The organism is Telmatospirillum siberiense (assembly GCF_002845745.1).
Taxonomy (GTDB): Bacteria; Pseudomonadota; Alphaproteobacteria; order Rhodospirillales; family Magnetospirillaceae; genus Telmatospirillum; species Telmatospirillum siberiense.
This window is the reverse complement of sequence record NZ_PIUM01000015.1, coordinates 1-56,115: the sequence shown is the minus strand read 5'-3', so window position 1 is coordinate 56,115 and position 56,115 is coordinate 1. Positions and strand designations below refer to the sequence as shown.

57 protein-coding genes and 1 pseudogene are annotated in these 56,115 nt (G+C 62.7%); 29 read left to right on the top strand and 29 right to left on the bottom strand.

All coding sequences use genetic code 11. The annotated features are described in order from the left end of the window. Positions 1-79 precede the first annotated feature (79 nt). The 6 genes from CWS72_RS13870 (at position 80) to uvrC (ending at position 8,484) form a co-directional block, all read left to right on the top strand. The gene (locus tag CWS72_RS13870; protein WP_101251214.1) at positions 80-1,282 is read left to right on the top strand and encodes a pyridoxal phosphate-dependent aminotransferase; all 1,203 of its coding nucleotides are present in this window, start codon (positions 80-82) and stop codon (positions 1,280-1,282) included. A gap of 57 nt (positions 1,283-1,339) precedes the next feature. Next, entirely contained in the window at positions 1,340-2,308 is a 969-nt protein-coding gene (gene argC, locus CWS72_RS13865) for an N-acetyl-gamma-glutamyl-phosphate reductase (RefSeq protein ID WP_101251269.1), read from the top strand. Between the two features lie 142 nt (positions 2,309-2,450). After that, on the top strand, positions 2,451-4,478 hold the full coding sequence (locus CWS72_RS13860) for an elongation factor G (protein ID WP_101251268.1): 2,028 nt from the start codon (positions 2,451-2,453) through the stop codon (positions 4,476-4,478). A gap of 529 nt (positions 4,479-5,007) precedes the next feature. After that, complete coding sequence (locus tag CWS72_RS13855) at positions 5,008-5,772, top strand: SDR family oxidoreductase (RefSeq protein ID WP_101251213.1); 765 nt, start codon at positions 5,008-5,010, stop codon at positions 5,770-5,772. Between the two features lie 3 nt (positions 5,773-5,775). Beyond that, positions 5,776-6,192, top strand: a complete 417-nt coding sequence (gene folB, locus CWS72_RS13850; RefSeq protein ID WP_101251212.1) for a dihydroneopterin aldolase — start codon at positions 5,776-5,778, stop codon at positions 6,190-6,192. Between the two features lie 378 nt (positions 6,193-6,570). Further along, positions 6,571-8,484, top strand: coding sequence for an excinuclease ABC subunit UvrC (gene uvrC, locus CWS72_RS13845; protein WP_101251211.1), 1,914 nt, complete (start codon positions 6,571-6,573; stop codon positions 8,482-8,484). 32 nt (positions 8,485-8,516) lie between these two features. Here the strand turns inward: uvrC and CWS72_RS13840 are convergent, their stop codons facing one another. Genes CWS72_RS13840 through exbB form a run of 3 tightly spaced genes read right to left on the bottom strand, consistent with a single transcriptional unit; the run spans position 8,517 to position 10,449 of the window. After that, positions 8,517-9,299 carry an energy transducer TonB family protein gene (locus tag CWS72_RS13840; RefSeq protein ID WP_241911725.1) on the bottom strand — a complete coding sequence of 261 codons (783 nt, stop codon included), beginning with the start codon at positions 9,297-9,299 and terminating at the stop codon, positions 8,517-8,519. Continuing rightward, entirely contained in the window at positions 9,296-9,721 is a 426-nt protein-coding gene (gene exbD / locus CWS72_RS13835) for a TonB system transport protein ExbD (protein WP_101251210.1), read from the bottom strand. The genes CWS72_RS13840 and exbD overlap by 4 nt, the downstream gene beginning before the upstream one ends. Next, entirely contained in the window at positions 9,721-10,449 is a 729-nt protein-coding gene (gene exbB, locus CWS72_RS13830; RefSeq protein ID WP_101251266.1) for a tonB-system energizer ExbB, read from the bottom strand. Before exbB ends, exbD begins: the two co-directional genes overlap by 1 nt. Positions 10,450-10,808: 359 nt before the next feature. On the opposite strand from exbB, the gene pgsA reads away from it, so the two are divergent. The 3 genes from pgsA to CWS72_RS13815 are packed head-to-tail and all read left to right on the top strand — an operon-like array spanning position 10,809 to position 12,073. Next, on the top strand, positions 10,809-11,369 hold the full coding sequence (gene pgsA, locus CWS72_RS13825) for a CDP-diacylglycerol--glycerol-3-phosphate 3-phosphatidyltransferase (RefSeq protein ID WP_101251209.1): 561 nt from the start codon (positions 10,809-10,811) through the stop codon (positions 11,367-11,369). Further along, complete coding sequence (gene moaD, locus CWS72_RS13820) at positions 11,366-11,617, top strand: molybdopterin converting factor subunit 1 (RefSeq protein ID WP_101251208.1); 252 nt, start codon at positions 11,366-11,368, stop codon at positions 11,615-11,617. The genes pgsA and moaD overlap by 4 nt, the downstream gene beginning before the upstream one ends. Before the next feature lie 3 nt (positions 11,618-11,620). After that, a complete protein-coding gene (locus CWS72_RS13815; RefSeq protein ID WP_101251207.1) occupies positions 11,621-12,073 on the top strand; it encodes a molybdenum cofactor biosynthesis protein MoaE in 453 nt (150 codons plus the stop codon). 83 nt (positions 12,074-12,156) lie between these two features. Here the strand turns inward: CWS72_RS13815 and CWS72_RS13810 are convergent, their stop codons facing one another. After that, positions 12,157-13,296, bottom strand: a complete 1,140-nt coding sequence (locus CWS72_RS13810) for a branched-chain amino acid aminotransferase (RefSeq protein ID WP_101251206.1) — start codon at positions 13,294-13,296, stop codon at positions 12,157-12,159. Positions 13,297-13,376: 80 nt separating this feature from the next. Between CWS72_RS13810 and CWS72_RS13805 the strand changes: the two genes are divergently transcribed. The 4 genes from CWS72_RS13805 to CWS72_RS13790 all read left to right on the top strand — a co-directional run bounded on the left by CWS72_RS13805 (position 13,377) and on the right by CWS72_RS13790 (position 17,349). Further along, entirely contained in the window at positions 13,377-13,883 is a 507-nt protein-coding gene (locus CWS72_RS13805; protein WP_101251205.1) for a MarR family winged helix-turn-helix transcriptional regulator, read from the top strand. A 16-nt stretch (positions 13,884-13,899) separates the two neighbouring features. Beyond that, complete coding sequence (locus CWS72_RS13800; RefSeq protein WP_101251204.1) at positions 13,900-14,583, top strand: response regulator; 684 nt, start codon at positions 13,900-13,902, stop codon at positions 14,581-14,583. Position 14,584: 1 nt separating this feature from the next. Then, positions 14,585-15,937 (top strand): sensor histidine kinase, encoded by a 1,353-nt coding sequence (locus CWS72_RS13795; protein WP_101251203.1) that lies wholly within the window; start codon positions 14,585-14,587, stop codon positions 15,935-15,937. A 104-nt stretch (positions 15,938-16,041) separates the two neighbouring features. Beyond that, positions 16,042-17,349, top strand: a complete 1,308-nt coding sequence (locus CWS72_RS13790; RefSeq protein WP_146002747.1) for a hypothetical protein — start codon at positions 16,042-16,044, stop codon at positions 17,347-17,349. 74 nt (positions 17,350-17,423) lie between these two features. Here CWS72_RS13790 and CWS72_RS13785 read toward each other — a convergent pair whose 3' ends face one another. From CWS72_RS13785 to CWS72_RS13765, 5 genes are all read right to left on the bottom strand, one after another. After that, on the bottom strand, positions 17,424-17,855 hold the full coding sequence (locus CWS72_RS13785; protein ID WP_101251265.1) for a phasin family protein: 432 nt from the start codon (positions 17,853-17,855) through the stop codon (positions 17,424-17,426). 111 nt (positions 17,856-17,966) lie between these two features. Beyond that, positions 17,967-18,587 (bottom strand): TetR/AcrR family transcriptional regulator, encoded by a 621-nt coding sequence (locus CWS72_RS13780; RefSeq protein ID WP_101251201.1) that lies wholly within the window; start codon positions 18,585-18,587, stop codon positions 17,967-17,969. 136 nt (positions 18,588-18,723) lie between these two features. Then, positions 18,724-19,521 carry a pyrroline-5-carboxylate reductase gene (gene proC, locus CWS72_RS13775; protein WP_101251200.1) on the bottom strand — a complete coding sequence of 266 codons (798 nt, stop codon included), beginning with the start codon at positions 19,519-19,521 and terminating at the stop codon, positions 18,724-18,726. After that, on the bottom strand, positions 19,518-20,021 hold the full coding sequence (locus CWS72_RS13770) for a type III secretion system chaperone family protein (RefSeq protein ID WP_101251199.1): 504 nt from the start codon (positions 20,019-20,021) through the stop codon (positions 19,518-19,520). Before CWS72_RS13770 ends, proC begins: the two co-directional genes overlap by 4 nt. A gap of 225 nt (positions 20,022-20,246) precedes the next feature. Further along, positions 20,247-20,570: an accessory factor UbiK family protein gene (locus tag CWS72_RS13765; protein WP_101251198.1), complete on the bottom strand. Its 324-nt coding sequence runs from the start codon at positions 20,568-20,570 to the stop codon at positions 20,247-20,249. 148 nt (positions 20,571-20,718) lie between these two features. Here CWS72_RS13765 and rfaD point away from each other — a divergent pair, with 148 nt between their 5' ends. The 12 genes and pseudogenes from rfaD (at position 20,719) to CWS72_RS13705 (ending at position 33,340) form a co-directional block, all read left to right on the top strand. Next, on the top strand, positions 20,719-21,705 hold the full coding sequence (gene rfaD / locus CWS72_RS13760; protein WP_101251197.1) for an ADP-glyceromanno-heptose 6-epimerase: 987 nt from the start codon (positions 20,719-20,721) through the stop codon (positions 21,703-21,705). Continuing rightward, complete coding sequence (gene lgt / locus CWS72_RS13755; protein ID WP_101251196.1) at positions 21,706-22,500, top strand: prolipoprotein diacylglyceryl transferase; 795 nt, start codon at positions 21,706-21,708, stop codon at positions 22,498-22,500. Then, positions 22,497-23,546: a class I SAM-dependent methyltransferase gene (locus tag CWS72_RS13750; RefSeq protein ID WP_101251195.1), complete on the top strand. Its 1,050-nt coding sequence runs from the start codon at positions 22,497-22,499 to the stop codon at positions 23,544-23,546. Before lgt ends, CWS72_RS13750 begins: the two co-directional genes overlap by 4 nt. A 17-nt stretch (positions 23,547-23,563) precedes the next feature. Continuing rightward, on the top strand, positions 23,564-24,334 hold the full coding sequence (gene pgeF, locus CWS72_RS13745) for a peptidoglycan editing factor PgeF (RefSeq protein WP_101251264.1): 771 nt from the start codon (positions 23,564-23,566) through the stop codon (positions 24,332-24,334). Positions 24,335-24,342: 8 nt separating this feature from the next. Further along, the gene (locus CWS72_RS13740; RefSeq protein WP_146002746.1) at positions 24,343-25,221 is read left to right on the top strand and encodes a hypothetical protein; all 879 of its coding nucleotides are present in this window, start codon (positions 24,343-24,345) and stop codon (positions 25,219-25,221) included. A 163-nt stretch (positions 25,222-25,384) separates the two neighbouring features. After that, complete coding sequence (locus CWS72_RS13735; RefSeq protein WP_101251193.1) at positions 25,385-26,317, top strand: ribose-phosphate pyrophosphokinase; 933 nt, start codon at positions 25,385-25,387, stop codon at positions 26,315-26,317. 676 nt (positions 26,318-26,993) lie between these two features. Beyond that, positions 26,994-27,653 (top strand): 50S ribosomal protein L25/general stress protein Ctc, encoded by a 660-nt coding sequence (locus CWS72_RS13730; protein ID WP_101251192.1) that lies wholly within the window; start codon positions 26,994-26,996, stop codon positions 27,651-27,653. A gap of 3 nt (positions 27,654-27,656) precedes the next feature. Continuing rightward, a pseudogene (gene pth / locus CWS72_RS13725) lies at positions 27,657-28,229 on the top strand (aminoacyl-tRNA hydrolase); the annotation flags it as partial. A 31-nt stretch (positions 28,230-28,260) separates the two neighbouring features. After that, positions 28,261-29,361 carry a redox-regulated ATPase YchF gene (gene ychF, locus CWS72_RS13720; protein WP_101251190.1) on the top strand — a complete coding sequence of 367 codons (1,101 nt, stop codon included), beginning with the start codon at positions 28,261-28,263 and terminating at the stop codon, positions 29,359-29,361. A gap of 11 nt (positions 29,362-29,372) precedes the next feature. Continuing rightward, a complete protein-coding gene (gene speB / locus CWS72_RS13715; protein ID WP_101251189.1) occupies positions 29,373-30,272 on the top strand; it encodes an agmatinase in 900 nt (299 codons plus the stop codon). 376 nt (positions 30,273-30,648) lie between these two features. Then, positions 30,649-31,890: a type III PLP-dependent enzyme gene (locus tag CWS72_RS13710; protein WP_101251263.1), complete on the top strand. Its 1,242-nt coding sequence runs from the start codon at positions 30,649-30,651 to the stop codon at positions 31,888-31,890. 46 nt (positions 31,891-31,936) lie between these two features. Further along, positions 31,937-33,340: a homospermidine synthase gene (locus CWS72_RS13705; protein WP_101251188.1), complete on the top strand. Its 1,404-nt coding sequence runs from the start codon at positions 31,937-31,939 to the stop codon at positions 33,338-33,340. A 209-nt stretch (positions 33,341-33,549) separates the two neighbouring features. Here CWS72_RS13705 and CWS72_RS13700 read toward each other — a convergent pair whose 3' ends face one another. The 9 genes from CWS72_RS13700 to petA form a co-directional block, all read right to left on the bottom strand. After that, positions 33,550-34,350: a VOC family protein gene (locus CWS72_RS13700; RefSeq protein WP_158240648.1), complete on the bottom strand. Its 801-nt coding sequence runs from the start codon at positions 34,348-34,350 to the stop codon at positions 33,550-33,552. A gap of 76 nt (positions 34,351-34,426) precedes the next feature. Beyond that, on the bottom strand, positions 34,427-35,095 hold the full coding sequence (locus CWS72_RS13695; protein WP_101251186.1) for a class II aldolase/adducin family protein: 669 nt from the start codon (positions 35,093-35,095) through the stop codon (positions 34,427-34,429). Continuing rightward, positions 35,088-36,197: an S-methyl-5-thioribose-1-phosphate isomerase gene (gene mtnA, locus CWS72_RS13690; protein WP_101251185.1), complete on the bottom strand. Its 1,110-nt coding sequence runs from the start codon at positions 36,195-36,197 to the stop codon at positions 35,088-35,090. The genes CWS72_RS13695 and mtnA overlap by 8 nt, the downstream gene beginning before the upstream one ends. Positions 36,198-36,201: 4 nt before the next feature. Continuing rightward, complete coding sequence (locus CWS72_RS13685) at positions 36,202-37,071, bottom strand: S-methyl-5'-thioadenosine phosphorylase (RefSeq protein WP_101251184.1); 870 nt, start codon at positions 37,069-37,071, stop codon at positions 36,202-36,204. A gap of 84 nt (positions 37,072-37,155) precedes the next feature. Further along, the gene (gene dapA, locus CWS72_RS13680; protein WP_241911724.1) at positions 37,156-38,115 is read right to left on the bottom strand and encodes a 4-hydroxy-tetrahydrodipicolinate synthase; all 960 of its coding nucleotides are present in this window, start codon (positions 38,113-38,115) and stop codon (positions 37,156-37,158) included. Then, positions 38,112-38,546 (bottom strand): hypothetical protein, encoded by a 435-nt coding sequence (locus CWS72_RS13675; protein ID WP_146002745.1) that lies wholly within the window; start codon positions 38,544-38,546, stop codon positions 38,112-38,114. Before CWS72_RS13675 ends, dapA begins: the two co-directional genes overlap by 4 nt. A gap of 345 nt (positions 38,547-38,891) precedes the next feature. Further along, positions 38,892-39,653, bottom strand: coding sequence for a cytochrome c1 (locus tag CWS72_RS13670; protein ID WP_101251181.1), 762 nt, complete (start codon positions 39,651-39,653; stop codon positions 38,892-38,894). Then, on the bottom strand, positions 39,653-40,900 hold the full coding sequence (locus CWS72_RS13665) for a cytochrome b (RefSeq protein ID WP_101251180.1): 1,248 nt from the start codon (positions 40,898-40,900) through the stop codon (positions 39,653-39,655). The genes CWS72_RS13670 and CWS72_RS13665 overlap by 1 nt, the downstream gene beginning before the upstream one ends. 10 nt (positions 40,901-40,910) lie before the next feature. Beyond that, positions 40,911-41,465 carry a ubiquinol-cytochrome c reductase iron-sulfur subunit gene (gene petA, locus CWS72_RS13660; RefSeq protein ID WP_101251179.1) on the bottom strand — a complete coding sequence of 185 codons (555 nt, stop codon included), beginning with the start codon at positions 41,463-41,465 and terminating at the stop codon, positions 40,911-40,913. A gap of 204 nt (positions 41,466-41,669) precedes the next feature. Between petA and CWS72_RS13655 the strand changes: the two genes are divergently transcribed. The 3 genes from CWS72_RS13655 (at position 41,670) to CWS72_RS13645 (ending at position 44,169) form a co-directional block, all read left to right on the top strand. After that, positions 41,670-42,170 (top strand): tRNA (cytidine(34)-2'-O)-methyltransferase, encoded by a 501-nt coding sequence (locus CWS72_RS13655; RefSeq protein WP_101251178.1) that lies wholly within the window; start codon positions 41,670-41,672, stop codon positions 42,168-42,170. Next, on the top strand, positions 42,160-43,026 hold the full coding sequence (hemF, locus tag CWS72_RS13650) for an oxygen-dependent coproporphyrinogen oxidase (RefSeq protein WP_101251177.1): 867 nt from the start codon (positions 42,160-42,162) through the stop codon (positions 43,024-43,026). The genes CWS72_RS13655 and hemF overlap by 11 nt, the downstream gene beginning before the upstream one ends. Positions 43,027-43,104: 78 nt before the next feature. Then, complete coding sequence (locus CWS72_RS13645) at positions 43,105-44,169, top strand: hypothetical protein (protein ID WP_146002744.1); 1,065 nt, start codon at positions 43,105-43,107, stop codon at positions 44,167-44,169. A 90-nt stretch (positions 44,170-44,259) separates the two neighbouring features. Here the strand turns inward: CWS72_RS13645 and der are convergent, their stop codons facing one another. The 3 genes from der to CWS72_RS13630 form a co-directional block, all read right to left on the bottom strand. Further along, a complete protein-coding gene (gene der, locus CWS72_RS13640; protein ID WP_101251175.1) occupies positions 44,260-45,696 on the bottom strand; it encodes a ribosome biogenesis GTPase Der in 1,437 nt (478 codons plus the stop codon). A gap of 230 nt (positions 45,697-45,926) precedes the next feature. Beyond that, complete coding sequence (locus tag CWS72_RS13635; protein WP_241911723.1) at positions 45,927-47,243, bottom strand: PQQ-like beta-propeller repeat protein; 1,317 nt, start codon at positions 47,241-47,243, stop codon at positions 45,927-45,929. Positions 47,244-47,257: 14 nt separating this feature from the next. Further along, positions 47,258-47,947, bottom strand: coding sequence for a tetratricopeptide repeat protein (locus tag CWS72_RS13630; RefSeq protein ID WP_101251173.1), 690 nt, complete (start codon positions 47,945-47,947; stop codon positions 47,258-47,260). A 151-nt stretch (positions 47,948-48,098) separates the two neighbouring features. Here CWS72_RS13630 and CWS72_RS13625 point away from each other — a divergent pair, with 151 nt between their 5' ends. After that, entirely contained in the window at positions 48,099-48,518 is a 420-nt protein-coding gene (locus tag CWS72_RS13625) for a hypothetical protein (protein WP_101251172.1), read from the top strand. Between the two features lie 47 nt (positions 48,519-48,565). Here CWS72_RS13625 and CWS72_RS13620 read toward each other — a convergent pair whose 3' ends face one another. The 8 genes from CWS72_RS13620 to CWS72_RS13585 all read right to left on the bottom strand — a co-directional run. Then, positions 48,566-49,177, bottom strand: a complete 612-nt coding sequence (locus CWS72_RS13620; protein WP_101251262.1) for a carbonic anhydrase — start codon at positions 49,175-49,177, stop codon at positions 48,566-48,568. 94 nt (positions 49,178-49,271) lie between these two features. Then, entirely contained in the window at positions 49,272-49,718 is a 447-nt protein-coding gene (locus CWS72_RS13615) for a hydrogenase maturation protease (RefSeq protein WP_101251171.1), read from the bottom strand. Beyond that, a complete protein-coding gene (locus CWS72_RS13610; protein ID WP_101251170.1) occupies positions 49,715-51,013 on the bottom strand; it encodes a Ni/Fe hydrogenase subunit alpha in 1,299 nt (432 codons plus the stop codon). The genes CWS72_RS13615 and CWS72_RS13610 overlap by 4 nt, the downstream gene beginning before the upstream one ends. Beyond that, a complete protein-coding gene (locus tag CWS72_RS13605) occupies positions 51,003-51,782 on the bottom strand; it encodes an NADH-quinone oxidoreductase subunit B family protein (RefSeq protein WP_101251169.1) in 780 nt (259 codons plus the stop codon). The genes CWS72_RS13610 and CWS72_RS13605 overlap by 11 nt, the downstream gene beginning before the upstream one ends. A gap of 2 nt (positions 51,783-51,784) precedes the next feature. Beyond that, positions 51,785-52,645 carry an FAD/NAD(P)-binding protein gene (locus CWS72_RS13600; protein WP_101251168.1) on the bottom strand — a complete coding sequence of 287 codons (861 nt, stop codon included), beginning with the start codon at positions 52,643-52,645 and terminating at the stop codon, positions 51,785-51,787. Positions 52,646-52,659: 14 nt separating this feature from the next. Next, positions 52,660-53,139 carry a cyclic nucleotide-binding domain-containing protein gene (locus CWS72_RS13595; RefSeq protein ID WP_101251167.1) on the bottom strand — a complete coding sequence of 160 codons (480 nt, stop codon included), beginning with the start codon at positions 53,137-53,139 and terminating at the stop codon, positions 52,660-52,662. Beyond that, positions 53,126-54,268 carry a 4Fe-4S dicluster domain-containing protein gene (locus CWS72_RS13590; protein WP_101251166.1) on the bottom strand — a complete coding sequence of 381 codons (1,143 nt, stop codon included), beginning with the start codon at positions 54,266-54,268 and terminating at the stop codon, positions 53,126-53,128. The genes CWS72_RS13595 and CWS72_RS13590 overlap by 14 nt, the downstream gene beginning before the upstream one ends. A gap of 115 nt (positions 54,269-54,383) precedes the next feature. Then, positions 54,384-56,115 (bottom strand): hypothetical protein (locus tag CWS72_RS13585; protein WP_101251165.1); only part of this gene is annotated, 1,732 nt, incomplete at its 5' end.

Here is a 56,115-nt window from a genome sequence, read left to right as displayed (position 1 = left end):
CGACAAGGATCTTTCCTTGCACCCTCATCATGACGGCAGTAATTTCGCCGCGCACTTTTTTCACCGGAGGGGTTCTCCCATGTCGTTTCTGGCCGACCGTCTGTCGCTGATCAAACCATCGCCGACCATCGCCGTGACCCAAAAGGCGGCAGAGTTGAAAGCCCAGGGCCGTGACGTTATCGGCCTCGGCGCCGGCGAGCCCGACTTCGATACTCCGGACAATATCAAGACCGCCGCGAAAGCGGCGCTGGATCGCGGCGAGACCAAGTACACCGCGGTGGCGGGCACTCTGGCGCTCAGGAAGGCGATCTGCGCCAAATTCAAGCGCGAGAACGGCCTCGATTACGCGCCCGAGCAAATCACCGTCGGCTGCGGCGGCAAGCAGGTCATCTACAACGCGCTGGTGGCGACCATCAATCCCGGCGACGAAGTGATCATTCCGGCGCCCTATTGGGTCAGCTATCCGGACATCACCTTGCTGGCCGAAGGCAAGGTGGTTCCCGTCGCCTGTCCGGAGGAGACCGGCTTCAAACTGCGCGCCGCCGATCTCGAGGCCGCCATCACGCCGAAGACCAAATGGCTGATCCTCAACTCGCCGGGCAACCCGACGGGCGCCGCTTATACGCGCGCCGAACTGAAGGCTCTGACCGATGTGCTGGTCCGCCATCCGCACGTCTGGGTGATGACCGACGACATTTACGAGCACATCGTCTATGACGGCTTCGAGTTCTTCACTCCCGCGCAGGTCGAACCCACGCTTTTCGACCGCACGCTGACCATCAACGGCCTGTCCAAGGCCTATGCGATGACCGGCTGGCGTGTCGGCTATGCCGGTGGGCCGAAAGCCCTGATCAGCGCCATGAACATGATTCAGTCGCAAAGCTCGACCCACACCAGCTCGATCAGCCAAGCCGCCGGCGTGGAAGCGCTCAACGGAACCCAGGACTTCATTCCGAAGAACATCGCCACGTTCAAGGCGCGCCGCGATCTGGTGGTGAAGATGCTGAACGAGGCCCAGGGCATCTCCTGCAAGACGCCCGAAGGCGCCTTCTATGTTTATCCCTCCTGCGCCGGCACCATCGGCAAGAAGACGCCGGACGGCAAGGTGATCAACAGCGATGGCGATTTCGTCACCGCCCTTCTGGAAGGCGAAGGCGTGGCCGTGGTGCAGGGAGCGGCCTTCGGCCTGTCCCCCTATTTCCGCATCTCCTACGCCACCAGCACGGAAGCGCTCACGGAAGCCTGCAAACGGATCCAGCGTTTCTGCGCCAGTCTGGTTTAGGGCCAGCCGGAGCAGCATGTAAAACCGCAGGGAATGGCCGGGAAAGATTTTAAGACCATGAGCAAGCCGCTGATCTTTATCGATGGCGAGGCGGGAACCACCGGGTTGCAGATCCGCGCCCGCTTGGCCGGCCGTACGGATATCGAACTGATCAGCATCGATCCCGCCAAGCGCAAGGACGATGCCGAACGGCGGCGTCTGCTCAACGCCGTCGACTTGGCCGTCCTCTGTCTTCCCGATGACGCCGCGCGGGCCGCCGTCGCCCTCATCGACAATCCGTCGGTGCGGGTACTGGATGCCAGCACGGCCTTCCGCACCAATCCGGATTGGGTTTATGGACTACCCGAACTGACGGCCGACCAGTCCGCCCTCATCGCCCAGTCCAAGCGGGTCAGCAATCCCGGCTGCTACCCGACCGGAGCGCTCTCGCTGTTGCGCCCTCTGGTCGACGGCGGCCTGCTGCCGGCCGCCACCCCCGTCAGCGTCCATGCCATTTCGGGCTATAGCGGTGGTGGACGGCAGATGATCGAAGCCTTCGAAAGCCGGGGAGCGGACCGCATCGCCGACATCCACCGGCTTTACGCCCTGGAATTGGCGCATAAGCATCGTAACGAGATGCGGGTGCATTCCGGCCTCACGCACACTCCGATATTCACCCCGGCCGTCGGCGCCTTCCGCCAGGGCATGCTCGTCCAAGTTCCGCTGCATTTGTGGAACCTGCCGGCGCGCCCCAGCGGACGGGATCTGCATGGCTTGCTGGCCGCGCGTTATGCCGGACAGCGGTTCGTCCATGTCATGGATTACGACCAGCGCCCCAAGACGCTGGAGCCGGAAGCCCTGAACGGCACCAACCTTCTGGAACTCTTCGTCTTCGACAATGCCGAAGAACAGACCGCCCTGCTGGTGGCCCGTCTCGACAACCTGGGCAAGGGCGCTTCGGGCGCGGCCGTGCAGAACATCGATCTGATGCTCGGCTTGTCCGGCGCACGCGACTACGCCATCGCCAAGGACGCGGTCATCGCCTGAGGCCCTTCAGGCCTCGCCCCTTCACGACACCTTCCGACGGTCGGGCTCGGCACACGGCGCCGCACGCCCCAACCGTGCTTTTTTGTTGCCAGAATTCAAGCTTGGGTGGAGCATGAATTCCAATGAGAATAAGGAGGGGATAATGTCAGGAAGGTCCCTTTTGCCTCGTGTCGCCGCTCTGGTCGGACCCTACGCCAGCGGCAAGACGACTCTTCTCGAAAGCCTGCTGCTCGCCTCCGGTTCGATCCAACGCAAGGGAAGCGTATCCGAGGGCACCTCGGTCGGCGATGCCTCTCCGGAAGCGCGCCAGCGGTTGATGAGCACGGAAGTCAACATCGCCACGGCCAATTATCTCGACGATCGATGGACCTTTCTTGACTGCCCCGGCTCCATCGAATTCCAGCAAGATACTTATAACGCCCTCGCCATTGCCGACGCCGCCATCGTTGTCGTCGAACCGGAACCGACGCGGGCGGTCATGGTCGCCCCATTGCTGAAATTCCTTGATGAAAACGCCATTCCCCACGTCATTTTCATCAATAAGGTCGAATCGTCGCAGGCCCGCCTGCGCGAAACCCTGGATTCCCTGCAAACCCTGTCCGACTTGCCCCTTCTGATGCGCGAAGTGCCGCTCAAGAACGGTGACGCCATCACCGGCTACGTCGATCTGGTCAGCGAACGGGCCTTCGAATATCGTGACGGCCGGCCTTCGGAATTGGTCCAACTGCCGGAGACGGCCCTTTCCGAAGAGAAGTCTGCCCGTCAGGACATGCTGGAGCATCTGGCGGACTTCGACGACCACCTGCTTGAGGAACTGCTCTCCGACCTGACCCCGCCAACCACCGAAGTCTATGAGAACGTCTCCCGCACCCTGGCCTCGGACCTCATCGTCCCGGTCTTTTTCGGCTCGGCCAATTCCGATCATGGCATCCGCAGGCTGTTGAAATGCCTGCGCCACGACGTTCCCTCGCCAGCGGAAACCAGCGCGCGGCGCGGATGGAAGCCGCAAGGCGGAGCCGTCGCCCGCGTTTTCAAGACCGTCCACGCCACCCACACCGGCAAGCTCAGCTATGCGCGCGTCTGGCGCGGCGAATTCACCGAAGGCGCCCTGGTCAACGGGACCAGGCCCGCGGGCTTATATTCGCCGCAGGGTGCGACGCTCACCAAGCTGACCAAGGCCGGCGTTGGTGAAATCGTTGCCCTGGCCCGCCTCGAAGCGGTCAAAACGGGTGAGGTCCTGGGCTTGCCGGATCCCGATGTCCATTCCTGGCCGACACCGCTGCCCCGCTTGTTTCCTTCGGCTGTTCGCGCCGAGAAGAAGCAGGACGAGGTCAAGCTGACCGCCGCCTTGGCCAAACTCGTCGAAGAGGATCCGTCGCTCTCCATCGACCAGAGCCAGGCCACCGGCGAACTGGTGCTGTGGGGCCAGGGCGAAATTCACCTCCAGGTCGCCCTCGACAAACTGAAGAACCGTTTCAATCTGGCCGTGACCGGCCATCGCCCGCAGGTCCCCTACAAGGAGACGATCCGCAAGGGGGTCAGCGAACACGGCCGGCACAAGCGTCAAAGCGGAGGACATGGACAGTTCGGCGATATTTACATCGACATCGCGCCGCAGCCCAGGGGAGCGGGCTTCCAATTCGCCGAAACCGTGGTCGGAGGCGTGGTGCCCCGCCAATACATCCCCTCAGTCGCCGAGGGTGTGGAGGACTATCTGAAGAGGGGCCCCCTGGGCTTTCCGGTGGTCGACGTAAAAGTCACGCTGACCAGCGGCAGCTATCATAGCGTGGACAGTTCCGACATGGCCTTCAAGACGGCGGCCCGCATCGCCATGACCGAAGGCATGCCCAAGTGCGAACCGGTCGTGCTGGAACCGATCCTGGCCGTCGAGATCGCCGTGCCCGCCGACTATACCTCGAAAGCCCAACGCATCATCTCGGGCCGGCGGGGACAAATCCTCGGGTACGAAGCCAAGGACGGATGGAAGGGCTGGGATGTCGTCTCCGCCTTCCTTCCGCAGGCCGAAATGGCGGATCTGATCGTCGAATTGCGCTCGTTGACCATGGGAGTGGGAACCTTCGCCTGGAAGTTCGACCATTTGCAGGAGATGGCGGGACGCGGCGCCGATAAGGTCGTCGAGGAACGCAAGACGGCACTGGCCGCCCAGTGAACGGGGCTACCGGACTCACAGATCTCTATTTTTAGAGTATTATCAACATATTAAGCATCATTGCCAAGAGCGGAGCGACGAAGCGATCCAGTCCGCCGAAAGGACTGGATCGCTTCGCCTGAAGGCTCGCAATGACGGCATTTCTTCCCGACAAAGTCGAAATGTGTGAATGCCGTAGGATCTGCGCCTATCTGTGCTCATCTGTGCTCCTTTGGCACAAGGGCCGGTATGGGCTGGGCCTTCGGGAGCAGCCCGATGCCCCTGGGATAACCCGCCGGAATCGATCATAAGGAAACACAGATCAGCACAGATGAACGCAGATGCGGATCGAAGCGCTCCAGGCTGCGGGGCTCCGAACTCAAGTTTCGATTTCTCTGACATCGGCGTCATGGCCGTGTGCCAAGCACGGGTATGATGACTCTTGGGGGTGAGCCGGCAAATGAAATTATCGGCGTAACCCGGATTCGTTGCCCTATCGCCTGCATCCTTCTCTTGCGCGACGCACACCGGTAGAGCATTCTCCCGCCGCATGTCGGAAACGCGCCCCAAAACCGCACTCATCACCGGAGCCGCCCATCGGATCGGCCGCGCCATGGCGCTCGCCCTGGTCAGGGACGGCTGGTCGGTCGCCGTCCATTATCATCGCTCTCACGAGGCGGCCTTCACCCTGCTCGACGATATCGTCGCCGCCGGGGGCCGGGGTGTCGCCCTGCAGGCCGACCTGGCCAAAGAGGACGATGTCCTGACGTTGATCCCGGCGGCGGTCGATGCCCTGGGCCCGCTGGGCCTGCTCGTCAACAACGCCTCGCTGTTCGAACAGGACACGGCTTTGACGGTGACCCGCACCTCCTGGGATTCCCACCTGGAAACCAACTTGCGGGCCCCGTTCGTTCTCATCCAGGCATTCGCCGCGCAATTGCCGGAAGATTCCAGCGGTGCGGTGGTCAATATGCTCGACCAGCGGGTGTGGAATCTGACCCCGCATTTCACCACATACACGCTGAGCAAGGCGGCGCTTTGGACGCTGACCCAAACCCTCGCCCTCGCGCTGGCTCCGCGGATCCGCGTCAATGCCATCGGCCCCGGACCAACGCTGCCCAGTCCCCGGCAAACCATGCCGCAGTTCGAGCAGCAATGCGCCGAAATGCCGCTGAAGCGAGGCACGACCCCCGAAGAGATCGCCGAGGCCTTGCGCTTCATTCTCGCCGCACCCGCCATGACGGGCCAACTCATCGCCCTCGATGGCGGCCAACATCTCTGCTGGGCGCCGGCCAGCAAGACTCCCGAGGAGTGAGCCATGTCCCAGGCCAATGTCATTCAACCCCATCATTTCGCCGATGCCAGGAACGCGCTGCGTCATGTTTTCGTGCATGATCTCGAAATGCCGGCCAGCATTGGCGTCTATACCTACGAAAAGACCAGCAAGCAGCGGATCCGCATCAATCTGGATCTCGCCGTCCGCGAGGGCGACGCGCGCGCCATCGACGACAATCTGGCCAACGTGGTCTGCTACGAAGGAGTCGTTTCCGGGATCCGCCGTCTGATCGATCAGGGACACGTCAATCTGGTCGAGACCCTGGCGGAACGGATCGCGGCTCTGTGCCTTGAGGATAAACGGGTGAGGGTCGCCCGGGTCAGGGTCGAGAAGCTGGATGTGTTTCCCGACGCTACCAGCGTGGGTGTGGAAATCGAGCGCGTCTCTCCGACGACTTGAGTTCCCAGGTATTCCACCCTCTGTAATGTTTGCAACAGTTTCGCAACAAAAATGTCAGGTGCCCTGTGCGAGTTTTACACAGCGGCGCTGTCTGCCAAACCGGGCGATCCGAGTCAAGTTTCGAATCGCAATCGTGACAGAACCTTTACTATTGACAACGCACAACTATCTGAAAAATAAAGATATAGTTGTCCTTGCATAGTTTTTGAGCAAACCGGTGAAACCCTTGGAGTTCTCTGATCGAACCGCTCATGCCCACAAGTTTTCTACAAACTTATCCACAGATTCAGTGGATATCGCTGCAACAATTGATAACGGTCATAATCGGCCCTTGCGCATCATGGACTGTCTTGCAACCTTTCCGATGAACGCGCTGCCATGACGAACGAACCGCCCAGCGAAACCATTGACGCCGAACCATCGCAACGCCAGGAAGGAGGCTTCCTGGCGGGGGCGCAGGTCATCCTCGATTTTCTGCGCACACTGCCATCGTCGCCGGGCGTCTACCGCATGCTCGCCAAATCGGGCGACGTCCTCTATGTCGGCAAAGCCAAGAATTTAAAGAAGCGCGTCATCGCCTACACCAGGGCGGAGCGTCTTCCTTTGCGGTTGCAGCGCATGGTCGCGGGAACGGCGTCCATGGAGGTCGTGACCACCCACACGGAAGTCGAGGCCTTGCTGCTGGAGGCCAACCTGATCAAGCGGCTGGCGCCGCGCTACAATATTCTATTGAGGGATGACAAATCCTTCCCCTATATCCTGATCACCGGCGATCACCGCTGGCCGCAAATCGTCAAACATCGAGGTGCCCGCAACCGCAAAGGGGAGTATTTCGGCCCCTTCGCCTCGGCCGGAGCGGTCAACCAGACCCTGTCCCATCTCCAACGCGCCTTCCTGCTGCGGTCCTGCACCGACACGGTTTTCTCCACGCGGTCCCGGCCCTGCCTGCTTCATCAGATCAAACGCTGCAGCGCGCCTTGCGTCGAACGGATCGGGCACGATGACTATGAACGACTGGTCGCCCAGGCCCGCGGCTTCCTTTCCGGCCAGAGCCAGGCCGTCCAGCATGAGTTGGTCGAGCGCATGGAAGAGGCGAGCCGGACCATGGCCTATGAGGAGGCGGCCGTCTATCGCGACAGAATCCGGGCCTTGGCCAGGATTTCCGCCCACCAGGACATCAATCCGCTCGACATCGCCGAGGCCGACGTCGTTGCCCTGCATCAGGCCGGGGGACAAGCCTGCATCCAGGTCTTCTTCTTCCGCTCCGGCTGCAATTTCGGCAATCGCTCGTTTTTCCCGGCCCAGACGCAGGATCAATCGGCCGAAGACATCCTGGCCGCCTTCCTTGCCCAATTTTATGACGACAAGATCCCCCCTCGCGAAATCCTGCTGTCCCATCCATTGAAGCCGGATGACGCCGCCCTGCTGATCGAGGCCCTGTCCTTGAAAGCGGGGCGCAAGGTGGCGCTCGGCGCGGCGAAGCGCGGTGATCGGCGCAAGATGATCGAACATGCCTACGACAATGCGCGGGAAGCCCTGGGACGAAGGATGGCGGAAAGTTCGGCCCAGGCGAAATTGCTCGCCGGCGTCGCCGATCTGTTCGGTCTCGATGCCCCACCGCGCCGGATCGAGGTCTACGACAACAGCCACATCCAGGGAACGAACGCGGTGGGCGGCATGATCGTCGCCGGGCCGGAAGGGTTTCTGAAAAATGAATACCGTAAATTCAATATCGCCTCGCCGGACCTGAGCCCGGGCGACGATTTCGGCATGATGCGCGAAGTGCTGTCACGCCGCTTCCGCCGCGCCCAGAAGGAGGATCCCGATCGTGAGCGGGGAAACTGGCCCGATCTGGTCCTGATCGACGGCGGGCCCGGTCAGCTCAAGGTCGCCATCGAGGTTCTCGCCGAACTGGGCATCGGCAATCAGGCGATGGTCGGCATTTCCAAAGGGCCGGACCGCAATGCCGGACGCGAGCGCTTCCACCTGCCGGACAAGCCTCCGTTCTCGTTACCGCCCAACGATCCAGTGCTTTATTTCCTGCAGCGCTTGCGCGACGAGGCCCATCGCTTCGCCATCGGCACCCATCGGGCGCGTCGATCGAAAGCGATCGGCAGTTCACCCCTGGACGAGATCGGCGGCATCGGCGCCCAGCGGAAGAAGGCCCTTCTCCACCATTTCGGGTCGGCCCGGGGCGTTTCGGAGGCGGGCCTCACCGATCTCCAGGCGGTCGACGGCATCAGCGACGCCATGGCCAGGAAAATTTACGATCACTTCCATCCGGCGGGATGAGGATCCGTCGATAAATTCCGAATCGACAGACCTTATCTGAGGAAGAACTGCACCGGCACGACCAACTCGATGTGCTCGCCGGGGATGTCGACGGGGGGCGCGGGAAGCGGTTGGGCGCGTTCCAACAAGTCGATCCCCTCCTCGTCGAGCGCGACTGACCCGGAGCTTCGCTCCAATTTGGCCGAAAGCACCGCCCCGCTCCGATCCATCACGAAACGAACCGTCGCCACGCCCTCCTGGCGGCGCGCCCGGGCGGAGGCGGGATAGCGCTTGTAGCGTTCGAGATGGGCAAGCAACAGCCCCTGCCAGGTGGGCTTGGCGTTTCCCGACGGCGTTTGAGCCGGCGCCTCGGCCGTTGCGGACGGTTGGGCGGGGGCGGGCCTGGTCTCCCGTGGCGCCGTTTCGGCCGGCAGAGCAACGGCCGGCTCGACGACGGGCGGGGGGACGACGGCGGTCGGAGGCTTGACCCTGGCCACCGGGGCCGGCGGCTTCCGCGCGGGCGGCTCGATCGCCTTCTCGATCGGCCTGACGGGCTTCGGCTCGGGAGGCTTCGGCGCCGGTGGCGGAGCGGCGGGCGGCGTGGGAAGTGGTGCCATGTCGATCATCATCGCCGACGGCGGCGGAGGAGGCTCGGTCACATGCGGCGGCCAGACGACGGCCGCCAGGACCGCCCCCAAATGCAGGGCCAGGATCACCAGAGCGCTCGTCGACCAGAGCTTCGTCCGGGGCAGGTCCCAGTCATCCGCGCGAGGAGGCGTCAAATCCATGACGGCCGAACCGCCCCCCGAGACAAGATGCGGCATCGGACTGGTCATGGCTGCGACGAATCCTCCTGCCCCACCAGCGCCACCTTCAAATAGCCGGCGGCGCGCAAGGCGTCCATCACCTCCATCAGGGCTCCGTAATCAACGGTCTTGTCGGCGCGCAGAAACACCCGCGTCTCCTTGTCGCCCTGGGCGGCGGCGTCCAACGTCGAAGCCAGGTCGTCGCGCGAAACCGCGTCATTGCCGACGGCGAGGCTTTTATCGGCCTTGAGCGTGAGAAACAGGGGCTTGTCGGGTTTCGGCGCCGGCTGGGCGGTGGAACTGGGAAGGTCAACCTTGACGTCAACCGTGGCCAGAGGCGCCGCCACCATGAAAATGATCAGCAGCACCAGCATGACATCGATGAATGGCGTCACGTTGATCTCGTGCATTTCGCCGAGATCGTCGACTCCGGAATCGAGGCGACCGGCCATTATTCAGCGGCCTCATGCAAGGACAGCATGTTGCGGTCGAGATCGCGGCTGACGATGCGCAGCACCTCCGACGAAACATCGGAGAGCGTCGCCTTGTAGCCGGCGATGGAGCGGGCGAAAGCATTGTAGATCACCACGGCCGGAATGGCGGCGATCAGTCCGATGGCCGTGGCCAGCAAGGCCTCGGCGATCCCGGGCGCCACCACCGCCAGATTGGTGGTCTGCGCCTTCGAAATGCCGACGAAGCTGTTCATGATGCCCCAGACGGTGCCGAACAGACCGACGAACGGCGCCACCGAACCGATGGTGGCCAGGATGCCGATCCCCATCGCCATCCGCCGCCCGGCCGCAGCCTCCAGACGCTCCAGCTTGGAAGCCACGCGTTCCTTCACCCCATCCGGCGGCAAACCCGCCGACAGGCGCGCCTCGGCCATGGCGGCCCGGACCAGAACGGTTTCCGGCCCGACGGCTGCCACGGTCTTGACGGCATCGACCAAACCGCGCGAGCCCTCAAGGCAGACAAGCAGACTCCGCGCCCGTCGGCGCGACCGGTACAGTTCGATGGTTTTGGCCAGCCACACGCTCCAAGTCACCACCGAAGCGGCGGCCAAGCCGAGCATAACCGTCTGAACGACGGCGTCGGCGGACAGAAACATCGCCCAAGGCGACAGATCGTGCGGCAGAAGCGCAGCTCCGGAAACGGTCGTGGATGCCAGTTGCGTGGTCATGATGTCGGACACCTCTCGAAGCAAGCTTTCCGAAACGGGAACGGTGGCTGCCAAATAATAATGCAAATCATTTTCATCTTTGGGTCTACATCCCTCTTCCGCCCCTTGTCAATATCGCCCGCGCGGAAACGAGCGCATTGCAGCGTTCCGAAATTCACCGCATGGCACCCCGGCTTTCAGTCTCTGCCCGGCAAAAGCTGACGGTGACGGCGCCCCTCGACGATGGGGAATTTATGCTAATAATTCTCGTTATCACAAACAATCTCGTATCAGGTGGAGGCCAGCGTGACAGCCTTGCCAAACGGGGATAGAATGCGCTGCCTTTCTTATTCCCCTAGGATTAGAGTCCGTCGGCCCCGATGGTGACCACACTCCCCAATCTCTTGACGATTTCCCGGATCCTGGTGATCCCGCTGATTGTCGCAACCTTCTATATCGAAGGCTCGAGCGTCCGCTGGGTGGGCTGCGCCCTCTTCATCGCCGCAGCCATCACGGATTTCTTCGACGGCTATTTCGCCCGCCGGCGCAACAGCGTCTCCAACCTCGGCCGCTTCCTCGACCCCATCGCCGATAAATTGCTGGTCTCGGCGGTCCTTCTCATGCTGACCGCTTTCGACCGGGTCTCGCAGGTGAGCGTTCTTCCCGCCGTGGTCATCCTGTTGCGCGAAATCCTGGTTTCGGGCTTGCGCGAATATCTGGCGGAACTTCGTATCGGCATGCCCGTCAGCCGTCTGGCCAAATGGAAAACGGCTATTCAGATGACGGCCCTGCCGACCTTGATCGTCGGCGACGCGGCCCCCGCCTGGCTTCCCGCCCAGCCCCTGGGCGAGGTCTTGCTGTGGGGTGCGGCGGTCCTGACCCTGATCACCGGTTGGGATTACATGCGCGCCGGCCTCAAACATATGCGGGATACCCCATGAGGATTCTCTATTTCGCCTGGCTGCGCGGCAAAGTCGGAACCGGCGAGGAGGAAATCACTCCACCGGTGGGGATCGCCACCGTCGGCCAACTGATCGACTGGCTGAAAACCCGCAGCCCCGGCTACGCCGAAGCTTTTGCCCAGCCGGGGCTGATCAGGGCCGCCGTCAATCAGGAATATGCGAAACTCGACCAGGCCGTCGCGGCGAGTGACGAGGTCGCCTTTTTCCCGCCGGTGACCGGGGGCTGAGCGATGAGCGTTCGCGTCCAGCGGGAGGATTTCGATCCGGGTGCCGAAATCGCCCGCATGACGGAAGGCCGCACGGACGTCGGGGCGGTGACCAGTTTCGTCGGGCTGGTGCGCGGCGCGGCCGGCGATGGCTCGGCCATGACGCTCGAACATTATCCCGGCATGACGGAACGGCAATTGTCCGCCATCGAGGCCGAGGCTTGCGGGCGCTGGCCGCTGCTCGACAGCCTGATCATCCATCGCTTCGGCCGCCTGAATCCCGGGGACCGCATCGTCCTCGTCGCCGTGGCCTCCAGCCATCGCGCCGCCGCCTTCGCCGCCTGCGAGTTCCTCATCGATTGGCTGAAAACCCGCGCGCCGTTCTGGAAGCTGGAAGAGGGGCCCGGCGGTGAACATTGGGTCGAGGCGAAAGACGACGACGACGACAGGGCCGATCGCTGGAACAAAAGTTCGTAATCGCCGACCAAGGCGAAGGCATCACAAAAAAAGCCCCCTTCATCCCGCAGGTGAAGGGGGCTTTTTCCGTAAATGCGACGCCGTCACCCCTTCAAGGGGCGCAACGTCGTCGTCCACTCATGACGATCCTCGGTCTCGCCATATTGAATACCGACGATCGCATCATAGAGCTTCTGAGTTAGCGTGCCCGTCTTGCCGCCGTTGATGGTGACGCGCTCATCCTTGTATCCCAGCTCACCGACGGGAGAGACCACGGCGGCGGTGCCGGTGCCCCACATTTCGACCAGGGTTCCGTTGCGGGCGGCGGCCATCACCTCATCGATGGAAATCCGCCGCTCGGACGTCTTGAGGCCCCAGTCGCGGCACAGCGTCAAAATCGAATCGCGGGTCACGCCGGCCAGAATCGCGCCGTTCAGAGGTGGCGTGATGATCTCGTCACCGATCTTCAGCATGATGTTCATGGTTCCCACTTCGTCCAGATAGCGATGTTCGACGCCATCAAGCCAGAGAACCTGGGTGTAACCCATCTTCTGCGCCTCTTCTGCGCCGAGAATGCTGGCCGCGTAATTGGCCGCCGTCTTGGCCGCGCCCAGCCCGCCCTGCACGGCCCGGACATGGGCGTCCGTCGCCAGGATCTTCACCGGATTGATGCCTTCGGCATAATAGGGGCCGACGGGCGACAGGATGAGGAAGTAGGTATAGGTCTTCGACGGATGCACGCCCAGGAACGATTCAGAGGCGATCACCGCGGGACGCAGATAAAGCGAGGTGCCGCGCTTCGAGGGAACCCAGGATTGATCGACACCGACCAGGGCATGGAAGGATTGAACGACGAGTTCGGGATCCAGCGGCGGAATGCACAGATAGCCGCAGGAGCGGTTCAGCCGATCGGCATGTTTGGCGGCGCGGAAGAAGCGAATGGAACCATCTTGTCCGCGATATGCCTTCAACCCGTCGAAAACCGACTGCGCGTAATGCAGGACCGACGTTGCCGGATCGAGGGAGAACGGCTGGTAGGGGATGATCTTCGCATCATGCCAGCCCTTGCCCTCGGTATAATCCATGCGAAACATGTGATCGGTGAAAACCGAGCCGAACCGCAATTCGTCATCGGCGGGATGTACCTTCGGCTTGCTCGTGCGCGTGATTGCGATCGGGGTAGGACCGGGTTGTCCGTCGAACCAGACGAAACCGTCGCGATCATCGAGAAGAGCCGTAGCCATTTGAGGATTTCCTTGGAATAAGTTAGAAAATTACCGATTAGGGTTGCAATGAGTAACATTCCTAAGGCATATAAGTCAATATGACTGACATAAAATCCGGTGTGAATCTGCTCTTCCTGCGCGAAGAGGAGTTGAGACAGGGCATCGAACTGCTCTATTTCGCCTATCGCGGTTTCACCGAAGAGCCAGACGCGATCCTCGCCGATTACGGATTTGGCCGCGCCCATCATCGGGTCATCTATTTCGTCGGACGGCGGCCGGGCATCACCGTCAGCGAACTTCTGGCGACGCTGCGCATCACCAAGCAGAGCCTGTCGCGGGTTTTAGGTCAATTGATCGACGATCAGTTCATCACCCAGCGGCCGGGACTCCGGGACCGCCGTCAGCGGCTGCTGGAGCTGACGGCCAAGGGGGTCGACCTTGAACGATTGCTCACCGAAAAGCAGCGCGCCCGCATCGCCGCCGCTTATCGGGAAGCAGGACCCGAAGCCGTCGAGGGATTCCGCAAGGTCATGCTGGGGCTGATCGGCGAGGCCGACCGCCGCTCGTTCACCGCGGCGGGACTCCGGGCGCGGGAACGGCGTTGAAAGGCAGGGGATAAGAGTGGAAGGACAATCGCATATTCTGGTTGTCGACGACGACACCCGCCTTCGCCAGCTTCTGAATAAATATCTGGTCGAGAACGGCTATCTGGTCTCGACGGCCGCCGATGCGGCCCAGGCCCGTCAGCAACTGGGTGCCATGACCTTCGATCTGATCGTGCTCGACGTCATGATGCCGGGTGAAAACGGCCTGGCCCTGACCAAAAGCCTGCGGTCGGACAACGCCGTGCCGATCCTGCTGCTGACCGCCATGGGGGAAACCACGGACCGCATCAATGGTCTGGAAGTCGGCGCCGACGATTATCTGACCAAACCATTCGAACCGCGAGAACTGCTGCTGCGCATCAACAGCATTCTGCGCCGCTCGGTCCGCGAAACGCCGGCGGAACCCAGGCTCTGCCGCTTCGGCCGCTTCACTTTCGAATCGGCGCGGGGCGAATTGCTCTGCGATGGCGAGGCCATCCATCTGACCTCGGCCGAGGCGGCGCTGCTCGCCCAATTGGCCCTGACACCGGGCGAAACCCTTTCACGCGAGGATCTGGCCGCAAGGACGGGCAACAGCGGCAACCTGCGCACCGTCGACGTGCAGGTCACCCGCCTGCGGAAGAAGATCGAGGAAGATCCGCGTCTGCCCCGTTACCTGCAAACGGTACGCGGCCGAGGTTACGTTCTGTGGACCGATTGACATGACCTCCGCCGCGACCACCTGGATCAAGTCCATTCTTCCGCGCGGCCTGCTCGGCCGTTCGCTGCTCATTCTGGTTTTGCCGTTGATCATTCTCCAGTTGGTTTCGGCCTATGTCTTCTACGGCACCCACTGGGACATGGTGACACGGCGTCTGGCCGCAGGCCTGGCCGGCGACATCGGCGCCGTCATCGAAATGATGCGCACCTTCCCGGGAGAGCAGAACCGGGCAACCATCTTCGCCGTCGCGGCGACGACTCTCGACCTCAAGGTCTCGCTGGAACAGGGCGGCATCCTCGAATCCACCGGCGTGCGGGGCATGGGTCCGGGTGTCAGACCGGATCTCAGCGGCCACAGCCTGGAGGGTAATTTGACAGGGGCGCTGGCCGAACGCGTCGGCAGACCCGTCTACATCGATACCGAAACGCTGGAACGCGACGTCGAGATCAAGGTCCAGCTTCCTAACGGCGTGCTGGACGTCCGGGCGTCGCGCAAACGGCTCTACAGCCCGACCACGACCATCTTCGTGCTGTGGATGGTCGGCACTTCCCTCCTTCTCTTCGGCATCGCCACCATTTTCATGCGCAATCAGGTGCGGGCCGTGCGTCGCCTGGCCGCTGCCGTCGACAGCTTCGGCAAGGGCCGGGACGTGCCTTACTTCAAGCCGCAGGGCGCCGCCGAGGTCCGCCAGGCCGCCGCCGCTTTCGGCCGCATGCAGGACCGGATCAAGCTGCAAGTCAGCCAGCGCACCGAAATGCTGGCCGGCGTCTCCCACGATCTGAGAACCCCCCTGACCCGGATGAAACTCGAACTGGCCATGGCCAAAGGGAACGGCATCGAGGACCTGAAGGAAGACGTCGCCGACATGGAGCGGATGATCGAGGGCTATCTGGCCTTCGCCCGCGGCGAAGGCTCGGAGAAGAGCTGCGACACCGATCTCGTCGCACTGCTGGAGGACGTCGTCGGCAAACTGCGCCGCGACGGCGGACAGATCGATCTGCATTGCGAGGAAGATCTTTCCCTGCCGTTGCGCCCACAGGCCATCAGCCGTTGCCTGACCAACCTGATCGGCAACGCGGTGCGCTATGCCGACCATGTCTCCGTCCGGGCCGGCCGGCGCCAGGATGCGATCGAGGTCACCGTCGACGACGATGGGCCGGGCATCGCCGCCGATCAGCGCGAGGAGGTCTTCAAGGCTTTCGTCCGCCTGGAAGGCTCCCGCAATCCCGAAACCGGTGGCGTGGGACTCGGACTGACGATTTCGCGTGACGTCGCCCGCGTTCATGGCGGAGATATCCTGCTCGAAGACAGCCCTCTGGGCGGCCTCAGGGTACGGCTGCGCCTACCGCTCTGAAAACGCCCGCATTCTTATGGCTGACGCCATATCCATAATGGCGCGTGCTTCTGGGAAAATCTCGGGCTATCCTGGCGGCAAAAGGTTCCCCAGAAGGCATGATCATGGCCCCCCATCCCACCAGCGCTTCCACCAAGACCGAAGACCCCGACGTTCTTGCACGCCGGGAAGTCACCCGTATGTTGAAGGGACCGGTGGCGGCACGGTTTCAAAGCCTGATTCCGCCTTTGGCCGGTCATCCCGACCCCTACAAGACCATCATGGAAACGCCCGAACTGCTGGACGCCAGTTTCCGGCTGTTCCGCATGAAGAACGAGGCTTTCGCCGAATTTCTGGTCGATGCCACCGGCAATCCGGTCTCCGACGAAACGATAAGGCTTAAATGCGGGCGTTCCGTCAGCGAGATCATCGGCATGGCGGTGCGCACAGGGATGCGCAGCTATGCCGAAGCCTATTTCGGCGATCCGATCTCGCCGCCCAAGGGGCAAGCCGCCACGGCGGCCGCGTCCCAACAGAAGAAGACGGCGTCGAAGGGCCGCTTCAAATTGATCAACGTGGACAAGATATCCTCGCTCTTCAAAAGAAATTATGGGCAGCCCAAGACCTTGCCGGCGGGGCAAACCAACTCCGGACGGTTCTACGCATCGGTCAAGGACAATCTCGATTACGAATGGCAGGTGAAGTTCTTCCCGATCTATGTGGAAATCCCCCCGCATGTCTTCGATCGGCTGGGGACCGGCATCACCCGCATGGACAGCGAGGAAAAGCTGCAGCTTTTGGCGCAGATGGCGCTCACCGACATCAACAAGGCGGAAAGCGTCATGCGCGATCCCGCGCTGTTCCGCGAGATGATGGAACATAATGTGCTGGCTTCGGCGACCGTCTCGCATCTCGGCGAGGAAGGTTTCGAGAGCGTCCACGACGCTCTCGGACATCTGGATCCGGAGAAAAAGTGGAACGTCCTTGCCAACAAGGACACCGCGGTCCGCCTGCACGAGGATAAGCGCATCACCAAAAACGACATCGCCGCCCTTGCCGATTATCTGGACATGCTGAACGAATATGCGCTGGACGCGATCTTCGATTTGAAGCTCAACCGCGACCAGATGCAGATGTTCCTGCGGACGGCGGAAGAACATCTCGGGCACCAGATGTTCCTGGCGCTCTTCGGTCCCATCCAGACCGTCATGCCCGACGACCATGACGAACAGCAGAAAATGCGGCGCTACCAGACCTTCACCCAGACGGCCCTGCGCAGCCTGGTTTCCGCGGTCAAACAGCTCGACGACAATCTGCGCAAGGCCGGCGGCGAAGGGTCCATCGAAGAATGCCTGGCCACGGTCTGCCGTTCCAGGCGCATCGATCTCGAAAAGGAAGTCAAGAAACTGGCGCCGAGTTCCCTCGGCGCCTGAGCCTGGAGAGTGATTCAGATTTTTGACGGAATCGCATAGCGATTCCGTCAAAAATCATCCGGCTCTCGCCATTATCAACGCTTGACCTTGCCCAGTCCGTCCTTGATCTCGTCCAGGATCTGGGAAAAGCGCTTGTTCAAAAGGTCGAAAGCCTCGCTGTTGGACTTGGCGATGATTTCGGACAATTCCTTGGAATTGGCCAGAGCCCGTTCGAAAGCATCCTTGGCCAGTTCCGTCTGGCGGACGACCTTATCCTGCGGAGATCCCGCCTCCACCAAATCCTTGGCGACGGTCGAACTTTCCTCAAGCGTCTGGCGAAGGATTTCCACCTGCCGCTTGAACACCGCCTGCACACCCTCGAAGGCCAACTTATTGGCCTGGGTGAGAGCTTCGATGTTTTTGCGCTGCGAAGAAACGAGGGTTTCGACATCCACCCCGGGCACCTTGAAATCGCCCACGAATTTGGAAATGTCGAAATCGAAGAAATTTTCTGGTTGCTTGGCCATAAACGGTTCCTCCATCAGGAGAATGATTCTTGACTTGGGCGTCCTCAAAGTAAGTGTCGAGCACCACCGGGTCAATCGGATTATTGCATTGCAACAAAAACTTTCGCGCGATTATTGGGCGCCGGTTTCCCCGCCGCGAAACGGCGCTCCGGGGCCTCGCCCGATAAAACTCGCGATGCTTTCGGCGCGGCGCAGTGCCCGGTCGAGAGTGGCCATGGTCCTGGCCATGTCGGAGGACTCGTCCGTCAACCACGTCCTGAACGCGGCCAGATAGATGACGGCCACCCCCTTCGCCTTGACGCGGCCCACCGGCCCGGAAGCGCTGATCCCAGCGACCTCAAGCATCAGAGATGCCGTCCGCAAGAGATGCGGCGCGCTGCAAAACAGCATCCAGGGATCGCTGGCGGAGCCTTTGACAATGGCGCGGATACCCTCCTTGTAAGGTTGCATAGAATCAAAGCGCCTCATGATCACGTCGAAAAGCCGATCGCGCGCCGGCTCGTCGCCGGCGGCAAGCGGACCTTTCCACAAGGCGTCATCAAGACAATCCAGGAAAGCTTTGAGAATGGCGGTCTTGCCGTCGAACTGCTCATGGAGGTCGGCCAGTCCGATGCCGGCCCGAACGGCGATATCGGCCAAGGAAACAGCATGCCAGCCACGTTCGGCGGCGAGAGCCAAAGTCGCATCGATGATCGAGGACCGTTCCGGAACCGATGTTGTTTTTCTTACCATGACGCACGAACCCCTTTGTTATCGGCAAGATTTGGGGTCGCGGTCCGGAATTGCCAACTCCGTCGTCACTCGGCCCGGGATAAGGACCTATTGAGAAACCGGTGAATCGAGCCGTTGAGTCCCGATGACGCCTGGATCAGCCGGCCAACTCACGCGACCGGTCGGTTGCTGCGGCGACGGCTTCGCCCATCAGGGGGCCGACCCCGTCGTCGCGCATCAGCACCTGCAATGCGGCGAAGGTGGTGCCGCCGGGGCTGGTGACGTTCCGCCGCAACTGTTCGGGGCTTTCCGAGGACTGGCGCAGCAGTTCCCCCGCACCCACGACGGTCTCCCGCGCCAGACGCGCCGCCAAGTCCTCGGGCAAGCCCGCCCGGACACCAGCCGCGGCCATGACCTCGGCCAACAGGAAGACATAAGCGGGGCCGCTTCCCGAAAGAGCGGTGACGGCGTCCATGTGCGCCTCGTCCTCGATCCAGGCGATCGCGCCGACGGCGGCCAGGAGATCACCGCAAATCTTTCGCTGATCGGCGGCGACGACGGAATTGGCGACGGCCACCGTCATTCCACGCCTCACGGAGGCAGGGGTGTTGGGCATGGCCCGCACCACCGCAGCCCCGCTTCCCAGGATCCGGGCGAAGTAGGCCAGCGGCTTGCCCGCGGCAATGGTGAGATAGACGGCCCCCGCAAACCGCGCATAGGCGGGAAGGGCCGCGTCCATCATTTGCGGCTTGACCGCCAGGACCACCACATCCGGACGCAGGTCTGCCGGCAGCGACTGAACGTCACCGGTCACGCGAACCTGAGCACGGGAGGGATGTTTCGCTTCTTCGGGATCGACGACGAAAATGTCGCGCGGGGCCATCCCGAGGGCGAGCCAACCATCCAACAAGGCCCCCCCCATCTTGCCGCACCCGACCAAAAGAATCTGGGTCACGCTTCTCCAACCGTATCGAGCAGAGCGGCAGAAATGGCGTCCGTCGCCGACTTGCCGCCCCAAATCACAAACTGGAAGGCCGGATAGAACCGCTCGCACTCGCTGAGCGCGATGTCCACCAGGTCTTCGATCTGCTCCATGCTGGCCCCGCCGAGGCCGCGTAACAAGATGGCATGACGGAACATGGGAACGCCCTCTTCGGTCCAAAGACCAAAATGGCCGAGCCACATGCGTTCATTGACCATGGCAAGGAGTTCATGCACCGGCGACTTTTTCGTCGCCTGAATCTTCATGTCGAAGGCACAGGTAAAATGCAAAGCGCCGATATCTTCGCGCCAGGCGAAGTAAAGGCTGTAGTCGCACCATTTCCCGGGAACTTCGACCGCCATTTCGTCATCGCTTCGCCGATCGAACGGCCAATCATTGGCCGTCACGAACTGTTCCACGAGATCAAGCGGATTGGCTGCCGCCTCTTCTTCCAACGTCGCCGAAAACGTCATGCCCGCGACCTCCTTTTACCTGTCGTGGGTAGCGGCCAAGGCAGGAACCGAAGATCTTGTGCACCTGCCCCAATGTAGCACAAGCAGTAGCTTATAGAGCGATTCTCGCCAGCGCAAGAATTAATCGCCCCCAGGCTCTGCTTTGCTGTGGATAAAATTCGAAAAGTCACAAACAAGAAACAATGACAGCAAAAAACGACGAACAACAGCAATCGACAGTTGATGTCATTCCGTTTTCTCGGAATCATCGGCTTTGATTTTCTTCGCCGGCTTGGCGGACAAAGAGATAGAACCCGATTTAAGAGCAGCTAATTCTTCTTCAAGCTGCTGCAACCTGATGGCCTGATTTTCCTGTTCGTCGCGCGCCTTGGCGGCCAGAGCCTGCACGGCTTCGAATTCTTCGCGCGTTACGAGGTGCAAATTGCCGACGAAATGCTCGAGCTGTTGGCGGACCAGCCCTTCGATTTCAGTCTTCAACCCCGTCAGGGCATTGAGGGCGCCACCCGCCATTCTGGCGAGATCGTCGAAGAGTCGATTGTCGGTCTGCATGCTGGTCACCTATCGAGAAAACTTTGCGCATTATGGGAAGCGTCGTCGCCAGACGCAACGTTATACCTTCGCGTCGCGTAACGACGCTTGTTGCCGCACCACGGCGAGCCTATAACGAATCCAGATTTTAGTGACATGGGAACGGCTCATGTATTTCGTTACAGGCGGCGCCGGCTTTATCGGCTCCAATGTGCTCGCGGCTCTCGAACAGCGCGGAGATGGCCCCCTTGTCGTCTGCGACCGGCTGCGCAGCAATGAGAAATGGCGCAACATCGCCAAGCGCGAACTGTCCGACGTCGTGCATCCCGAACAGATGTTCGATTTCCTCGAGGCCAACAAGACGAGGATCAAGGCCGTCTTCCATATGGGAGCGGTATCGACGACCACGGAAACCAACGCCGACCTGATCGTTGCCAATAACTTCAATCTTTCCCTGGCGCTGTTCGCCTGGTGCACGCGCAATCAGGTAAGGATCATCTACGCCTCCTCCGCCGCGACCTACGGCGACGGGACGCACGGCTTCGAAGACAGCGGCAACACGGCGGCGCTTTCGCTTTTGCAACCTCTCAACGCCTACGGCTGGAGCAAGCATCTGTTCGACCGCCGCGTTGCCCGCAAGATCGAAGAAAAGAAGCCGATGCCGCCGCAGTGGGCCGGCTTGAAGTTCTTCAACGTCTACGGTCCCAACGAATATCACAAGGGCAGTCAGCAAAGCGTGGTGGCCCAGATCTATCCGCATGCCGACGCCGGCGCCCCGGCCCACCTGTTCCGCTCGCATCATCCCGATTATCCGGACGGTGGCCAGAAGCGCGACTTCATCTGGGTGGGCGACGTCGCCGATGTGATGATGTGGCTGCTCGATCATCCCGAGATCAACGGACTATTCAATCTCGGTTCCGGCAAGGCACGGACGTTCGTCGACCTCGCGTCGGCGGTTTACCGCGCCGTCGGCAAGGAGCCCTATATCAAGTTCGTCGATACGCCGGCCAACATCCGGACGAACTACCAGTATTTCACCGAAGCCAAGATGGATCGCCTGCGCGCGGCCGGCTACACGAAGCCCTTCACCTCGCTGGAGGAGGGGGTGACCGCCTATGTCACGCGCTACCTCGCGAGCAAGGACCGGTATCGCTAAATGGCGCTGCAATTTCCCGCAATCGATCCGGCGATGGTCAGAATCGGGCCATTCGCCATTCGTTGGTACGCCGTGGCCTACATCGTCGGCCTGATCGGAGGGTGGCGATATACACGCTGGCTGGTCGGCAAGCCACCATTCGCCATGACCCTCGAACAGGTGGATGACTTCCTCGTCTGGGCGACCGCCGGCGTGGTGCTGGGCGGCAGGCTGGGATATGTCCTGTTCTACAAACCGCTCTATTACCTGGCGAATCCGCTGGAAACCCTGATGGTCTGGCAAGGAGGGATGTCCTTCCATGGCGGTGCGTTGGGGGTAATTGCGGCCATCGTGCTGTTCTCCAGACGCAACCGGCTCCATCTCCTCGCCGTAGGCGACGTCATTTGCACCGTGGTTCCGATGGGGCTGCTGTTCGGACGGATCGCCAATTTCGTCAATGGCGAACTGTTCGGACGCCCGGCGCCCGAGGACCTGCCCTGGGCAATGATCTTCCCGGGAGGCGGCCCTGTCGCCCGCCATCCCAGCCAGCTTTACGAGGCGGGCCTGGAAGGACTGGTGCTGCTGGTCGTGATGCATATCCTTTGGCGCCAGACGTCGCTGCGGTTGCGCTCCGGCTTCCTGTCGGGCGCCTTTCTCACCGGTTACGGTCTGGCGCGGATCGTCGGCGAATTTTTCCGTCAGCCGGACGCCAATCTGGGCTTCCTGTGGGGCGGCGCGACCATGGGCCAATTGTTGTCACTGCCGCTGCTCGTCGTCGGCGCCCTTCTGATGGCCAGGGCGAAACAGCCGACATGACCGCCCTTGCGGATTGGCTGTTTGCGCGAATAGACGCCGAGGGACCACTTGCCGTGGCGGACTACATGGGGGCGTGCCTGGCCCATCCGCAATGGGGCTATTACGTCCGCAAAGATCCCCTGGGCTCCGCGGGTGACTTCGTCACCGCGCCGGAAATCAGCCAGATGTTCGGCGAACTGTTGGGCCTGTGGGCATCGGCGGTCTGGCAATCGATGGGATCGCCGGGCGCCGTCGTTCTCGCCGAACTGGGCCCCGGCCGAGGCACCTTGATGAGCGATTTCCTGCGGGCCGCCGAAATGGTCCCGGCCTTTCGACGCGCGCTGAACATACATCTGGTGGAAATCAGCCCGGTCCTGAAGGCCGCCCAGCGCGAAACGCTGCGCGACGCTCACGTCGTCTGGCTGGAAGATATCCGCGATTTGCCCGAGGGCCCCGTTTTACTGCTGGCCAATGAATTTTTCGACGCGCTGCCGATCAGTCAATATGTGAGGCGGGGCAATGGCTGGCACGAACGCCGGATCGGCAGGGACGGCCATCACCTGGCGTTCACCGACGGCCCCATCGCCGCCATCGAGGCCCCTCTGGCCAAGGACGGCGACATTTTCGAAATCAATAAACCCGCACGCGATATCGCCCGATGGATAGGTCAACGCTTGACCGAACAGCCCGGCGCCGCCTTAATCATCGACTATGGCCATTCGGCCACGGCTGTCGGCGATACATTGCAGGCGGTCAAAGGCCATAGCACCACTGACGTTCTAGACGATCCGGGAGAAGCCGATTTGACCGCACATGTCGATTTTCAGGCCCTGGCCGAAGCGGCCAAACCGGCCGCAGCGACCGACGTGACGACGCAAGGTGCCTTTTTACGTTCCCTCGGCATAGAATTACGTGCCGATCGTCTGATATCCGGCACCCCCCAAAAGGCAGATATGGTCGCCAGCGCATGTCGGCGCTTGATAGAACCCTCAGGAATGGGCACCCTATTCAAAGTAAGGGCTTTAACCCATCCCGGGTTGCCCACCCCGCCAGGATTTGTCCGTTGAATACGATGCATCCGGGAATGATCACCCTATCCACCCTCAATGAAGTCTTGCGCATCCGGCATGGCTTCTTCACCCGCGAAGGCGGTGTTTCCGAAGGAAACTATCTTTCGCTCAACTGTGGCCTGAATTCGGAGGACGATCCCGAACGGGTGATCGCCAACCGGACCAGGGCTCTCGCCCAACTCGATATCGAACCGCAGTCGCTGGTCACCGTGCGCCAGGAGCATACCGACCGTGTCGTCGTGATCGACGACAACTGGGCGCCCGACGCCCCGCAGGCACCGGCCGATGCGATGGTCACCAACCGTGCCGGCGTGGCTCTGGGCATCCTGACGGCGGACTGTGCCCCGGTCCTCCTGGCCGATCCCCGCGCCAATATCATCGGAGCGGCCCATGCCGGGTGGCGGGGAGCCCTGGGGGGCGTTCTCGACAATACCGTCGCCGCGATGATCAAAATGGGCGCCAAGGCTTCACGCATCGCCGCCGCCGTGGGCCCCTGCATCGCCCATCGCTCCTACGAGGTGGGCCCCGAATTCCCGGCCCCCTTCCTCGCCGACGATCCCGATAACCACTTTTTCTTCGCGCCTGCCGCACGGGAGGGACACTTCTACTTTGACCTGCCCGGCTATCTCGCGCGCCGCTTGGCCAAGCTTTCAGTAATCGATGTCGCCCGCACGCCCTGCGACACTTTCCGTGAAGAAGGCCGCTTTTTCAGCTATCGGCGATCGAGGCTGAAGGGTGAGAAGGACTTCGGCCGCATGTTGTCGGTCATCGTGCTGGAACGCTGACGGAGCCCATGCCCCCCCCCGTGACGGCTGTCCTCGGTCACGCTCACCGTCGCGGCCGCCGCCGGATTGCGATCCAGCCCCTTTGGGCGATGCTGTTGTTGGCCGCGTCGACAGCGGCGTGCGGCCCGCTTCCCCGCCCGTTTGCCCATGAAAAAGTCAATGCGCTGGTAAGCGATCAACGCGCCCTGGCTCCTCTGGCCGTCCGCCGAATCGACGGGGCGCCGGGACTGGCCGAAGCGCTGATCCAAACGTTGAATCAAGAAGATATCGCCGCCAGCCCGGAAAGCGCCGGTGACGGTTTTCTCTCCCTGTCCGGCAAGATCCGCAGTGAAAACGGTACCGTCCAGTTGATCTGGCAGATCATCGACGGCGACGGCCGGATGATCGGCGAATTCCGCCAACCGCTGCCACCGGGATCGATCGATCCCGCCCGGAATCCCCAATTCGTGCAGAGCGCCACACGCGCCGTCATCCATGCGTTGCGCGGCGACGATTCGGGAACCAGGGATTTGGAAGCCGCTCCGAAGGTGGCCGTATGGACGGTCAAGGCCCCTGCCGACTTCGATGGCGACGCCCTGTCCCGGGCCATGGCCCGGGCCCTCGGCCTGAAGGGCCTCGCCGTCGTCTCCGGTCAGGCGGCCTTCGTCGTCACCGGCCTTCTGCGGATCGGGCCGACCACCGGCGGCCAGGCAATGGTGAGCATCGACTGGACGGTGCGTGACGCGAAGGGACATGACCTCGGAACCGTTTCGCAGAGCAGCCCCGTCGCCCAGGAGCGCTTGCTGGGACCACTCGCGGCGCTGCTGCGCGATATCGCCGAAGCCGGTGCCGACGGCATCGCCGAGGTGATCCGCAGTCAGCGGCCTCAAACGCCGCCAGAGCCCTAAACCGGGGCGGCCCCATGCGTTGTCATCAAAGCTGCCGCGCGGCCGGCCGACGGAACGGACATCCAAATGCCGTTTACATCGTCCGGGCCGGCTGTTACATTCCGGCCCACTTCACACATCGTGACGTTTCGCAATCACTTCGGCTAAGCCCGCAGGATTCCCTATGAAAATTCTCGCCTGCAATAGTAACCGGCCGCTCGCCGAAGCTATCTCCAGCTATCTCAATCTCGCCCTGACCTCGGCCAGCGTTAGACGCTTTTCCGATATGGAGGTCTTCGTCGAGGTCCATGAGAACGTCCGTGGCGAAGATGTCTTCGTCGTGCAGTCGACCAGCTTCCCGGCCAACGACAATCTGATGGAACTGCTGGTGACGCTGGATGCCCTGCGGCGCGGTTCTGCCCGGCGCATCACCGCCGTGGTGCCCTATTTCGGCTATGCCCGCCAGGATCGCAAGTCCGGTCCCCGCACACCGATATCGGCCAAGCTGGTCGCCAATCTGATCACCAGCGCAGGCGCGGACCGCGTGGTCACGCTGGATCTGCATTCGGGGCAGATCCAAGGCTTCTTCGACATTCCCCTCGACAATCTCTACGCCGCCCCGGTGTTCACCAACGACATCACCCATCATTTCCAGGGCGACGATCTGATGATCGTCTCCCCGGACGTCGGCGGCGTGGTGCGTGCCCGCGCCATCGCTCGGCGGTTGGACGCCGATCTCGCCATCATCGACAAGCGGCGTGAGCGGGCCGGCGTTTCCGAGGTGATGAACATCATCGGCGACGTCCGCGGCCGACGCTGTATTCTGATCGACGATATCGTCGATTCCGCGGGAACCCTCTGTAATGCCGCTGAAGCCTTGATCAAGGCGGGCGCCACATCGGTTTCGGCCTATGTCACCCACGGCGTGCTGTCGGGTGGCGCGGTGGCGCGCGTGACCAATTCGCCGCTGGAGGCGTTGGTGACCACGGATTCGATCCAGGCGACGGAAGCGGTCCAGCAAGCCCATAACATGCGCCAGATCTCCATCGCCCCCCTGATGGCCGAGAGCATCCAGCGCATCAGCGAAGAACGTTCGGTTTCAAGTCTGTTTGACTAATTAGACCGATTTTTCGCACAATATAGCAAATGAGCACCGGAGCGGGCTTTCCCGCGACTGGGCCGTTGAGGCCCCGCGCCACCGTTGGCGCGTAAGCCAAGCCGGCGGATGCTGGCGCCCGGCGCCTGAGGGACTAAATATATAAAACCGGAGCGGGCTTTCCCGCGACTGGGCCGTTGAGCCCCCGCGCCACCGTTGGCGCGTAAGCCAAGCCGGCGGATGCTGGCGCCCGGCACTTTAGGGCATGTGGACATTCGGCAATTGGCCGGATGTATTTCGTCCTCTTGATCGTTCCGGTGCGTTCCGGCTTTTGATGAACCACCAAGACACCAAGGTGGCGGAGTGTGCCACTGGCCTTTTCCCGTCCCGTCATCGGCTGGCGGACGAATGCCTGCGGCGCGGATTGGCCGCCACCGGATGGTCCGAAAGACGCCTTGGTGCCTTGGTGCCTTGGTGGTTCATCAAAAGCCGGAGTTTCCGTTCATGCCATCGGAGAACCGGAGGCAACGGGAGAGCCTTAAGGCGCCCCCGGCCGTCTGAATGTCCACGCGCCCCAGGGAGCACTCGAAAGAGACTCCGGGCGAGGCTTGAAAAGCATCGTCCGGAGGTGTAAACACTCCCGTTCCCGGCGTCGGCACCCCTGGAGGCGACGCCGCTTTTCTATTGGAGAGTTTCGATGAGCGAAATTACCAGCATCAGCGTCGAGGCGCGTGATCGGGCCGGAAAGGGGGCCGCCCGTGAAACCCGCCGTCAGGGTCTTATCCCCGGCGTCATCTACGGCAACAAGCAATCCCCGATTTCCATCGCCGTCAGCCCCCGCGTGTTGTGGGCTGAAATGAACAAGCCCGGCTTCCTGAGCCGCCTGTTCGATGTCAGCGTCGGCGGCAAGACCGAGCGTGTCCTGTGCCGTGACGTTCAGTGCCACCCCGTCAGCGATCAGCCGCTGCACGTCGACTTTCTGCGCATCAGCGCCGAATCGAAGGTTCACGTGCACATTCCGGTGCACTTCAGCAACCAGGACAAGTCGACCGGCCTGAAGCGCGGCGGCGTGTTGAACGTGGTCGCCCACGAGTTGGAGATCATCGCCCCGGCCATCGCCATTCCGAGCGAACTGGTCGTCGATCTGACCGGACTCGACATCGGCGCCTCGATCCATCTGTCCACGATCAAGCTGCCCGAGGGCGTGAGCGTCGTGACGCACGAAAAGGATCAGACGATCGCCACCATCGCCGCCCCGACCGTGGCCGCAGCTGCGGAAGCGGAAGAAGCGGCTGCCGCTGCGGCGGCCTCAGCGGCCGCGGCGCCCGAGGCTACCGGCGAAAAGCCGGCCAGCTAAGCCATGCTTTTGTTGGTGGGGCTGGGCAACCCTGGTGGGAACTACGCCCGGAATCGCCACAATGTCGGCTTTATGGCGGCGGACGGAATCGTCCGCCGCCATTCCTTTGGATCCTGGCGCTCGAAATTCCACGGGCATGTGGCCGAAGGCACGATCGACGGCGAGAAGATCCTGGCCTTGAAGCCCGAGACCTTCATGAACCTGTCCGGCCAGGCGGTAGCCGAGGCGGCCCGCTTTCACAAGATCGCCCCCGACCAGGTCATCGTCTTGCATGACGATCTGGACTTGGCACCCGGCAAAGTTCGCGTCAAAAAGGGCGGTGGCGCCGGCGGACACAATGGGCTGAAAAGTATCGACGCGCATCTCGGCAACGATTATTGGCGCGTCCGCTTGGGAATCGGCCATCCGGGCCATCGGGATCTGGTCACCCCCTGGGTGCTGGGCGACTTCGCCAAGGCCGACGAGATCTGGCTGGGCCCTTTGCTCGACGCCGTAGCGACGCATTTTCCCATGCTTGTCGCCGGCAACGAAAACGGCTTCGTCACCAAACTGGCGCAGGAGGTTCCCGCGCCGAAACCACCGAAATCCGAATCAATGGGAGGCCCTGATGGGGTTTAATTGTGGAATCGTGGGACTTCCCAATGTCGGCAAATCAACGCTGTTCAACGCCCTGACGTCGACGGCGGCGGCACAGGCCGCCAATTACCCGTTCTGCACCATCGAGCCGAATGTCGGCCGCGTGGCGGTGCCCGATCCCCGGCTCGAAAAGCTTTCCACCGCGGCGAAATCGGCCAAGATAATCCCCACTCAGCTCGAATTCGTCGACATCGCCGGCCTGGTCCGCGGGGCGAGTCGGGGCGAAGGCCTGGGCAACCAGTTCCTGGCCAATATCCGTGAAGTCGACGCCATCGTCCATGTGCTGCGGTGCTTCGAGGATTCGGACATCACCCACGTGGAAGGATCGGTCGATCCGGTCCGCGACGCCGAAACCATCGAAACGGAACTGATGCTGGCCGATCTCGACAGCCTGGAGCGCCGCGTCGTCGCCGCCGGAAAAAAGGCCAAGGGCGGTGACAAGGAATCGAAAACCCAGCTCGATGTCATGGAGCCGGTTCTGGCGGCCCTGCGCGAAGGACGTCCGGCCCGCTCGGTCCCGTTCGATGCGGACGAACGAGCCATCTTGCGAACCCTGGGCCTGCTCACCTCGAAGCCGGTTCTTTACGCTTGCAATGTCGAGGAAGCCTCGGCCGCCACCGGCAATGCCTTTTCCGAGCGGGTCGCCGCCAAGGCGAAGGCCGAGGGTGCGGCGCATGTCGTCGTTTCGGCGGCCATCGAGTCCGAGGTGGCGCTGCTGCAGGACGAGGCCGAGAAGGCCGAATTCCTGGGCGCGCTCGGCCTGGAGGAGACCGGGCTTACCCGGGTCATCCGTGCCGGATACGAGCTGTTGCACCTGATTACCTTCTTCACCGTCGGCCCCAAGGAAACCCATGCCTGGACGTTGATCGGCGGACTCAAGGCTCCACAGGCGGCGGGCGTCATCCACACCGACTTCGAACGCGGCTTTATCCGAGCCGAGACCATCTCCTACGAGGACTTCATCGCCTGCGGCGGCGAGGCGGGCGCCAAGGAAGCCGGAAAGATGCGCCTGGAGGGCAAGGAATACCTGGTTCAGGACGGAGATATCTTCCACTTCCTGTTCAACGTGTGAGGTCCCCGGTCATGCATGTGCCGACCTTCTCCGTCGCCCCGACGTTCCTGGGTACCCAACTGGCCCCCACCGACGCCCACCTGTGCATCGCCGGCATCCCCCTCGACATCGGCGTGACCAACCGTCCGGGAGCCCGCTTCGCCCCCCTGGCCATCCGCCATGCCAGCCGCATGTTGACCGATGGCGATAATCCGGCGGGCTGGGCCGACCTGACCCGCCTTCCCTTCGCCGACGTCGGCGACTTCGCCATCGCCCTGGGTGATATTCCGGAAAGCCTCCGCCTCATTGAAGAACAGGCCTCGGCCTTTCCCCACCTTCTGACGCTGGGCGGCGAACACACCGTCACCCTGCCGCTTTTGCGAGCCCTGACGAAACGGACCGGCCCGGTCGGCCTCATTCATTTCGACGCCCATATCGACACCTGGCCGGACAATTTCGGCCAGGTCTACGGACATGGCTCGGTCTTCTACCACGCCATCAACGAAGGGCTGGTCGACCCGGCCCGAATGGTGCAGATCGGCATCCGCTCCCCGATGCCGCGCGATGTGTGGGATTGGACGGAAGGCAAGGGCGTCACCATCCTCTCGGCCGAAGCCGTCCATGAAAGCACACCGAAAGCGGTGGCGGAAACCATCCGCGGCGTCGTGGGCGACGGCCCCGTCTATCTCTCCTTCGACATCGACGCCCTCGACCCTTCGCAGGCGCCGGGCACAGGAACGCCGGAAATCGCCGGCCTGTTCGGCTGGCAGGCGATGGCCATTCTGAAGCGTCTGGTCGGTCTCGATTTCGTCGGCATGGATGTGGTCGAGGTCAGTCCGTCCTACGACGTGGCCGAAATCACCTCTCTGGCGGCGGCCACTCTCGCCTGGCAATATCTTTCCCTGCTGGCACAAAACCTCCCCGCGAAATAATCGTTCTCACCGCAAGAAACACTCTTGCGCGGCCTGGAAAACAGCGTATATATCCGCTCCAGACGCACTCGCACGTGCCTATGGCCCATATCAAGGGACTTTTGAAGTCCTGGGTTATGCTACGACGGTCAGGCGTCCTTTTTGGTCTCCGGTCGACAGTGGATCGGTCCCCGAAAGGGAGGTGGACATGGTTGTGGAACGCGCGAGGATTTCCCCGCACTTCCGAAGTTGACTTAAGTCGAACGCAATGGCATTGCGCGCCCTTTCGGCACGCTGATGACTGTTGGATTTGACGTTTGGTCGCGGCCCCTGACGGAGCCGCGCTGGTTCCGACTTTTACCCGGCGGAAGCCGGGCCGCTTCGGGAGATGGCCGAGATGAATGTAGTACGTTACCGAGCCGCAGCAGTACCCGTTGACCGGGCGCGGCGGAGCAGATATCCCGTCCTGCCCGATGTCAGTCGATTGGTGCTGACCGAACGGCCCGACGATCCGCTGCATTGCCTGCGCCCCCGGGTTCTGGCCGAATCGGCCGCCCGCTTCGTCGAACTGTTTTCCGGCGACGTGCTTTACGCCGTCAAATGCAATCCCCAGCCCGCGGTCCTGCGTGCCCTGTGGAAAGGTGGCCTGCGTCATTTCGACGCGGCGTCGCTGAACGAGGTGCGGTTGGTGCGCGGCCTTTTCCCGGCCGCCGTCATTCATTTCATGCATCCGATCAAAACCCGCTCGGCCATCCGGCAGGCTTATTTCCAGTATGGAGTGCGCGATTTCGTTCTCGATGCGGCGGAGGAATTGGACAAAATTCTCGCCGAAACCGATGACGCGACCGATCTCGGCCTGATCGTCCGCCTTGCGCTGCCGAAAGGCAAAGCCGTCTACGACCTGTCCGGAAAGTTCGGCGCGGCACCCGACGAGGCCGCCGCCCTGCTGCGGAAATGCCGGCATCTGGCACCAAAAATCGGCATCAGCTTCCATGTGGGATCGCAATGCCTGGAGCCGGAAGCGTATGAGCGGGCTCTGGCGCTGGCCGGCGAGGTCCTCGCCATGGCCGGAGTGGATATCGACGTTCTCGACGTCGGCGGCGGATTTCCCGTCAGCTACCCCGCCGAGGTACCACCGCCGCTGGACGCCTTCATTGAGGCGATCGACAGGGGCGTGGCAAAATTGAATCTCCCGGCGGCCTGCCGACTGTGGAGCGAACCGGGGCGGGCCCTGGCCGCGCCCGGAGAATCCATCGTGGTCCGGGTCATCGCACGGAAGAACGGTGCGCTTTATGTAAATGATGGTATCTATGGCGCCTTGTCCGACGCTGGAGCGTCCATCGGATTCCGCTTTCCCGTGCGGTTGATCGGAGCCGACGGCGGCGAGCGGAACGACGAGTTGCGCGCTTTCGAATTTTTCGGGCCCACCTGCGATTCGGCGGACCGAATGAAGGGACCATTCCTGCTGCCGGCCGACACGCGGGAAGGAGACTGGATCGAAATCGGCCAGCTCGGCGCCTATGGAACGGCGCTGCGCACCGGTTTCAACGGCTTCGACCAGACATTGACGGTCGAGGTCGAGGATCGGCCTTTGCTTGAGACTCCCGGCTATCTACCGGCCGCCATGCGTGCGGCCTGAAAGGCTTTAGAGGGAAGAATTGCAGAACAAGGGGGGTAGTATCGCGATGAAATACGCCAGATTTGGCGGACGCCTGGTGATCGTCGGTTTCGGCAGCATCGGGCAGGGAGTGCTGCCGCTGATCCTGCGGCATATCGATCTCGACCCGGCGAAGATCACTATCGTGACGGCCGAGGATCGGGGTCGCGACATCGCTCGCGAATATGACATCCGGTTCATCAAGGAACCTTTGACGCGAGAGAATTATCGGCGCGTCCTCGGTCCGTTGCTGAGCACCGGCGACTTTCTTCTCAATGTGTCCGTCGACGTCTCGTCCCTGGCGCTGATCGAATTCTGCCGCGACCGCGACGTCCTCTATCTGGACACCTGTATCGAGCCATGGGTCGGCGGCTATACCGACACCACGCTGTCGCCGTCGCTCCGCTCGAATTACGCCTATCGCGAGGAAGCCCTGAAACTGCGCCGCCCGGAAGGCGCGGCGACCGCCGTGATCACCCATGGCGCCAATCCGGGACTGGTTTCGCATTTCCTGAAGCAGGCCCTGCTCAATCTCGCCCGCGACACGGGCCTCGAGGTTTCGAAGCCGGCCGGCCGCGCCGATTGGGGCGAACTGATGCGCAAGCTGTCGGTGAAGGTGGTGCATGTCGCCGAACGCGACACCCAGGTTCCCAACACGCCGAAAAAGGTCGGCGAATTCGTCAACACATGGTCGATCGAGGGCTTCGTCGGCGAAGGCTGCCAGCCGTCCGAACTGGGATGGGGCAGCCACGAAAAAACCTTCCCGCCCGATGGCGGACGCCACGAATTCGGAAGCGGCTCGGCGATCTATCTCAACCGGCCGGGCGCCAGCACGCGGGTCCGCACCTGGACCCCGATCGAGGGGCCGTTTCACGGCTTTCTGATCACCCATGGCGAGGCGATCTCCATCGCCGACTATTTCAGCGTCGTCGATGGCAAGAAGGTCCTCTTCCGGCCGACCGTGCATTACGCCTATCACCCCTGTGACGACGCCGTCCTGTCGCTGCACGAACTGGCCGGCAAGAACTGGCATATGCAGCCCAACAAGCGCCTTCTGACGGATGACATCGTGGGAGGCATCGACGAACTGGGCGTCCTGCTGATGGGGCACGCCAAAGGGGCCTATTGGTACGGATCGCAGCTGTCTACCGCCGAGGCGCGCGGGCTTTGCCCGCACAACAACGCGACCAGCCTGCAGGTGACCATTTCCGTGCTGGCGGCCATGGTGTGGGCGATCGAGAATCCCCGCGCGGGCGTCATAGAGCCCGAGGAACTGGACTTCGAGAGAATCCTCGGCATCTGCATGCCCTATCTGGGTCCGGTGGTCGGCGCCTATTCCGACTGGACGCCGCTCCGCGACCGCGGGCAGTTGTTCCCCGAGGATATCGACAACGCCGACCCCTGGCAGTTCAAGAACTTCCGGATCGTATAACTCGGATCGGTTCGCTCATCGCCGCCCCCGGGCCATGCCCGGGGGCATTCGCACATCTTTTTTCGGTAACGAAAAGTGTGTCGTTCGCCAGCCAAAAACGAACCAATCCTTTGCGGGCACCGGCGTTTCTCCCGCAAAGCGGGCGTGGGTTTATCCTCGCGCCTATGGGCGTCTCTGCTTTCCGGTGAGCGCAGGGATCGTCCCGGCTTTCAAGCCTCGGCCAGCTCCAGACCGATCCCCAGGGCGTCCCTGGATGGGATGCCCAGATGCCCGCCACGGCGCGCCACCGGCACACCGTTGGCCGACAGCACATCGGCCGCCCGGGAGAGATCGGCGACGCGGATGGTCAAGGCAACCATGGCCGGGGCCGCCGGCAGGCGAAGATCCAGACCAGGGTGCAAATCGTCGAAACCATTGGGGCTGACCAGAAAAATCAGACCGCGCCCGGTATGGACGGTGACCATCTCATCGGTGGGCGTACAGGCCGCCGGACCGAAAAGCCGGCTGTAATCGGAGATCGCCGCTTCGGGGTTATCGAGCAGCACGGTGAGCGAAACGATCCCCAGGGCCGTGTTGGGATGCTCGCGCCATTCCGAAAAACCGCCGTCGGCCTCCCCTCCGACGGAACGAAGCTCCGTCGACAATCCTGGAGGCAAGCCGTCGGGCAAGGCGATGGACGAAATCAGCCCCTCCCCGACCGGAGGCAGAGGCTCGACCCCCGCGCGGACCAGCGACTGACGGGATGCCGCCAAGTCGCGGCTGACCAAACCCAATCCCGCCAATCGGCCGGCCGCCCCGGCAAGAGCTCGCCGCAACCGTTCGCTGTCGCCCCCCGCATCGCCGGGAGCGGCCAATTCCACATAATCGGTTCCAAAGCGGATGAACCCTGCGGCGTCATCACGCGTCGCCGGCGCGACGGAAAACCCCAAGCGGACAAAAGCCTGACGCGCCGCCCCGGCATCGGCGACGGCAATGCGCGCGTGATCGATACCCGTGATCTGATGAGCCATCGGCCTCTCACCCAAGGATGGAAAAAACAGGGGTGTGCGAAGCCTACTCCCGGCGGCCCCGCCTGTCATGAACGGATCAGCGAGAACCTTTCTGCGCATTCTCGCCATAGGCCGAGAACCGCTCGACGGTGGACGCCATTTCCTCGTCGCTGAGCAGGATCGGTTCACCCAGTTGCAACGCCCGCCAATAGCCCTCGGCCAGTTCCTCCACCTCGACGGCGAGCGCCATCGCCCCGTCCAATGACGTGCCGGTGGCGATCATCCCATGGTTGGCGAGAAGACAGGCCTTGCGCCCTTCGAGAGCGGTCATGGCGAAATCGGACAGGGCCTGCGTTCCGAAGGAGGCGTAGGGCGCACAACGGATATCGCGTCCGCCGGCCTTGGCCACCATATAATGATAAGGCGGAATTTCCTTATGCAGGACGGCCAGGGCGACGCAGAACGACGGATGGGCATGAACCACCGCGGTGATTTCCGGCCGGGCCGCGTAGATATCGCGGTGGAACCGCCATTCCGAAGAGGGCTTGCGAGCGCCCTGCCAGCTTCCGTCCATGTCGACCGCGACGATGTCCTCGGGATGCAGGCGATGGGGGGCCATCCCCGACGGCGTGATCAGGAAACCGCCGTTCCAGCGGATACTGATGTTTCCCGCCGTTCCCTTGTTAAGCCCCAGTTTCTCCAGACGGACGGAGGCGTCGATGATGGACAGGCGTTGGGTCGTCGACCGGACGGTGTTTTCAGACATGGTTTCGCTTTTCGGGATAAAGGGAGAGCAGCCCCACGGATGAGGCCGGACAAACGCCACGCTCGGTGATCAGACCGGTGACCAGCCGGGCCGGAGTGACGTCGAAACCGTAATTGATCGCCGGACTGCCGTCAGGAGTCAATTGCACGGTCAAACGCTCGCCGGACGGCCCCCGGCCGCTGATATGGGTGACCTCGGAGGGATCCCGTTCCTCGATGGGAATATCGCGCACCCCGTCTTCGATGGTCCAATCGATGGTCGGCCCCGGCAACCCGACATAAAACGGCACGCCGTTGTCGTGGGCGGCCAGAGCCTTCAGATAGGTGCCGATCTTGTTGCAGACATCGCCCGATGCCGTCGTCCGATCGGTGCCGACGATGCAGACGTCGACCTGCCCATGCTGCATCAGATGCCCGCCGGCATTGTCGACGATCACCGTATGGGCGATCCCCTGCCAATTGAGTTCGCAGGCGGTCAGACTGGCCCCCTGATTACGCGGCCTGGTCTCGTCGACCCAGACATGCAGTGGGATGCCCGCCTCATCGGCCTTGTAGACCGGCGCCAGCGCCGTACCCCAGTCGACCGTGGCCAGCCAGCCGGCGTTGCAATGCGTAAGCACGTTGAGCCGCGAGGCCCCCGCCGCTTTCCGCTTTTTCCAAAGCTCGGCGAGAATCGCCGCGCCATGCCCGCCCAGCGCCGCATTCATCGTCACGTCCTCGTCGGCGATCTCGGCCGCCCGCCGGTAGGCCGCGGCCAGACGGTCGGAAACAGCCAACCCGGCCAGCCGGGCCCGCATGTCGTCCAGGGCCCAGCGCAGATTGACGGCGGTCGGACGGGTGGCCAGCAACCGGCGGCAGGCCTCGTCGAGCCGGGCGTCCGAGGCATCGCTCCGCAGTGCCAGTGCCACCCCATAAGCCGCCGCCGCCCCGATCAAGGGGGCCCCGCGCACCCACATCTCCTTGATCGCCCGCTCGGCCTCCTCAAGGGTATCGAGACGGATGACCACCAATTCGTGGGGCAGGCGCGTCTGATCGATGATCTCGACGCCGCGGCCGTCCTCGGCCAGCCAGATGGTCCGGCGATGCGTTCCATGGATTTTCATGGCGTCAGCCCTTCAGAACGCGGCCGGCCACCGCATCGAGCTTGCCGACCATGGCGGGATCGCGCGCATCGGCGTGGGTGATGATGGCGCTGTCCAGCGCGCGATGGCACCCGCGCGGACAAATCTCGGGGCCATGGCGCAGCCTGGGCGCGACGGCCCGGACCAGGGCCCGGGCCTTGTCGGCGTTTTCCAGCAGAACCTTGACCACGGCATCGACCGACACATGGTCGTGGTCGGGATGCCAGCAATCGTAATCGGTGACCATGGCCACCGTGGCGTAACACATCTCCGCTTCCCGGGCCAGCTTGGCCTCCGGCATGTTGGTCATGCCGATGACATCGCATCCCCAGGTCCGGTAGAGCTCGGATTCGGCCTGAGTGGAGAATTGCGGCCCCTCCATCACCAGATAGGTGCCGCCGCGTTTGGCGGCAATGCCGACCTCGGTCGCGGCCTCGGCGATGGCGTCACCCAACCGGCCGCAGACGGGATGGCCCATGCCGACATGGGCGACCAGCCCGGTTCCGAAGAAGCTCTTGTTGCGGGCGAAGGTCCGGTCGATGAACTGGTCGACGATAACGAAGGTGCCCGGCGCCAATTCGGCCTTCAGGGAACCGACGGCCGACACCGAGATGATCTCGGTGACCCCGGCCCGTTTCATCGCATCGATATTGGCCCGGAAATTGAGTTCGGACGGGGGAATCTTATGGCCGCGGCCATGTCTGGGCAAAAAGACCAGCTTCTGTCCGTCCAGGTCGCCGAACAGCAGCTCGTCGGACGGCGCGCCGAAGGGACTGTCGATTTTCTGCCATCGCACATTGGCCAAACCATCGATCTGATAGACGCCGCTGCCGCCAATAATGCCCAGAACACTCATGACCAACCCTTTCCTGCGAACCTGGGAAAAGTGGTTAACCGAAGCGGCCGGGCCTGTCCACCCCGAAGCGAGGGGAGGGAAGAGTCAGGCGGCGGTCGCGGTCCTCGGCGTCATGGGGTGACGGGGCATGCGCGCGGCCTCTTCCGCCTCGTGGAAAATCACCTCATCGAGCGCGGCGCGCAGGACCGGCTCACAGTCGGAAGACAGCGTCGTCAGGGGCAGGCGCAATTCATCGCGAAGCAGCCCCATCTGCGCCAACGCCCATTTCACCGGGATGGGATTGCTTTCGACGAACAAGGCTCCGGCAAGAGGCGCCAGCAAGTCGCGCAACTTCAGGAAGCGCTCCATATCGCCTTCGGCCCAGGCGCGATAGAGCGCGGCATTGAGCGCCGGGGCGACGTTCGCCGACACCGAAATGCAACCGTCGCCACCCAATTCCAGAGCTGCGGCGGCACTGGAGTCGTCGCCGGACAGCAGGAGAAAATCCGGCCCCAGATGCCGGCGCAGGATCGCCGTCCGGCCGGGATCGCCCGACGCGTCCTTGAGGCCGACGATATTGGGCAGTTCGGCCAACCGCAAGATGGTTTCCAGGCTCAGCCCGGCCCCGGTCCGCGACGGCACGTCATAAAGCAGAAGCGGCAGGTCGGTCTTGCTCTGCAGGGTCAGAAAATGGCGATACAATCCATCCTGGGTCGGGCGGTTATAGTAGGGAACGACACAAAGGACACCATCGGCTCCCAGCCATTCGGCCTGATAGACCAGGTCGACAGCCGTATCGGTGCAGTTCGACCCCGCCCCGGCGATCACCGGCACGCGGCCCCCGGCGGTATCGACCGCCAAGCGGATCAGCAGCGTCTGCTCCCGCCGGTCCAGGGTCGAGACCTCGCCGGTCGTCCCGCAAACCACCAGGGCGGCCGTTCCCCGCTCGATTTGGCGCTCGCAGAGAAAACGGAACGACCGCTCGTCGATATATCCATTCTTGAAGGGGGTCACCAGGGCAGCCATCGAGCCGCGCGCCCCCGGTAATCGGCGATGCGTCGTCACAGCCCCGCCCTCCGGTTCGAGCTGACGCCGCGCAACCATCCGGGACGGGAAGCCGTCACCACCAACCGCTCGCCGTAGGGATGATAGGACCAGAGCACCAGTCCGTTGGCGCCGAGCCGGTATAAAAAATTCTGGACCCAGGCACGTTCGTCGGCGGGCAATAGGATGGCCAGCAGCCGCGGATCGCCGATGCGATGCAACAGGGCGCGGATCGGGCCGCCGATCTCGGGCGCCGGGCTGGCAGCCCCGAAATCCTTGGGCTCCTGAGCGATTATCTCTCGCCCGGACCGAAGGGGATCGATCAGCCAGATCACATCGGCGGACTCGTGATGCAGGCAGAGAGCGCCCGGATGAATGCCGGAGGCGACGCCGCAGCCGTGATGGGCCAATCCGGCGAGATGCTCCGACAAGGACCCGCCGACGACCAGCACGCGGTCCTCCGGCTGGATGCCGGTTGTTTCAATAAGGAATTCCGTGAGGGATTTCGGAGAAGTGTCGACTGAGGAAGGAAAGACGCCGACGGAAGGAGATGCTTTGGAAGACAGCCGTATCGACGAGGTCGACATAGCATTTCATCCGTATCAATTGAAGATGGGGGCATCCTAGAGGGAGGACCGATAAAGGCTCCATGCGATTCCTGACCACCACGACTTATGCGCTTTGTCCGGTTGCTTATGATTTCCTTATCGATCAGGGGCGATCAAGACCCGCCAAAGACGGAGAAAGGCCGCCGTGTCGCCACGGCGGCCTTTCATTTTTCACCCGATCGGCACGGGTCAGTGCAGCCTAGCCCAGATTTTGCGCTTCAGGGCGTAGAATAGGATGGTCATGACGAAGACGAAAATCAGCGTCTTGACGCCTAAGCTGTGGCGCTGATCCAGTTCCGGCTCGGCGGCCCAATTGAGGAAGGCCACGGCGTCCTTGGAGATCTGCTCCTTGGTCGCCTTGGTGCCGTCGGCATAGGTCACCTGGTCGTCGTTGACCGGCGGTGGCATGGCGATCTGATGACCGGGGAAGGCGGTGTTGTAATACATGCCGTCGGGAATAGTGACCCCTTCCGGAGGCGTATCCTTGAAGCCGGTCAGAATGCCGTAGACATAGTCGGGACCACCGACCCGGGCCTTGGTCATCAAGGACAGATCGGGGGGAAGGGCGCCGTTGCTGGCGACGCGCGCCGCCTGATCGTTGGGGAACGGCGGTACGAACCGGTCGGAAGGACGGGCCGGGCGGGCATACATGTCGCCCTGGTCGTTGGGACCGTCCTGGACCTGCTTCTCGGCGGCGATCGCCTTGATCTCGTCCTCGGTGAAGCCGAGATCGCCCAGATTGCGATAGGCCACCAGCTTCATCGAATGGCAGTTCGAGCAGATCTCGCGGAAGACCTGGAACCCGCGCCGCAACTGCGCCTTGTCATATTGTCCAAAGGGACCGTGCCAGGACCAGTTCTGGCGTTCCAGCGCCGGTCCCTCCTCGGCCGCGGCCGGGATCGCGACGGCCAGCAGGGCCGCCGCGAATGTCGAAGTCAGGAACTTACGCATTACGCCTTCTCCATCTTCTGAGCAGCGTGACCGGCGGACGCGCCCTTGAGCACGGGAGCGGAAATGCTTTGCGGCAACGGCTTGGGCTTCTCGATCTTGCCCAGAACCCACAACAGCGGGAAGAACAGGAAATAAGCCGCCGTTGCGATACGGCCGACCACCACGATCTGGCCTTCCGGAGGCTGCGAGCCGCAATAGCCGAGAACCAGGCAAACCGCCAGGAAGATCCAGAAGATCTGCTTGAAGATCGGACGGAACTTCGCCGAACGCACCTTCGAGCTGTCGATCCAGGGAAGGAAGAACAGGATGACGATAGCGCCGAACATGGCGAGAACGCCGCCCAGCTTATCGGGAATCGCCCGCAGGATGGCGTAGAAAGGCAGAAAATACCATTCCGGCACGATATGCGGCGGGGTCACCAGGGGATTGGCCGGGACATAGTTGTCCGGTTCGCCGAAGAAGTTCGGGGCGAAGAAGACGACGGCCAGATAGATCAGCAACAGCACGCCGATGCCGACCAGATCCTTGACCGTATAGTAGGGATGGAATGGAATGGTGTCCTGCGGCCCCGTCACGTCGATACCCAGGGGATTGTTGGACTTCGTCGTATGCAGCGCCACCAGATGCAGGAAGACCAGGGCGAAAATGACGAAGGGCAGCAGATAGTGCAGGGCGTAGAAGCGGTTGAGGGTCGGATTGTCGACCGAGAAACCGCCCCAGAGAAGCGTGACGATGTAATCGCCGACCACCGGAATCGCCGAGAACAGGTTGGTGATCACCGTGGCGCCCCAGAAGGACATCTGGCCCCATGGCAGCACATAGCCCATGAAGGCGGTGCCCATCATGACGAGATAGATCAACAGGCCCAACGCCCACAGCAGTTCGCGCGGCGCCTTGTAGGAGCCGTAATAGAGGCCGCGGAAGATATGGATGTAGACGCAAATGAAGAAGAAGGAGGCGCCGTTCATATGCAGATAGCGCAGCAGCCAGCCGTAGTTGACGTCGCGCATGATATGCTCGACGACGCCGAAGGCGATGGCGGTATTGGCCGCATAATTCATGGCGAGGAAAATGCCGGTGAGAATCATCACGACCAGCATGAAGCCGGCCAGCGAGCCGAAATTCCACCAGTAATTCAGGTTCTTCGGCGTCGGATAGTCGACGGCGCTTTCTTTCAGAACCGAGAAGATCGGCAGGCGCTCGTCAACCCACTGAACGATTTTGTTGTCGAATTTTTGTCCGCTCATCGAAGCTCTCCTAGCCGATCCGAACCGAGGTGTCGGTGAGGAAGGTGTATGTGGGAACCGCCAGATTGAGCGGAGCCGGGCCTTTCCGGATACGGCCCGACGTATCGTAGGCCGAACCATGGCACGGGCAGAACCAGCCGCCGTATTCCCCCTTCGGATCGCTGGCTTTCTGCCCCATCGGAATACAGCCGAGGTGGGTGCAGATCCCCACCAGAATCAGCCATTCCGCCTTCTTGACGCGCTTGTCGTCGGTTTCCGGATCGCGCAGTTCGGCCAGATCGACCTTGCGCGCCGCTTCGATTTCCTCATCGGTCCGATGGCGGATGAACACCGGCTTGCCGCGCCAGGTAACGGTGATCGCCTGCCCGACGGCGATGGAGGACAGATCGACCTCCGTCGAGGACAGGGCCAGCGTATCGGCGGCCGGATTCATGCTATGGATCAATGGCCAGACGGCCAGTGCCGTGCCGGCCACCCCGACGGCACTCGCCGCATAGAGCAGAAAATCCCGGCGCGATTCGCCTTCAGGGGGCGTCCCCGAGGCGGAAGTCGACGTATCAGCCATGCTATTCCCTCTCAATGACCCCACTGGGAGTGCGTACGACAAGTATAAATACTCGTCTTTTTTGCCCCTTTCGCGAGAAAGTGGCAAGTATGGTCGACAGCGGGTGACGTGACTAGAAGCCCGATTGGCATATAAATCAATTCCAACATCTTGAAAAGCGCGTGATGATCGCGTCCCCACATCAATTTGGGTCAATTTGAGACGATGCGCATTGCTCTATATCAACCCGACATCCCCCAGAACACCGGAACCATTCTTCGTCTCGCCGCCTGTTTCGGTGTCGGCGTCGATGTCATCGAGCCCTGCGGCTTCGTCTGGGACGACCGCCGTCTGCGTCGCGCGGGCATGGATTATCTGGAACTCGCGCAACTGCGCCGCCACGAATCCTGGACGGCCTTCCTGGGAAACCGCCCGGCGGGACGGCTCGTCTTATTGTCGACGCGGGCCGACGCCCCGCATTTTTCCTTCGCCTTTCGTCCGGACGATATCCTGCTCCTCGGCCGGGAAAGCGCCGGCGTCCCCGACGAGGTGCACGACCTCGCGGATGAACGTCTGCGCATTCCGATGGTCGCCGGGGCACGCTCGCTGAACGTCGCGCTCTCCGCCGCCCTGGTCCTGGGCGAGGCCTTGCGCCAAACCGACGGCTTTCCCGCGCCGATACCCGGACAGGCCGCCCCTCCCTGGAGAACCGCCGGTGATCGATGAACAGTGCGAAAAAGCCGCCGCCTGGTTCGCCGAATTGCGCGACCAGCTTTGCCGGGATTTCGAACGATTGGAGGAAACCTTCACCGAAAGCCCCGATCCAGCCGGCCATTTCATCCGCACGTCCTGGCGGCGTCAGGGCGAGCCGGAAAATCCCGGAAACGAAGATCTCGGCGGCGGCGAGATGGCCTTGATGCACGGGCGCGTCTTCGAAAAAATCGGCGTCAACGTCTCGGTGGTCAACGGAACCTTAAACCCGGAATTCCGCCGGGCAATCCCCGGGGGTGACGCGGCGCAGGGCCGCTTCTGGGCGGCCGGCATCTCGGTGGTGGCCCATCCCCGCTCCCCCTTGGTGCCGGCGGCCCATATGAACACGCGAATGATCTCCACCGACCATGGCTGGTTCGGCGGCGGCGCCGACCTGACCCCGACCTTCCCCGACAAAACGGACGCCGAGGACTTCCATGCGGCCCTCAAGGCCGCCTGCGACACCCATGCCGTCGCCGACTACGACCGCTACAAGGCCTGGTGCGATCGGTACTTCTATCTGCCTCATCGCCAGGAGGCGCGCGGCGTGGGCGGTATCTTCTTCGACGAACTGGCCTCCGGCGACTGGTCCGCCGACTTCGCCTTCGTCCGCGACGTCGGCCTGGCCTTCCGTGACGCCTATGGACGCCTGGTCGCCCGGCATCTGCATACCCCCTGGAACGACGAGCAGAGGCGGGCCCAACTGATCAAGCGCGGAAGATATGTCGAGTTCAATCTTCTCTACGACCGCGGCACCACTTTCGGACTGAAGACCGGCGGCAACGTCGAAGCCATCCTGATGAGTCTCCCGCCCGCCGTAATCTGGCCGTAATCTGGCTGTAATGGCTGTAAAATGTTAGCTTTTCGAAATTGATGCCGCGGGCGTCGTCGTAAGGGAGAAAGACTCCGGATGCGCAGAGCAGCGCTTGCAGCACTCGTCTTGACAACGGCGGCCGGCATCGCGGGCGCAAGTTTGTGGCTGCGTCCGGCCGAGCCTCCCCCTCCTCCTCCGGCGGCACCGGATATCCAGGACGAGGCATCGGCGCTGGCCGCCAGCAAGGGGCTGGTCTGGCGGGAAAAGGACAGTCTCAGCCTGCGCCTGAAATCGGGCGAGATCCTGACCTTGACCGACCGCACGACCTGCGGCGACATGCCCTGCCCGAAAGAGCTTTCGGTCCGCTACCGTTATCTGGGCTGGAATAATATGAACGGCGGCTACGACCTTCGAATCGCCCCCTCTTCCGCGCCGAAAATGCTCCTGCCCTACAGCGATGACGACGTCACCCTCGTCGACAGCCGGCACGCCGAACGTACCAGCGGCGCCCCCTTGACCATACCGCCCCCGCCACAGGCAGCCGAGACGGATGAGAGCTTGGCCGAATGGCTGACGGACATCACCAACGGCCGCAACCAGGGAGAGGCGCCCCTGATCGCCAGCAGCCACGGGAAAGCCAGCCGCAACGGCTCTCTGCTCCGCCTGGAACTCGCCGACGGGCATCACCTGAGCTTGACCGACGACCTGATCTGCGGCCAGATCGCCTGCCCGCAGCAGGTGTTCCGCTCTTATGATTACGCGGGCTTGAGCCCGGACGGGCGCTTCCACGTGGTCGAGGAACATTGGAACGAGGCCAACGCGGCTATTCTGGTCGATACCCGGACAGGCGGCACCAGCTTCCTGCTGGGCGTCCCCAAATTCGCCCCCAACGGACGGCGGGCCGTGGCCAGCGTGACCGACCTGGCTTGGTCGGCCCCCCGCCGTCTTGAAGTCTGGTCCTTAAGCGGCGCCGCCCCCGGCATCGAATTTTCGCTTTCCGCCAAGGACGAGGACGACACGGTTTACGAAGTGCTCGGCTGGGCGGATTCCGACCACGTCCGCCTGCGCCGCGGCCCTTGGGCGGCCGAGCAGCGCAGCCCGGCCATGCTGGCCCATGACGGCACGGGCTGGCACATGGAGGCCTCGGACAGCACCAATTAGAGCGCGTTGCGTTTAGATTGAATCGCGTTCGTTAGCCCGAGCGGCGTTTGAGCATTTGAAAAAACGGAGTTTTTTTAGCGTCACGCAAGCCTAGTCGTCGGCGTAAGGGTTGCGGCGTTTGCGCATGGCGAAACGGATCGGAACCCCGGGAAGCCCGAAAGTCTCGCGCAGACCATTGACCAGATAGCGCCCGTAGGAGTCGGGCATTTCATCGGCCCGCTGGGTGAACACAGCGAAGGTCGGCGGCCTCGTCCGCACCTGGGTCATGTAGCGAAGGCGAATGCGCCGACCGCCCTGGGTGGCCGGCGGCGGATGCCGTTCGGTCATTTCGGCCAGCCAGCGGTTGAGATGGCTCGTCGGAACACGGCGATTCCAAATCTCATAGATGTCGACCACCGCGTCCATCAGCTGGTCCAGTCCTTTGCCGGACAAGGCCGACATGGTCACCGTCGGCACGCCGCGGACCTGGGGCAATGACGTCTCCAAACGGTCCTGGAGGCGGGCCAGGGCCTCTCGGCGCTTCTCGACCACATCCCACTTGTTGACGACGATCACCAGGGCCCTGCCCTCCTCGATGGCCAACCGGGCGATGGTTAGATCCTGCTTGTCGAGGATGGCGTTGGCATCCATCACCAGGACGACCACATGGGCCATGCGGATCGCCGCGATGGTATTTGACGTCGAAAGCCGTTCGACCGAATCCGAGACATTGGCCCGACGGCGCAGGCCGGCGGTATCGACCAGACGGATGGTCCGCCCCTTGTACGCCCATTCGCTGGCGATGGCGTCGCGGGTCAGCCCGGCCTCCGGCCCGGTAAGCATGCGATCCTCGCCCAATAAGCGGTTGACGATGGTCGACTTGCCGACGTTGGGACGCCCGACCACGGCCATCTGCAAAGGACGGGCCGCCGCCGCCGCCTCGGCTTCGGCATGGATGTCGCCATCCTCGATGTCATCGTCGCCTTTTCCGGCGTCCGCATCCGCCCAATCCCAGTCATCCTCGTCTTCCGGCGACGCCTCCAGCCCGTCATGCTTCCTGGCATGGGGGAGCAAGGCCTCATACAGATCGTCCAGCCCCTCGCCATGTTCGGCCGAGAAGGGCACGGGATCTCCCAATCCCAGGCCGTAAGACTCGTAAAGGCCGGGAGCGCCGGCCTTCCCCTCGCACTTGTTGGCGACCAGGATGACCGGCGTCGGGCTTTTGCGCAGATGGTCGGCGAAAAAGGCGTCGAGCGGCGTCACCCCGGCCCGCGCATCGATGAGGAACAAGACGACGTCGGCATCACGGATGGCCTGTTCCGTCTGACCGCGCATCCGACCTTCGATGGAATCGTCGGTGGCATCCTCCAGACCGGCGGTATCGATCAGGGTAAAGGCCATGTCGGCGATGCCGCCCTGGCCCTCGCGGCGGTCACGCGTCACCCCGGGGCGATCGTGAACGATCGCCACCCGCCGGCCGATCAGCCGGTTGAACAAGGTGGACTTTCCCACATTGGGACGCCCGATGATGGCTACCTTGAAACCCATGGGTTGCCGGACCCTTCTCTCTCTTTTTGAAGCAGGCCTTTCGGCCAAAATATACCAGCTCAGGAAGCATTACGCCCCCAAAGCCAAACCGGCACTCCGAGCCGGACCGCCAGTCAGGCTCAGGCGCCGCTCGGGCTAGAGGGCCTGGTTCGGTAATTCCGTCCCAGGCCCCAAGCTTTTATGCGAAGCGTCTCTCCTCCCGGCTTGGGCCGGGCGAAAAGCGCCGCTCGTCAGCGATAGGCGATCAGATCGCCGTCCACGGTCACGAACAACAATGTCTCACCGGCGACGATCGGCGGAATGGTGACACCGGCCGGAAGTTCCACTTCGCCCAGCTTCTCGCCGGTGTAGGGCGAGAAGGAAACGGCCTTACCCACCGAGGAAACCACGATCAGGCGGTCGGAGGCCAGCACGGGGCCGCTCCAAACCTGGCGATCGGTCTTGTCCTCCTCGTCAACCCAGCGCTCCAGCGGCTTGACCCAGCGGACCTGGCCCGTTTCGGCCTCGAAGCAGGCGAGTTCCGGACCATTGGTCACCAGATAGATGAAATCCCCGGCAACCCACGGCGTTTGGATCGATCCGACTTCCTTGTCCCAAATGCGCCGTCCGGTCCGCAAATCGATCGCCGCGAAGATATCGGCGTTGCCCACGGCGAAGACCCGTCCCCGGTCGACGACCGGCAGGCCGCGGATATCGGTCAAGGTGGCCACCTGGTCGGTCCGCTTCAAGCTGGAAATGACCTCGCTCCACTGCACCGTGCCATTCTCGATGCGCAGGGCGAACAACTCGCCGGAGCTATAGGGGGTCAGGACGGTGTTGCCGTCGACGGCCGGACTGGTCCCCCCCAGCATGGAGGCGACTTCGCTGATGCCATTGTGGTGCCACAGCTCATGTCCGTCTTCGGTCGACAGCGCCAGCGTCGAGTTGTCGACGGTCACCACCAGAACACGGCCGGCACGAACCGTCGGAGCGCCGCGAACCGGCGAAGGTAGGCTGCGCCGCCAAAGAATCTTGCCATCCGCCGCATTGAGGGCGAGCAACTCGGCGAATTGATTGGTGATGTAGAGCTTGCCTTCCTCGTAGGCGAGGCCGCCGCCATAGCTGCCGTCTCCGGTGTCCTCGGGCGCCAGATCCGTCTTCCACAGGCGATGCCCGTCCTTGAGATCGTAGGCCGACGCCACCGATTCGGCGTCCATGGCGAAAACCTTGCCCACGGCGACGATCGGCTGGGTCATGAAGACCCGGCGTTTCTCGGCACCAGCCCCGATATTGGCATCCCAGGCCTGATGCAGGTTGGGCCCAAGCGCCAGATGATACATGGAGTGCGGCGGATAGCCTCCGGCCTGCGGCCATTCGGGAACGTTCTCCGGCGGGGGCAAAACGATGGAGGTCTTGCTGCCCGCATCCGGCTCCAGGGTCTTCGTTTGGGAAAGAATGCTGATTCGCTTGCCCGGCAAGGGCGGCGTCGGATTATCCCCGAACCAGGTGTCACCTGAACAAGCTGCAAGAAACCCGCAAGAAGCGAGGATAACGGCGAAACGACGCATCGTGAGGATCCCCATCAGCCCTTGGCCTTGTCGGCGGCGGGCGGTAAAACGGCAAGCATTTCGGCGGCGCGGGCGCGGATACCCGCCGGCGCCTGCAGATCATCGGCGAGCTGCTTGTAAAGCAGGGCGGCCTTTTGGGCATCCCCCTTCTTCTGCGCAAGCAGCGCCAGGATCTCGGTTGCGGAAAAATGCCAGGGATTGGCAACGGCGCTGAGCGGCGCCACGCGGCTTTCGAGGGCGGCGGCATCCCCGGAATCGAGCGTCAGCAGCGCCACCTTCAAAACCGCGAGATCGCGGTAGAGAGCCGGGCCGGAGGAATTGGCGACCTGGTCATAGGCCGCGGCGGCACCCACCACATCGCCCTGTCCAAGCAGCAGTTCGGCGCGCCGCATGCCGGCCGCCGTGGCGAAACCGGTGTGCCCGTCGGAGGACAGCTTGGCCAGCGCCTCCGCGCTCTCGGCGGTTTTGCCCTGAGCCACCAAATCCTGGGCCGCCTCGAACCGGGCCGCTTCCTGCTGACGCTGGCGCCCTTGCCATTCCTGCCAGCCTTGGTAGCCGGCAACGACCAGGATAACGGCGACGACCGCGGCAACGATATAATTGCCGTATCGTTTCCACAGCTTATGATATTGGTCGCGGCGGAGTTCCTCTTCGACCTCCTGGATAAGAAGGTCACCCGCGCTATCGTGATCGCTGGAGCTCACCGTTCACTCTCTCCTTAAAACGGAACGGCGGCCAACATAGCGCCGGCTTGGCGTCAAGGCAAATGCGGCTTGCGTTGACGCGTTGACTCTCTCTTAACCGAAGCGGTGATATGGGTGGACGTTGCGCAATAATCCGTCGGTGGGATTGACCATGGGGCGTACGCTCATCTGCCTTCTTTCGATCGTCGCTCTTTCCGGCTGCGGAGCCTGGAACGGGACGACCAAGGCTCTCCAGCCGATCACCCCTCCCGCGGTGACTTACGTGCTGGCCGACGGCATCAGCCTCATCAACACGCAGAAAACCATCGAGGACCACGTCATATCGCTGATCACCGGCATGGACTGCTCGACCGTCCGCGCCTCGAAAGGCGATCATTATTGCCTGGAACCACCGCAGGCGACGCCGGTCTACATCAGGACCAGCTATTGCTACAAAAGCATCGCCAGGGTGAGCTGCTACGACCAGCCGCTGGAAAGCGATGCCAACCGGCTCTACGGCATCCGCATCGAGCGGGTTCCGATCACTACCGCCATCAACAGCGGCACCCTCCCGGCCTCCGCCCCTCAATAACCGGAACCGATTCCCGTCCGCCGGCGGGCGAACGCGCCTTCGACGCCCTATACCACCCGTTCGAAGGTGCCCGCTTCGTTGTCGGTGGTCAGAAGCTCACCCTTCTCGATGTCGAAATACCAACCGTGCAGGAACAGCTTACCGGCGGCGACCCGTTCGCGAACCCAAGGGAATTCGGCCAGATTGGCCAGCGAGATCTTCACGGTTTCAAGCTCGCAGATCCGATGCAGCAACTCAGGGTCGCCGTCACCGACTTGTGCCAGGGCGGCATCCCGGGCGGGTTCCGCCACGCGCATCCAGGGGCCGATGAAATCGCCCTCATGGGCGCCCAGAAGCGCGCTCACGCCACCGCAATGGGCATGTCCGAGCACAATGATGTGCTCGACCTTCAGCGAGCAGACGGCGAATTCGATGGCGGCGCTGGTCCCGTGGTTGGCACCGTCCGGCGAAAAAGGCGGGACCAGATTGGCGACGTTGCGCAATGAGAAGATCTCGCCCGGCGCGGCGTTGAAGATAAGCCCCGGATCGACGCGCGAATCGCAGCAGGAAATCACCATCGCCTTTGGCGACTGGCCCAGCGCCAGTTGATCGAACATCTCGCGATTCTGCTGGTAGTAGGTCTGGTGAAACAGCCGATATCCTTCGATCAAGCGTCGCATGGTCTCCTCGGGCGTCACATTTCCGGAAGACGCGTATAGCTGGAATCGCTCGAAGGAACAATGCCCGGAACGCAATGGGGCAGGAAAAGCCCGTTCAGCGCTCCATGATCTCGCCTGCCAGTCTGCCGACGGCGTCCGCCACGTCCGGCCCCAGCCCCCGGCCGAAGGACAGATCGCCCGCCTCGATGCCGAACACCGTCAGTTCACGCGGCAGCCCCCCCAAAAGCCGTGCCATCTCCACGGCCTCGGGCAATCCGAAGCTATGGCTGAGATGCGGGAAGGATCGGGCGGGAAGAGGGGCTTCAAGCGCATCGAAGCGCCGGACCGTCCCGACCGGCGCGCCGGATTGCATGGCATCCACCACAATGACCCGATCGGCCTCGCGCCAGGCTTCGAGCAGTTCGGTGCCCTCTCCCGGCAGGATAAGCGTCGCCACGCGCTCGGCCAGGCGCTCGGCGACCGCCGGCCCGGCCCCGTCATCATGGCGCCAGGCGTTGCCGACCCCGATGACCAGCAGGGGAGAAGCCTCCTCACGCCTCATTCCCGCTCCACCGTCAGATCGAGAAAATGGGTCGCGCAGGAAATGCAGGGATCGTAATTGCGGATGGCCTGTTCGCAGCGCCACCGCAAGGCCTCGTCGGAAAGATCGGCATTGGCCTCGACCACCTTCAAAAGATCGTCTTCGATACATTTCTGGTTTTGCGCCGTCGGCGGCACGATCCGCGCGGAAAGGATGCTGCCGTCGTCGGCCAGCCGATAGCGGTGATAGCAGACGCCTCGCGGCGCCTCGGTGCAGCCATGACCGACGCCGGCCCTGGGCTCGACCGTGACGGCGGGGGAATCCGGCTCCTCGTAAGCCTCGACCAGGGCCAGGGCGTCTTCGCAGGACTGCACCATTTCCACGGCCCGAACGACGATCGACTGGAACGGATTGCCGACCACCGGCCCCAATCCGGCGGCATGGGCGGCGTGCCGCGCCGTCTCGGACAGCCGGTCGTGATTGATCGCATAGCGGGCCAATGGCCCCACCTTGTAGCGGGCGTGCCCGTCCTTCATGAAGCCGTGCAAGGCGTTGGAATGAGCGACATGCTCCTCGTCGAAATGGTCGAGGAATTCGGCCGGAGGAATATCCAGTCCGCCGTTGGAGACCAGACGCCCCTGGTGGATGGCGTAGTCGCGCTCGTGGCGCAGGGCCACGAACGTGTAGGCCTGTTCGAGAACCGGGAAGTCGAACCCGCCGACCAGTTTGACGGTGGCCAGACTTTCCTCCACCGCCCATTTGAGATCCTCGGCCAGGGCGCGGATCGCCGCCTTGGCCGGCGCGCGGTAGAAACCGCCGACCTTGAGATTGACCGGATGCACGGCCCGTCCGCCCACCGCTTCGAGAATGTCGTTGCCTATTTTCTTGAGGCGCAGCGCCCGTTCCACCAGAGGCTTGTCGACTTTGGCCAGTTCCAGCGCATCGGGCAAACCCAAGAAATCCGGGGCATGCAGAAGATAGACATGCAAACCGTGGCTCTCGATCCACTCTCCGCAATAGATCAGACGGCGCAGATCGGAGATCACTTGCGGCACGGCGACGCCGAAGGCGTCTTCCATCGCCAGGATCGCGCCCAATTCGTAGGCGATGGGACAAATCCCGCAAATCCGGGCGGTGATGTCGGGCGCCTCGCTGTAATCGCGGCCGACCAGAAAGGCCTCGAAAAAGCGGGGCGGCTCGAAGATGCCGAACTTCACCTCCTGCACCCGGCCGTCCCGAATGCGGACATGCAGCGATCCCTCGCCCTCGACGCGGGCCAGGGCGTCGACTTTTATGGTTCTCGTTCTAACCGCCATGGACTTCGCTCTCCCTGCGGAAGGCGTCCGCATAGGCGTTGAAGCCGCGGAATCGCCGCTGAATATCCCGGCCGTCGAGCCCCATTTCAGCCAATTTCGCGGCCATGGCCACGGTGTTGGGCGTCTCCATCGGACCGAAGCAGCCGAAACAACCGCGTCCCACGGACGGGCAAAGACCGCCGCATCCGGCATGCACCACCGGGCCCAGACAGGGCTCGCTCTTGGCCACGGTGACGCAGACATTGCCCCGCATCTTGCATTCCACGCATTCGGCATGCGGATGCACATTGGGACGACGGCCGTTCAGGCTGGCGTTCAACACCTCCAGCAACTGATGTTTGTTGATCGGACAGCCGCGCAATTCGAAATCGACCCGGACATGCTCCGAAACCGCCGATGAGCGGTCGAGAGTATCGATATATTCGGGATGGGCGTAGACCAGATCGATGAAGTCTTTGACGTCCTTGAAATTGCGCAGGGCCTGAATACCGCCGGCGGTGGCGCAGGCGCCAATGGTGATCAATTTTCGCGATTGCCGCCGAACATGGCGGATGGCCTCGACATCGTGCGGCGTGGTGATCGACCCCTCGACCAGCGAGATGTCGTAGGGCCCCTTCACCACCTTGCGGGTGGCCTCCAGGAAATAGGCGATCTCCACCGCCTCGCTGACGGCCAGAAGCTCCAGTTCGCAATCGAGCAGGGACAATTGGCAACCATCGCAGGAGGAAAACTTCCAGACCGCCAGTTTCGGCCTCTTCCGGTCGGGCATGGCTACAACTCCCGGATTTCGAACAGATGCTCGATCTCATCGAACCGGTAGACCGGTCCGTCCCTGCACATGAAGGTCGGACCGAACTGGCAATGACCGCACAGTCCGATGCCGCATTTCATGTTGCGTTCCAGGGTCACCCAGATGCGCTCGCTGCTCACCCCGCGCTCGTGCAGGGCATCGACCGCCGGCTTGGTCATCACCTCGGAACGGCAGACGAAAGCCTGGGTATCGCCGCCTTCGATGTGCGCCGCGCGAACCGCCGCGGCGACGCTGCCGATACGGCCGCGATAACCGGACGGGGCCGAATGCACGGTGACATGGACGTTGGTATCGAAACGGCCGCGCCAGAGATGCAACTCGTCTTCGTAGAGAATATCGTCGGTTCCGCGCGAGCCGTAGCAGATGATCACGCGGCCGAACTTGTCGCGCTGATGGAGCACTTCGTAGATCAGGGGCCGCAAGGGGGCGAGACCGATGGTGCCGGTGACGAAGACAAGATCGGAACCGTAGATCGGTTCGACCGGCCATGGACGCCCGAACGGCCCGCGCACTCCGATCACGTCGCCGACGCTCAAGCTGGACATCGCCTTGGTCACGGACCCGGCGATCCGGATGGTATGGACGATCTTCTCGCCGTCCCGGCAGTCGCCGCTGATGCTGATCGCCACCTCGCCGACACCGAACAGATAGAGCATGTTGAACTGGCCGGGACGATAGGCGAAGCCGCCGCCGTCCACCGGCACCAGATGCCAGGAGAAAACGCCCGGCACCTCGCTTTTGACCTTGGTGATGCGGAAAGGTCGCGGGATCATCGGATCGACCGGTGCGCCAACGGCATTCCCCTTTGGATATCCATCCATCCGCCGCCCCCCTGTCAATCGAACCCCGCCGGCTCGGTGGCCAGTTCAACGATACGCTCGCGGTTCTGTGCCAGGCGACGCGCCATCACCGGCAGGAACCGCTTGTAGATTTCATAGCCCAGGACCCGGTCGGCCTCCATCTTGCGGCGCAGACAGGCGCCATCGACGCTCACCGCCCGGACGGTGCCGGAAGCCCTGGCGTCGTTGCTCCATTTATAAGGTTTGACCAGCCAGCTCCAGCCGATGATCTCCCCGGCCTCGACCGTTTCGATGGCGATCGGCGGACGGCCGGGAACATAGGCCTCCAGCGTCACCAGGCCATCCCGGATCAGGTAGAATTTGTCAGCCGCCTCGCCCTGCCGGTAGAGATAGCTGCCGGTCCGAAACACCTCGTTGGCGCAGCAGCCGACGATGGTCTCCAGCGCCGAGCCATCCATGTCGGCGAAGAATGGATGGGTCGCCACCAGCGGCCCCAGCCCCTCAATCTGTACCATCGGAACCTCCAGCCTTGCGCAGGCTCTCTATCTCGCGGGTGATGTCGATGCCGACCGGGCACCAGGCGATACAGCGGCCGCAGCCGACGCACCCCGACATGCCGAACTGGCGATGCCAGGTCGACAGCTTATGGGTGAGCCACTGCCGGTAGCGCGACGACGCCTTCTGACGCAGCGCTCCACCGGCGATATGGGAATAGTCGATGGTGAAGCAGCTATCCCAAAGCCGCCATCGCTCGGCGTGATTACCCGAGAGATCGGTCACGTCCTCGACCGTCGTGCAGAAACAGGTGGGACAGACCATGGTGCAATTGCCGCAGGTCAGACAGCGCCCGGCGACATCGTCCCAATGCGGGCTTTCCAGGGACCGCTCCAGGATCCCGGGGGCCTCGGCGTCCATCCGCCGGCTTTGCTGACGGGCGGCCTCCACCGGCTGCGCCGCCGCGATGATTATCTGGGCATCGCTCGCCGGAACGACGCTCAGACGGGACAGCAACGCGGCCCCCGTATCGCTGCCCGCCACCGCCAGGAAGACATGCCCCCCGTCTTCGACGATTTCATTCAGCTTGATATCAAAACGGCCGTCCACCGCGGGGCCGCCCCCCGCCGACGCGCAGAAGCAAGTCCCGACGGCCCGGGCGCATTCGACGGCGATGATGATCACCTTTCCGCGCCGGCTCCGATATCCGGGTTCCTCGAATCCCTCTTGCGAGAAGACACGATCGAGAACGCCGATGGCCGTCAGTTCACAAGCCCGAACACCTAGAAAGGCCATGGGCGGCGAGGCATCGTCGCCTACGGATCGTAAAATACGGAAGCCTCGTCCCGCCCGTTCCGCCCGGAACAGATTTTGCCGCGGCGGATAGAGATGGCGCTTCCAGCCCTGAGCCCCAAGGGAATAGCCGAACAGCGCACCGTCTTCCCCTGCGACCAGGCGATAATGACCTGGACCGCTTTCATCGCTCCATCCCCATGGCATCTCCCCGATGCCGCCCAGGGGCTCGTAGACGACCGCCCCGTCGGCGACTTTCGGCCCGACGACGGGGATGCCATCGCCCCACAGAAGCGCGATCAGGCGATCGAGCTCCGCATGCGTGAAAATCACCTTGTCGCCGATACTGGCCCGCATTTCTCACTCCTCCTGACGAGGATGGAACCCATGGGCGCCGACGCCTGAAAACTCTCTTTTCAAGAGAGTATCACAATCTCATAAATTACCACTGGTGGCGAGCGGCGGACATCCGTCAGTGCAGACGGAAACCGCCCCGCGCCATCAATGCATGCAGATTGCGCAAGACCTCCTCGCCGCGAGCCGGACTGGAGATATCGGCGACGCAGCGCTCCTCGAAATTGGGCTGCCGCAGCAAGGCGACCACCCTTTCACGGGCCAAGGCCTGCGCCTTGCTGGCCGGAGGCAAAACGCGAGCCGCGCAAAATTCGAGAAGACGGATCGCCCGGTCGCGAAGAGGTGCCGAGGGATTGTCGAGCCGCTCGATGACGCCTTCGCGCTTGATATAACCGCTCAGCACCTCGTCCAGGCGATCGAGAAGGCGGGCACGCTCGCCATCGGGCACTCCACCGGTCGAGGCGATCACCTCGTAGATCCGCGTGATCCTCAACAGCTTATCCTTCACCGGCGAAGCGGCCGGCGCCAGGAAATTGATGTCGGGAACGCCGATCAGCCGATGCAAATTGGCGAGGATTTCCGCGATCAGGCCGGCGCCCAACGGACTTGCCGCCAATTCCAGCAGATAGGTGACGGAAAACAAGGGATCCGCCAATGTGACGACGACGCCGCCGACGGCCTGACGCAGGCCGGCTTGTCCGCCGGCCTGCCCCAACAGGACGAAACGGCGGGTCAGGGCTTCGGCGGCATCCGCGCCGCCCATCAGCCCATCGGGGCGGAAGAGCCGGCGAGCCACCTCGCGGAAGGCTTCGCGCTCACGGGATGGATCATGCCGGTTGAGCGGCTGGACGCCCGATAACTGGCGCAGCAACCGCTCCAGCAGCGCCCGGCGCGTCTCCTCGAGACGTCCGCCGGCCAGCAAGGGCGACAAGATGGCGAGTTGTCCTCGCGCATCGCTTCTTTCGTTGTCGAAACGACCGTCGTACAAATCCGCGATCGCGCACAGGGCCTCGGCCAGGTTGCGTTGGACGCCCAGCACATCCTGCAAGGCGGAGGGAACGCCGAACAAATCTGCGATGACGCCGTCGAGCAGGGCGAAGGCCTCGACCCTCTGCGCCGGATCGGTGAGAAGAACCAGCCGTTCGAGCTTGGCCAGCCAGCTGCGGCGCTCCACCAGATCGCGCGACAGAACGACCAGGGAATAGAAGTTCACGTCGTCCGGCGCCGCGAACTGTTCGATTTTCGCCAGGATCTTGCCGAAATCGTCTCCCTTCAATTTCGGCAACCCCGGATGCTCATCGGCTTCCCGGGCCCGGGAAGTCATCCTGGCCACAGCGCGATAGACCTCGTCGCGCCGATCCCGCGGCTCCTCGCCGGCGAACCGCGCCTGGATGGTCGCCACCCGGTCGACGGCAGCCGGGAACAGAGTCTCGACCGCCTGAATCTTCTTGAGGGCCTTGTAGTTGTGAATCAACTCGGTCGGCGTCAGATAGACCCGCTCCAGATATTTGCGGAACAGTCTGTTGATCGTGCCGCGGCTTTCCAGACGGTAATATTCCTCCGTCTTGCGGCAATATGGCGACATCTCGATGGGGACGATGGTCACGTTTACCAATGGCTGGGCGGACGCCATTTCGACGAAGACGACGGTCTCGGTCACCACTCCGTCACCGCGCAACCAGTTTTTTACGACGCGAACGCCCTCGTACTGATGTTTCGCCAGGATTTTTTTGGCCACTGCGCGCGCCGCCGATTCGGTCTCACGGTAATCTTCCATGATCCAGTGATTGCCCCGAGAGACCTGAATCTCGAAGCTGGCCCGCCCATGCGCCTGTCTCTTATACACATCT

Bases quoted from the DNA above. Each gene is read 5' to 3' on its own strand.
- lgt (WP_101251196.1), top strand. From the start codon at position 21,706: ATGGCGCTGCAATTTCCCGCAATCGATCCGGCGATGGTCAGAATCGGG.
- CWS72_RS13795 (WP_101251203.1), top strand. From the start codon at position 14,585: ATGACCTCCGCCGCGACCACCTGGATCAAGTCCATTCTTCCGCGCGGC.
- CWS72_RS13855 (WP_101251213.1), top strand. From the start codon at position 5,008: ATGTCGGAAACGCGCCCCAAAACCGCACTCATCACCGGAGCCGCCCAT.
- rfaD (WP_101251197.1), top strand. From the start codon at position 20,719: ATGTATTTCGTTACAGGCGGCGCCGGCTTTATCGGCTCCAATGTGCTC.
- CWS72_RS13685 (WP_101251184.1), bottom strand. From the start codon at position 37,071: ATGAGTGTTCTGGGCATTATTGGCGGCAGCGGCGTCTATCAGATCGAT.
- der (WP_101251175.1), bottom strand. From the start codon at position 45,696: ATGGGTTTCAAGGTAGCCATCATCGGGCGTCCCAATGTGGGAAAGTCC.
- CWS72_RS13700 (WP_158240648.1), bottom strand. From the start codon at position 34,350: ATGGCTCATCAGATCACGGGTATCGATCACGCGCGCATTGCCGTCGCC.
- argC (WP_101251269.1), top strand. From the start codon at position 1,340: ATGAGCAAGCCGCTGATCTTTATCGATGGCGAGGCGGGAACCACCGGG.
- CWS72_RS13695 (WP_101251186.1), bottom strand. From the start codon at position 35,095: ATGTCTGAAAACACCGTCCGGTCGACGACCCAACGCCTGTCCATCATC.
- CWS72_RS13620 (WP_101251262.1), bottom strand. From the start codon at position 49,177: ATGCGACGCTTGATCGAAGGATATCGGCTGTTTCACCAGACCTACTAC.
- CWS72_RS13785 (WP_101251265.1), bottom strand. From the start codon at position 17,855: ATGGCCAAGCAACCAGAAAATTTCTTCGATTTCGACATTTCCAAATTC.
- CWS72_RS13595 (WP_101251167.1), bottom strand. From the start codon at position 53,139: ATGGTACAGATTGAGGGGCTGGGGCCGCTGGTGGCGACCCATCCATTC.
- speB (WP_101251189.1), top strand. From the start codon at position 29,373: ATGCATGTGCCGACCTTCTCCGTCGCCCCGACGTTCCTGGGTACCCAA.
- folB (WP_101251212.1), top strand. From the start codon at position 5,776: ATGTCCCAGGCCAATGTCATTCAACCCCATCATTTCGCCGATGCCAGG.
- CWS72_RS13770 (WP_101251199.1), bottom strand. From the start codon at position 20,021: ATGACGTTTTCGGCGACGTTGGAAGAAGAGGCGGCAGCCAATCCGCTT.
- exbD (WP_101251210.1), bottom strand. From the start codon at position 9,721: ATGGCCGGTCGCCTCGATTCCGGAGTCGACGATCTCGGCGAAATGCAC.
- CWS72_RS13840 (WP_241911725.1), bottom strand. From the start codon at position 9,299: ATGACCAGTCCGATGCCGCATCTTGTCTCGGGGGGCGGTTCGGCCGTC.
- CWS72_RS13600 (WP_101251168.1), bottom strand. From the start codon at position 52,645: ATGGATGGATATCCAAAGGGGAATGCCGTTGGCGCACCGGTCGATCCG.
- moaD (WP_101251208.1), top strand. From the start codon at position 11,366: ATGAGGATTCTCTATTTCGCCTGGCTGCGCGGCAAAGTCGGAACCGGC.
- CWS72_RS13870 (WP_101251214.1), top strand. From the start codon at position 80: ATGTCGTTTCTGGCCGACCGTCTGTCGCTGATCAAACCATCGCCGACC.
- CWS72_RS13645 (WP_146002744.1), top strand. From the start codon at position 43,105: ATGCGCAGAGCAGCGCTTGCAGCACTCGTCTTGACAACGGCGGCCGGC.
- CWS72_RS13665 (WP_101251180.1), bottom strand. From the start codon at position 40,900: ATGAGCGGACAAAAATTCGACAACAAAATCGTTCAGTGGGTTGACGAG.
- CWS72_RS13670 (WP_101251181.1), bottom strand. From the start codon at position 39,653: ATGCGTAAGTTCCTGACTTCGACATTCGCGGCGGCCCTGCTGGCCGTC.
- CWS72_RS13710 (WP_101251263.1), top strand. From the start codon at position 30,649: ATGAATGTAGTACGTTACCGAGCCGCAGCAGTACCCGTTGACCGGGCG.
- mtnA (WP_101251185.1), bottom strand. From the start codon at position 36,197: ATGAAAATCCATGGAACGCATCGCCGGACCATCTGGCTGGCCGAGGAC.
- CWS72_RS13605 (WP_101251169.1), bottom strand. From the start codon at position 51,782: ATGCCCGACCGGAAGAGGCCGAAACTGGCGGTCTGGAAGTTTTCCTCC.
- CWS72_RS13705 (WP_101251188.1), top strand. From the start codon at position 31,937: ATGAAATACGCCAGATTTGGCGGACGCCTGGTGATCGTCGGTTTCGGC.
- CWS72_RS13615 (WP_101251171.1), bottom strand. From the start codon at position 49,718: ATGAGGCGTGAGGAGGCTTCTCCCCTGCTGGTCATCGGGGTCGGCAAC.
- CWS72_RS13810 (WP_101251206.1), bottom strand. From the start codon at position 13,296: ATGGCTACGGCTCTTCTCGATGATCGCGACGGTTTCGTCTGGTTCGAC.
- ychF (WP_101251190.1), top strand. From the start codon at position 28,261: ATGGGGTTTAATTGTGGAATCGTGGGACTTCCCAATGTCGGCAAATCA.
- CWS72_RS13590 (WP_101251166.1), bottom strand. From the start codon at position 54,268: ATGCGGGCCAGTATCGGCGACAAGGTGATTTTCACGCATGCGGAGCTC.
- pgeF (WP_101251264.1), top strand. From the start codon at position 23,564: ATGATCACCCTATCCACCCTCAATGAAGTCTTGCGCATCCGGCATGGC.
- uvrC (WP_101251211.1), top strand. From the start codon at position 6,571: ATGACGAACGAACCGCCCAGCGAAACCATTGACGCCGAACCATCGCAA.
- pgsA (WP_101251209.1), top strand. From the start codon at position 10,809: ATGGTGACCACACTCCCCAATCTCTTGACGATTTCCCGGATCCTGGTG.
- CWS72_RS13780 (WP_101251201.1), bottom strand. From the start codon at position 18,587: ATGGTAAGAAAAACAACATCGGTTCCGGAACGGTCCTCGATCATCGAT.
- CWS72_RS13625 (WP_101251172.1), top strand. From the start codon at position 48,099: ATGGGGCGTACGCTCATCTGCCTTCTTTCGATCGTCGCTCTTTCCGGC.
- exbB (WP_101251266.1), bottom strand. From the start codon at position 10,449: ATGACCACGCAACTGGCATCCACGACCGTTTCCGGAGCTGCGCTTCTG.
- CWS72_RS13790 (WP_146002747.1), top strand. From the start codon at position 16,042: ATGGCCCCCCATCCCACCAGCGCTTCCACCAAGACCGAAGACCCCGAC.
- CWS72_RS13750 (WP_101251195.1), top strand. From the start codon at position 22,497: ATGACCGCCCTTGCGGATTGGCTGTTTGCGCGAATAGACGCCGAGGGA.
- CWS72_RS13730 (WP_101251192.1), top strand. From the start codon at position 26,994: ATGAGCGAAATTACCAGCATCAGCGTCGAGGCGCGTGATCGGGCCGGA.
- CWS72_RS13635 (WP_241911723.1), bottom strand. From the start codon at position 47,243: ATGCGTCGTTTCGCCGTTATCCTCGCTTCTTGCGGGTTTCTTGCAGCT.
- CWS72_RS13765 (WP_101251198.1), bottom strand. From the start codon at position 20,570: ATGCAGACCGACAATCGACTCTTCGACGATCTCGCCAGAATGGCGGGT.
- CWS72_RS13610 (WP_101251170.1), bottom strand. From the start codon at position 51,013: ATGGCGGTTAGAACGAGAACCATAAAAGTCGACGCCCTGGCCCGCGTC.
- CWS72_RS13735 (WP_101251193.1), top strand. From the start codon at position 25,385: ATGAAAATTCTCGCCTGCAATAGTAACCGGCCGCTCGCCGAAGCTATC.
- CWS72_RS13805 (WP_101251205.1), top strand. From the start codon at position 13,377: ATGACTGACATAAAATCCGGTGTGAATCTGCTCTTCCTGCGCGAAGAG.
- CWS72_RS13815 (WP_101251207.1), top strand. From the start codon at position 11,621: ATGAGCGTTCGCGTCCAGCGGGAGGATTTCGATCCGGGTGCCGAAATC.
- CWS72_RS13740 (WP_146002746.1), top strand. From the start codon at position 24,343: ATGCCCCCCCCCGTGACGGCTGTCCTCGGTCACGCTCACCGTCGCGGC.
- CWS72_RS13860 (WP_101251268.1), top strand. From the start codon at position 2,451: ATGTCAGGAAGGTCCCTTTTGCCTCGTGTCGCCGCTCTGGTCGGACCC.
- CWS72_RS13655 (WP_101251178.1), top strand. From the start codon at position 41,670: ATGCGCATTGCTCTATATCAACCCGACATCCCCCAGAACACCGGAACC.
- petA (WP_101251179.1), bottom strand. From the start codon at position 41,465: ATGGCTGATACGTCGACTTCCGCCTCGGGGACGCCCCCTGAAGGCGAA.